We start from the raw sequence: 50,890 nt of genomic DNA on the forward strand, positions 1-50,890 counted from the left end.
AGTTCAAAAGCAAGATATTCAGCAGCAGTTAATGCAATTCTTGGAGTTGATATTCTTTCAATTGCCGGTTCATCAGCAAGATTAATAAATATTACGCATCTTTCAATTGCTCCTGTGCTTCTAAACTCTTCCTGGAAAAATTCTGCTTCTTCAAAAGTAATTCCCATAGCAGCAAAAACAATAGCAAATTTTTCTTCCTTTTCAGTTAAAATTTTTGCCTGTTTTACTATCTGGGTTGCAAGTAAATTATGAGGTAACCCTGAACCTGAAAAAATAGGTAGTTTCTGACCTCTTACTAAACTGTTAAGTCCATCAATTGCTGAAATACCTGTTTGTATAAATTCAGATGGATAATCTCTTCTTGTTGGATTTATAGGAGAACCATTTATATTTAGATATTTTTCAGGTATTATTTCAGGTCCACCATCTCTTACTTTCCCCAGTCCTGTAAAAATTCTTCCAAGGATAGAAGGAGAGACACCGAATTCTATTGGTTTTCCTGTAAATCTAACTCTGATCTCACTTAAACTTAAACCAGAAGTTCCTTCAAAAACCTGAATAAGTGCTTTATCTTTTTCAACTTCAAGAACTTTTCCAAGCCGTCTTTCCTCACTCTGCAAAATCTCAACAAGTTCACCATAACCAGCACCTTCAACTCCTTCAACCAGAATTAAAGGTCCTACTATATTTTTTACACTTTCATATTTCTTTAAAGAATTTATTATGTTTTCCATAATGAAATAGATTATAATAATAAAAAAAATATTGTCAAAAAATGGAGGAAAAAAATGAGTATAAATTATAAAAAAGCAGGGGTGGATGAGGATAAGGCAGGAAAACTTGTTGAATTTATAAAAAGTAAAGCAAGAAAAACATTTACAGAAAATGTGATTGGAGATATTGGATTATTTGGTGGTTTTTTTAAAATTCCCCAAAATTACAAAAGTCCTGTTTTTGTATCATCTACAGATGGAGTTGGAACAAAAATTTTACTCGGTCAGGAAATGGGATTGTTTAAAAATCTCGGTATTGACCTTGTTGCAATGAATTGTAATGATGTTTCTGTCTGCGGAGCAAAAGTTTTATTTTTTCTTGACTATATTGCTGTTGGAGAACTTAAAGGAAATAGGGAAAAAGAAATTATAGAAGGTATTGTTGAAGGATGTAAAATGGCGGATTGTTCTTTAATAGGAGGAGAAATAGCACAGATGAAGGATGTTTATGGAAAGGATGGATTTGACCTTGCTGGTTTTTGTGTTGGAATTGCTGAAAAGGATGAAATAATTGATGAAAAAAAGGTTAAAAAAGGGAATGTTTTAGTTGGTGTATCTTCAAATGGAGTTCACAGTAATGGATTTTCACTTATAAGGAAGGTTTTTAAAAAAAGAGATTATCATAAATATTATGATGAACTTGGAAAAATTCTTGGAGAGGAACTTTTAAAATCAACATATATATATTCTCCTTTGCTTTTTGAGTTATTTTCTTTAAAATTGATAAATGCATCTGCTCATATTACAGGAGGGGGTATTGAAGGAAATTTAATAAGGGTTTTACCAAAAAAAGTAAAATGTGTAATAAATAAAAATTCATGGGAAATACCTGTAATTTTCAGGATTATTCAGAAAGCAGGGGAAATACTAGAAAAGGAAATGTTTAATGTTTTTAATATGGGAATTGGACTTATTTTAATTGCTGATAAAGATAACATAGAAAAAATTTTTGAAATAGTAAAAAAATATAATTTCAAACCATATGTTATTGGTGAAGTTAAAGAGGGTGAAAGAAAAGTAGAAATATTATGAAAATTCTCTTTATAAATCCTCCTGTTTATGATTTCTCTGCTTATGATTTATGGTCAAAACCACTTGGTTTTTTAAAAATAATAGATTTATTTAAGAAAAATGGTTTTGAAATTTTTTATTTTGATTTTATGGATAGAAACCACAGATTTTACGAAAACTTAAAAATTAAAAAAGGGAAATTTGGATGTGGAAATTATTATTATGAAGAAGTGGAAAAACCAGAAATTTATAAAAATATTCCAAGAAAATACAAAAGATTTGGTTTACCTTTAAAGATTTTTTTTGAATTTCTGAATAATTTAAAAAATCCGGATTTTATTTTTATAACAACAGGGATGACCTACTGGGTTTTTGGAGTTGAAGAAATTATCAAGGTGGTGAGAGAATTATATCCTGAAGTTCCTATTGTTATCGGTGGAATTTATGCAAGTTTCTGTTATGATGATGCAAGAAATTTAGGAGTTGATTATATTTTTAAAGGGAAAGATATTTTAAAGTTTGCCTGTGAGTTTTCTTCAAAATTTAGTGTAAATATTAAAATACCTGAGAAAATAGAGACATACTGGGATGTGTATGAAAAACTTGATTATCTTGTCGTAAAAACCTCTTATGGATGTCCATTTTCCTGCTGGTACTGTGGAATAAAACAGATTGAACCTGAATATAAAAAAAGAGACCATAATGATGTTGTAGAAGAAATAATTAAAAATGTTGAGAAATTTAAATTAGAAGATATTGCTTTTTATGATGATGCTTTATTTTTTGATTTTGAAAACCATCTTTATAAAATATTAGAGGGAATTAAAAAAACAGGTAAAAATTTGAGGTTTCATACACCTAATGGAATTCATCCAAAATTTATAGAAAAGGAAGTTGCTTATATTTTAAAAGATGTAAACTTTAAAACTATCCGCCTTTCACTTGAAACAATAGAGGAAAAGAGAAGGGAAGAATCAGGTTATAAAGTAAATTTTTCTGAATTTGAAAAATGTATAAAAAATCTTGTAGATGCAGGATTTACAGAAAAAGAAATAGGTGTTTATATACTTGCAGGACTTCCCGGGCAGACCCCAAAAGAAGTAATAAATACAATAAAAGTTTTAAAAAATTATCCTGTTAAAATAAAAATGGCTGAATATTCACCTATTCCTGAAACGGTTGATTTTGAAATTGCAAAAAATCTTTATCCTCATTTACCCCTTTCTGACCCATTATTCCAGAATAATTCCATTTATCCACTCTGGAATTTTGAAAACAAATGGGAAATAATAAATCAGATAAAACAGATGATAAAAGATACCAAAATTGACAAATTTTTATAATGATATAAAATTTTTTTGTGGTTTTTTAATTGAAGATTTTAAAAAGGAGGTAAAGAATGACTGCTATAATTGGTGGAATAATAGCAATAGCGATTGGATTGTGGCTTATTTTTCCAGGTCCTCTCGGACAGGCAACAAAATGGTTTATAGGTGGAGGGTTAGTTGTTATGCTTATACTTGGTGGAATAATTGCTGTTGCAGCAGGAATTTCAGATATAAAAGATAGAATAGAAGAAAAGAGGGAAAAAGAGAAGGAAGAAGAGAAAAAAGAATCAGAAATTGAAAAGAAAGAGGGTTAATCTTTTAAAACTATATTTATAATCTTATTTTTAACATAAATCTTTTTGACTACATTTTTTCCTTCAATAAATTTTTTGAATTTTTCAGAGTTTTTTATTAACTCATAAATCTGTTCCACATCATACTCAGAAGGTATTTCAATATTACCTCTTATTTTTCCATTTATCTGGACGCCTATATTTATTTTTTCTCCCTGTATTTCTGTTTCTTCATAAGAAGGCCATGACTCATTAAATAAAAATTCCTTTTCACCTAAATTTTCCCATAATTCATCACAAATATGAGGAATAAAAGGATAGAGTAACTTAATAAATTTTTTCCATGATTCAATCAGTAAATTTTTTGAAATAGTTTTTTCGTTTACCTCTCTGTAAAGGAAATTAACAAATTCCATCATTTTTGCTATTGCGGTGTTAAATTGAAATTCTTTTTCTATATCCTCTGTTACTCCTTTTACTGTTTTATTTATCATAATTTTTAAATTTTCATCATTTTTGCCTTTAAGTAAATCATAATTTTTTATCTCAAAATGTAATCTCCAGATTCTATTTAAAAATCTCCAGCAACCCTCAATCCCTTTTGCGCTCCATTCAAGGTCAACTTCAGGAGGTGCAGCAAAGAGTATAAAGAGCCGTAAAGTATCTGCACCATAGTTTTTTATTATATCCTCAGGGTCAACCACATTTCCTTTAGATTTTGACATTTTTGCTCCATCCTTTATCACCATACCCTGACATAATAAATTTTCAAATGGTTCTTCAAAATCAACATATCCCATATCTTTCAAAACTTTTACGAAAAATCTGCTGTAAAGTAAATGTAAAATTGCATGTTCTATCCCTCCAATATACTGGTCAACAGGCATCCAGTAATTAACCTCATTTTTATCAAATGGTTTATTTTGAATATCTTTTGAAGCATATCTTAAAAAATACCAGGATGAATCAACAAAAGTATCCATTGTGTCTGTTTCTCTTTCTGCATCATTTCCACAAACAGGACATTTACAATTCAAAAATTCAGGTACATATTTTAAAGGTGATTCTCCCTTTCCTGTTATTTTTACATTATCAGGAAGTTTGACAGGTAAATTTTCTTCTTTTTCTGTAACAATTCCACATTTTTTACAATAAATGATTGGAATAGGAGTTCCCCAGTATCTCTGTCTTGAAATACACCAGTCCTTCAATCTATAATATACTGCTTTTTTACCTTTATTATGTTTTTCTAAATATTTCCTGACCTCTTCTTTTCCTTTTTCACTATCAAGTCCATCAAAAATTCCTGAATTTATCATAATTCCAGGTCCTTCATATGCCTTTTCAATTTTTTCCGGCATTTGTTCCCAATCTGGATTTTTAATCACTATTTTAACCGGTAAATTATATTTTTCTGCAAACTCAAAATCTCTCTGGTCATGAGCAGGAACAGCCATAACAGCACCTGTTCCGTATTCCATCAAAACATAATTGCCAATCCAGACAGGTATTTTTTCCTGTGTTACAGGATGAATTGCAGATATTCCTGTTTCAACTCCCTCTTTTTCAAGTTTTAAAATATCAGCGACTGTTAAACTTGCTTTTTTTGCTTTATCTATAAAGGATTGTATATGTTGCTTTCTGGAACTTATTTTCATTATTTTTTCAACTAATGGATGATATGGTGAAAGTACAATATAAGTTACACCCATTAAAGTATCACTTCTTGTTGTAAAAACTTTAATATCTTCTTCAAGTTCTGGTATAGAAAAATATATTTCACATCCTTCACTTTTTCCAATCCAGTTTTTCTGCATTGTTATTACTCTTTCAGGCCAGTTTTTTATACCAGAAAAATCAAGTAATCTTTCAGCATATTCAGTAATTTTTATAAACCACTGTTCAAGATTTTTATTTTCTACAATTTCACCACATCTCCAGCATTTTCCGTCAATTACCTGCTCATTTGCAAGAACAGTTTCACAGGAAGGACACCAGTTAGCAGGTGCTTTCTTTTTATATGCAAGACCTCTTTTGAAAAATTGAATGAAAAAAAACTGATTCCATCTGTAATATTCAGGGTCACAGGTTATTACTTCTCTTTCCCAGCAATAGGATATTCCAAGTCGTTTTAACTGTCTTGTTATAGTTGAAATATTATTATATGTCCATTCTTTGGGATGAATTTTCTGTTTTATTGCCGCATTTTCAGCAGGTAATCCAAAAGCATCATAACCAATTGGATGTAAAATATTATATCCATTCATAACTTTATATCTTGCGACAACATCTCCAATTGTATAATTTCTTACATGACCCATATGAATTTGTGCAGAAGTATATGGAAACATTTCGAGAATATAAAATTTCTTTTTATTTGGTTCATATTTTGCTTCAAAAACATTATTTTCTTCCCATTTTTTCTGCCATTTAATTTCTATCTTTTCAGGTTCATATCTTTCCATATTTTTCTCCTATTTTTTTTAGAATTTCAATATTCTTTTTATCTTCCTTCAAACTTAATTTTGGTGTTTCTATGATATAGGATAAATTTCCAAAATATTCGTCTTTTATAATTTCTTCAAAACCTTTTATTCCTATTTTCCCTTTTCCTATATGCTCATGCCTGTCTGTTTTTGAATTAAGTTCTGTTTTTGAATCATTAGCATGAATTAATAAAATATAACTCAAAGGGATAAATTTTTCAATATTTTCTTTAACTTTTTCAAAATTTTTGAGATTATATCCTGACTGAAAAGCATGAGCGGTATCAAAACACACTCCAAAATTATCTCCTAATCTGTCAAATAGAAATGAAAAGTGTTCAAATTTATATCCAATAGAAGTTCCCTGTCCTGATGTATTTTCTAATAATATTTTGATTTTACTGATTGAAAAATTTTTGAGTGTATTTATAACATTCTCAATTCCCTTTTTTTCTCCAATTCCTTTATGAAAACCCGGATGTAAAACATAAAAATCAGCTTTTAAATTTTCACTTTCTTCAATTTCTTTTTCAAGCAGTTGCACAATTTTCTTTTTTTCCTTAATATTATTTTCTGCAACATTTAAAATGTAAGGCATATGAATTACAATCGGTTTTATTTTTTTTAATTTTATTTTTTCTCTGAACCTTATTATTTCTTCTATGCTTTTTTCTTTTCTTTTCCAACTTCTCGGATTTGAAAGAAAAATTTGAAAACAATTACATCCCAGATATTCACAGTATTCCAGTGTTTTTTCAATTCCTTCTCCAATCCATAAATGAGCACCCACGCGCATAGAAAAATTTTAGTTTTTAAAATACTATCAGTCAAAATTTGACAGAAAATTTTATAGTGCTATATTTAATTTTTAAAATCAAAGATATTAAATCAAAAAAGGAGGTTAAAGATGAAAATAGGATGTCAGGAGGGGCTTTTACCTGGAAGAGATTTAAGTGAAAAGTTTGAAATTGCAAGAAAAATTGGTTTTGAAGGAATAGAGGTGTGGGGAAGAGGATTACTTGAGGTACCTGAAAAAATTGATGAATATAAAAAAATTTCAGAAAAGATAGGTATTAAGATTTCAAGTATATGTGCTGGTTACAGAAATTTTTTACTTGAAGCAGAAAAAGAAAACAGAACAAAAGCAAGAGAAGATATAAAAAAATTGCTTGAAATAGGTAAAGAACTGGAAGTAATTGGTTTAATTCTTGTTCCAATTTTTGGTTCTCCAAAAGTCCCTGATTTAACTCCTTATAAAAATGCTTATGAACTTGAAAAAGAATTGCTATTTTCACAATTACCAGAAATAGTTGAAAAAGCAGAAGAAACAAAATGTGCTTTATTACTTGAACCATTAAATAGGTATGAGACACATTTTTTAAACAGATTGGAACAGGCGGTTGAATATTGTGAAAAGATAAATAGTCCATATTTAAAAATAATGGCAGATTTTTTCCATATGAGTATAGAAGAAGCAGATATTGCTGAATCAATAGAAAGAGCAGGAAAATGGATTGCTCATGTTCATCTTGCTGATAGTAATAGAATTTTACCTGGTATGGGACATACAGATTTTGAAAGTGGATTTAAGGCACTTAAGAAGATTAATTTTGAAAATTATATGGTTCTTGAATGTGGAGTTCCTGAACCAAGAAAAGAAAATTTAAGAAAAAGTTTTAATTTTATGAAAAATATTTTGAATAAAATTTAAAAGGAGGAAATAAAAAATGGAAATAAAAATTAGTTTTATTGGTTGTGGAGGAATTGCAAATGCTCATATGAATGCTTTATCAAAAATAGAAGGAGTGAAATTTGTAGGAATGTGTGATGTGGATGAAAATAAAGCAAAAGCAGCAAGTGAAAAATTTGGAGGCAAAGTTTATACTGACTATAAGAAAATGCTTGAACAACTTGAATTAGATGCCTGTTATATATGTGTCCCTCCTTTTGCTCATGAAGAACAGGAGGAGATGTGTATAGAAAAAAATATTCCATTTCTTGTTGAAAAGCCAATTCATTTAAATAAAAATAAGGTTAAAAAAATTGTTGAGAAAATAAAAGAGAAAAATTTAATAACTGCTGTTGGTTATCAAGATAGATATCAGGATATAATTGCCTATATTAAGCCATTTTTTTCTGAAGGTAATCTTGGATTTTTTGCTGGCTGGTGGGTTGGAGGAATGCCTGGTGTTTACTGGTGGAGAAGAAAAGAAATGTCAGGAGGACAGGCAGTTGAACAAACAACACATATTTTTGATATGGCAAGATATCTTGTTGGAGAACCTGTTGAAGTTTTTGCAGTAAAGAGGGTAGGACTTATGAAAGATGTTGAAAATTATAATGTTGAGGATGCTTCTGCGGTTAGTGTTTATTTTGAAGATGGGACTTTTGGAGTTATATTTTCAGGTTGTTTTTTGAAAGTCCCAGGTAAATGTGGACTTGATTTTTATTTTAAAGACAAAACTATTGAATACACAGAAAGACACAAAATAAAGATAAACTATGGAAATAAAATTGAGGAGATTTATGAAAAAGGAGACCTTTTACTTAAAGAAGATAGTGCATTTATAGAGGCGGTCAGGACGAAAAATCAGTCCTTAATAAAATCATCTTATGAAGATGGTTATAAATCTCTTATGTTTACTTTATATGCAAATGAGGCAATGGAAAAAAACAAAGTTGTAAAAGTAAAATATTAAAAATTTAAGGAGGTAAAAAATGATAAAGATAGGAATTATAGGAGCAGGGGGTATTTCTCAGGTAGCACATATCCCAAATTTTCAGAAAATAGATGGTGTTAAAGTTGAAGCAATATGTGATATAAATGAAGAAAAATTGAATTATGTAGCAGATAAGTTTAATATTCCAAAAAAATTTACTGACTGGGAAAAAATGGTTGAAGAAGATATGGATGCTGTTGTTATATGTTCTCCTAATGTATTTCATGCTGTTCAGTCAATAAAAGCAATGGAAAACGGGAAACATGTTTTATGTGAAAAACCAATATGTTTAACTGTAAAAGAGGCAGAAGACATATTTAAAACTGTTGAAAAAACAAAAAAAGTTTTTATGGGTGCTTTTCCGAGAAGATTTCTTGGAGAAACAATGGTGTTAAAAAAACTTGTAAATGATGGATTTTTTGGAGAGATTTATTATTTAAAAGCAAGTTATTTAAGGAGAAGAGGAATACCTGGCCTTGGAACATGGTTTACAAGTAAAAAACTTGCTGGTGGAGGTCCTATGATGGATGTTGGAGTTCATATGATAGATATGGTTTTATATATTGCAGGGTTAACAGACCCAAAAATAGTTTTTGGAGCGACATTTGAAAAGTTTAAGGATAAAGCAGTTGACGGTGGATGGCCTCCTGCTGAAACAAGGAAAGGAGATAAACCTACAGGAAAAATGGAAGTAGAGGATTTGGCAAATGGTTTTGTTAAATTTTCAAATGGAGCGGTTCTTTTTGTAGAGGCAAGTTGGGCTGGAAATTCTGAGGTTGGACTTAAAGGTAGTTTATTTGGAACAAAAGCAGGTGCACAATTACCAGACCCTCTTGATAATAAAAATCCAGTCAGAATTTATACTGAAACGAATGGAGTAGTAAGTGATATTATCCCTGAGATTCCAAAAATAGATACATATTTTGAAGAGGTTAAACATTTTATTGAGTGTATTAGAGAAGGAAAACAGCCAATTACAAAAAAGGAAGAAATAATAGGTGTAGTTAAAATAATTGAGGGTATATATAAATCCGCAGAGAAAAACGGACCTATTATATTTTAAAAAATGTTTTTTGGAATAAGTGGTTTATATTTCACAGATAAAGATTTAGATATTGAAAAACAGCAATTAATTGATGAAGGAAGAGATATTGGAGAGATAGAAAAAGAATTTGAAGAGATGAAAAATTTTTTGAAAAACAAAAATCCATTAGAATATCAGGAAAAAATATTTTTTCTTTTTGATAAATGTCAGAAATTACCACAGAAAAAGGATTATAAATACTTTGAACCAATAAAATTTGAAGATATAAAAAGCGAATGGAACAATAATTTTTTTAAAATTGAAAATAAACTTACTGAAAAGGAAATAAAAGATAAAATTTATGGTGGCTGGCTTGGTAGATGTGCTGGATGTCTTCTTGGAAAACCAGTTGAGGGATGGAGTAAAAAGAAAATTGAAAATTTTTTAAAAGATACAGGACAGTTTCCTTTAAGATTCTATATGAGAAGTGATTTTAATGAAGAAATACTTGAAAAATATAATATTAACAGAAATGCTCCTTTTATCAATAATATAAAAAATATGGTTGAGGATGATGATATAAACTATACTGTTCTTGCTCTTACTTTGATAGAAAAATATGGCTTTAATTTTTCAGCAATTGATTTTGCTTATAACTTTTTACAAAAACTTCCTGTTTTAAGAACATGTACTGCAGAAAGAATTACATATAAAAATCTTGTAAATCTTATTTCTCCTGATTATTCTGCTTTATTCAGAAATCCTTACAGAGAATGGATAGGTGCACAGATAAGAACTGATTTTTATGGATATATAACACCTGGAAATCCTGAAAAAGGGGTTGAACTTGCATATAAAGATGCTTCTGTAACTCATATAAAAAATGGTGTTTATGGAGCAATGTTTATAACTGCAATGATATCAATTGCTTTTTATGAAAAAGATATTAAAAAAATTGTAAAAAATGCATTGAGTTTTATACCTCAAAAATCAAGATTAGCAGAGGGTATAGAAGAAATATTAAATTATAAAGAAAAAAATCTTTCATATGAAGAAGTTGTAAATATTATCCATAATAAATGGAATGAGAAAAATCCACATCACTGGTGTCATGTAATAAGTAATGCTCAGATTGTTGTAATTGGTCTTCTATGGGGTAATAAAGATTTTGGAGATTCAGTATGTAAGGCAGTAAATGCTGGATTTGACACCGATTGTAATGGAGCAACTGTTGGTTCAATTCTCGGAGTATTGTTTGGAAAGAAAAATTTACCCTCTGAATGGATTAAGGTTTTGAATAATAAAGTAGAAACAGGAGTTTCAGGTTATAGTAAAGCAAAAATTTCAGAACTGGCAAAAAAAACATATGATATTTATAAGAAAGGAGAAAAAGATGGAAAAAGTTAGAATTGGGATAATTGGTTGTGGAGGGATAAGTAAATGTCATATTGATGGGGTGAAAATACTTGCTGAAAATGGTTGTAAAGAAATAGAAATAACCGCACTTTGTGATGAAAGAATAGAAAATGCAGAAGAAAAAAAAGAAATGATTTTAGAGTTTCAAAAAAATGAACCAGTTATTTTTACTGATTACGAGGAGATAATTTCAAAAAAAATATGTGATGGATTTGTTTTATGTCTTCCTCATTTTCTTCATCATACAATAGGACTTGAACTTCTCAAAAACAATTATCATATTATGATAGAAAAACCACTTGCTTTGACTTTAAAAGCAGGAAAGAAACTTGTGAATGAAGCAAAAAAAAGGAATCTGGTTTTATCAGTTGCTGAAAATGTAAGAAGATATTTATCTCCAAGAAGTATAAAATGGGTTATTGAGAATAAAAAATATTTGGGTGATATAAGGTTTGCTCTTGTAAATTTAGTTATGAATGGACCTTTTGATTATACCAAATATGCTTTAAAATGGAGAGGAATAAAAGTTTTAAGTGGTGGTGGAATGATTATGGATAGCGGTCATCATTTTGCTGATATGCTTTTATATCTTTTTGGAGAAGTTGAAGATGTATATTGTGAAATAAAGAGATTTGATTCAAGAATAATAGAAGAGGTTCCATTTTTAAAAAAGGGTAGGGCAGATGTAGAAGATACATGGAGTGCTATCATAAAATTTAAAAGCGGGATTTTTATAAACTGGGTTTATTCAAGGTCTGCACCTGGATTTAATTTAAATTTTGGAATGTATTCAGGTGAAAATGGAGCCATAAAAGATAAAGGATTTGTTTTTCATCCTTTCCAGAATGGTGGAGATATAATTTTGAATAACGAAAAAGTAATAAAAAGTGAAGAAATAGAAAAAGAATTTTTAAATAGTTTAACAGAAGAAGAAAAAGAAGAACTTTTCCCTTATAACTGCTATGATGGATTTGGTCTTGAATGGATTGATTTTGCAAGAGGGATAAAAGGAGAAAGAAAGGTTGAAATTGACGGAGAAGATGGTTTGAAAATTATGGCTTTATGTGAAAGTTGTTATGAATCCGATTATTTAAAATCATCTGTAAAATATGGGGATGTTTATTCTGGAAAAATTAAAAATTACCAGAAAGAAATTAATGATTTCTGGAAAATAAAATAAATGAAAAACATAAATAACAGACAGAACTTAATTTTCCAGATTAAAAAAGGGGGAAGGTATGGATTTATTGAAAATTTTAAAAGAAAGAAGAAGTATAAGGAAGTATCAAAAAAAGGAAGTTCCAAAAGATATTATTGAAGATATAATTGATTGTGCCAGATTTGCTCCAAGCGCTATCAACATCCAGCCATGGGAGTTTGTAATTGTTACGGACAAAAACATGAGAGAAAAGATAGCAGAAATTACTGATTACGGGAAATTTATAAAGGAATCTCCTGTTTGTATTGCAGTTTTCTGTAAAGATACAAAATATTATCTTGAAGATGGTTCTGCTGCTACTACATATATTTTACTTGCTGCAAAAGCATATGGACTTGGAAGTTGCTGGGTTGCTGGAGATAAAAAATTTTATGCAGAAAAGATTAGAGAATTACTTGGAGTTCCTGAAGGATACAAACTTATAAGTTTAATTTCAATAGGATATCCTGATGAAGAACCTAAACCAAAAAAGAGAGAATTGAAAGAATTAATACATTGGGAAAAATGGTAAAAATCAGAATTTCTGTATTAATTTTGGAAGTTCTTTTTCAAGATAATATTTACTTTCCTCATACACATCACTGTATGGATAAAAAATAACTATCTGTAAGAATGCCTGTTTTGCCTTTTCATAATCACCTGACAGGAGACATATCTTACCAAAGTTTAAAAGAGCATTATCAGCAAGTTTGCTTAAAGGATAATTCAAAATAAAATTTCTATAAGCAATTAAAGCAGAAGTATAATCACCCTGTCTGTAAAAGGAATCAGCAATTTCATACTGAATTTTTTCATCCATACATAAATCAGGATATTTTTCTATTCCTTTTTTATAAATCTGAGTTCCAAAATATCTATCCTCATAAATTGTATTTTTTATCTTCTCCTTAATTTTTTCTATTTCAGCAGTTTCTTCTATATTGTATAAAACTTTTTCTGTTGAACCAAGAAGTTGAAGAAGCATATTTTCTCCAAGTTTTACATTTTCTCTGTATTTTGCTTCTCTATATAGTTTTGTTCCAAGTCCAATAATTGCTCCGAATAGAAAGCCACCAAAATGTGCAGAATAAGCAACCTGAGATTGAACTTTATATAGCGAAACAAATAAAGTGTTTAATCCCTGTATAAAAAACCAGAAAAAAAGCCACACATATGAATAAATTTCAAATTCGCCCCATCTTACAAATATTATAAAAGCCCATATAAAATATTTAAAAGTTATTCTGCTTTTAGGAAATAAAATAGCATAAGCACCAAGAATTCCTGAAATTGCACCTGATGCACCTATAACAGGGATATTGATAAATTTTTCAGGTATTAGCCATGAGTATAAAATCCCTGCAAAAATACCCGAAAGAAGATAAAAAAATAAAAAATTTATCCTTCCCCATCTATCTTCAACATTATCTCCAAGGAGCCATAAATACCACATATTAAAGCCAAGATGAAAAAGCCCTCCATGAAGAAACATAGAAGTAAGTAAAGTTTTGAAAGAAAAATTGGCAGGAATAAAACCATATTTTGAAACTATTTCTCTGTATTCAGGTGAAAAACCAAAGGCAAAATATATAAGGCAGTTTATAAAAATTATAAAAGTTACTACTATCGGAAACCTTTTAACACCATATTCATCCCTGACAGGAAAAAAGAAAAACATTATAGTTTAAATAGGCCCTTAAAACCAAGAAATGCTAAACTCATCAAGGCAGCAAGAATAAAAGCAATGGGTACTCCTCTAAAACTTTCCGGAATAGGTGCAAGTTCAATTTCTTCTCTTATAGTAGCAAAAACAATTATTACAAAGCAATATCCAGCAGAAATCCCGAGAGAAAAAACAAAGTTCTGTATAAAGGAAAATTTATAATCAATTCCAAGAAAAGCACTTGCTAAAATTGCACAATTTGTTGTAATTAAAGGGAGATAAATGCCAAATGCACGATATAAGGCAGGTAATTTTTTTCTTATTATCATTTCCTCAAACTGAACAAATGAAGCAATTGTTAGTATAAAAGTAGTCGTCCTTAAATATTCAAGATGAAAAGGTAAAAGTAAAAAATTATAAACAGCCCAACTTATACTGCATGCCATAACAGTTACAAAAATAACAGCAATACCCATTCCAATTGATGATTTTATATTTGTTGAAATACCAATAAAAGAGCAGAGTCCGAGAAATCTTATAAGTAAAATATTATTTATTAAAAAAGCAGAAAGAAAAATAAAAAATAAATTTGTCTCATTTAACATATTTTCTTTCCTTTTTCAATTTTCTGTTTTAAAGCAATTAAAATTCCTATTACCAAAAAAGCTCCTGGTGGCATAATCATAATTAAAAATGGACTGAAATCAGGTCCAAATAATGCCTTTCCCATAAATGTTCCATTTCCAAGCACTTCTCTTATAGTTGCAATTACAAAAATTATTAAAGTAAAACCGAGTCCCATACCGAGACCATCAAGAATAGAATTTATAACATTATTTTTTGAAGCAAAACCCTCTGCACGGCCAAGAATTATACAGTTAACAACTATTAAAGGCAAGTATACTCCAAGATTTCTGTGTATCTGTGGAGAATATGCAGCAAGTGTGTAATCAGTAATTGTAACAAATGTGGCGATAACAACTATATATACAGGAATCCTTACATGTGAAGGAACTATATTTTTTATTAAGGAAATTACAAAATTTGAGCCGGTTAAAACAAAAATGACAGCAATTCCCATACCAAGAGCATCTTTTATAGAACTACTTACAGCAAGAACAGGACATAATCCAAGCATTATAAAAAGTATTGGATTTTCTCTCCAAATTCCATTTAAAAAAACTTTAAAATCAATTATTTTTTTCATTTTAAATTTTCTACAAAATTTTTAATTTTTCTCTTAACCTCAGGATTATCAATAATATCTTTTTCTGATAGAACATTACAAATAACAATTCTTCCTATATCTTCCATTTTATGATATTCAACCATTCTTGAATAACTTTCAACCACAAGGTCAGCACCTTCAAATTCATCTCCTGCTGCTGTAATAATAAGACCGCATTTTTTATTTTCAACAAGTGATATATAAGTTCCGTCTTCATTATATTTACCAAAACAGAATGTTCGGTCAATAAATGATTTAATAAGCCACGAAAAGGACCAGCAGAAAACAGGAGTTGTAATTAAAATACAATCAGAACTTAAAATCTTTTCATATAATTCCTGCATATCATCCTTTATAGAACAATTTGGTTTATCCTTAATTTTCTGACATTCATAACATTCAATACATCCACTTATTTTTTTATCAATTAAATAAATCTCTTCTGTTTCATGTCCATTTTTATTCAACTCTTCAAGAACAATACCCAAGACCTTTGCAGTATTTCCATCTTTCCTTGGACTACCAAGAAAAGATAATATTTTCATTTTGACTCCTTTGCAATATTTTCAAGTAATTTTCTGACTCCATCTGTTACTGCTCTTGAAGAAATAGTTGCTCCTGTAATTGAATCTATTTTTCCATCTGTTTTGTCTTTCTTCAAATAAATTTCGTCTTTTGTTTTTCCTGTAAATTGATTTAAAAAACTATCCTGTGTTATTTTTGAACCAAGTCCTGGTGTTTCATTATGTTCTTTTATTTTTATCTTTTTAATTTTATTTTCATTATCAATTCCAACTTTTACTGTGATGTATCCACCATAACCCATCGTTTTTACTTCAAATATTTTCCCAATTTCTTCTTCATTTTTATTTAAGACAGAAAAATATTTAATTCCTTTAATTTCCTTTTCTTCAAATTTTACACCTTCAGGAAAAATCTCTTTATTCAATTTTTCTTCTTCCTGTTTTTTTATTTCTTCAATTTTTGGTTTTGTTGTATTGTAAACTTGAGCAAGAAGAAATCCTGAAATTCCGCAGATAAATGTAATAACTAAAATGCCGATTATAATATCCTTTTTTTTCATTTTTTACTCCCGAATTTTTTTGGTACAGTATATCTATTTATCATAGGAACAAGTGAATTCATAAATAAAATTGAATAACACACACCTTCTGGATAACCTCCTGCTTTTCTTATCAAAAATGTTATAATTCCGCAACCAATTCCAAATATTATTTTACCCTTTTTTGTTATTGGAGAGGTAACATAATCAGTTGCCATGAAAAAAGCACCGAGAATAAGACCACCACCCATTATTTGACATAAAATATTCTGTTTGAAGAAAAGAGATAGAATAGCAACCGTAAGGATATAGGAAAAAGGAATATGCCAGGAAATTACCCTTTTATAAATAAGGAAAAATCCACCAATAAGTAATAATAATGTACTTGTTTCTCCTATACAACCAGGTCTTGTTCCAATAAACATTTGCCATAAAGAAGGAAGTTGTTGATTAAGTTTTTCTTTAATTATAAATAAAGGGGTTGCAGAAGTTATAGCATCTATCCTGTAATCAAATGGCTGAATAAACTTTGTCATTTCAACAGGATATGAAGCAAGTAAAATGGCTCTACTTGCAAGTGCAGGATTGAAAATGTTAAAACCGATTCCACCAAATAATTCTTTAACCAAAAAAATTGCAAGGAAACCACCAATTCCAGCAATCCATAAAGGAATTCTCGGTGGTAAAACAAAAGCAAGAAGAATACCTGTTACAATAGCACTTCCATCAAAAACTTCTATTTTCTTTCTGGTTAGAATTTTGAATAAAAGTTCACTCACTATGCATGAAATTATGGATATAATGATAACTTCAAGCACATAAATCCCAAAAAAATATATACTTCCAATAAGAGCAGGGATTAAAGAAATTACCACATAAAACATTATCTTTCCTGTTGTTTCACTGCTATGAATATGAGGAGAACAATTTATTTTACAAACTTTTTCCATATTTACTTTTTCCTCAATTTGAATTTAGCACATTTAATAAAATCAACAAGCGGTCTTTTTGCAGGACATATATACGCACAGCATCCGCATTCAATACAGTCAAAAACATTTAAATTTTCACATTTTTCAACTTTCTCAAATTCCATATACCTTCCAATTTCGCTCGGCATTAAAAACATAGGACATACTTCTATACATTTTCCGCATCTTATACATGGTTGTATATCTTCAGGCAGTTTTTCTTCAGGTAACAATAAAATTCCAGTTGTACCCTTTATAACAGGAACATCAGGATTTGGTATTTGTATTCCCATCATAGGTCCACCTACAACAATTTTGCTTCCATTTTTAATATCACCTTTACAATAATCAATAATTTCTGAAATAGGCGTTCCTATTTTGACTTTTAAATTTTTTGGATTATCAACAAGTCCTGTACATGTTAAAACTCTTTCAGTTAGAGGAATTCCATCACATACAGCCCTTTTAATTGCAAGAGTTGTTTGAACATTAAAAACAATACACCCAACATCAATCGGCAATCCACCCGAAGGGACTTCTTTATTTAAAATTGATTTAATCAGATGTTTTTCACTTCCCTGTGGATATTTTTCAGGCAGAATTTTTATTTCAATTTCAATATATATTTTTAATTTCTTAATAGCATCATTCAAGACAGGTAAAAGGTCAATTTTATTTCTTTCAATACCTATAAATACTTTTTTTACATTTGTTACCTTAGATATTATTTGAATACCCTCAACGACCTCTTCTGTATACTCCTTTAAAACTCTGTAATCACAGGTTAAAAATGGTTCACATTCACAGCCATTTATTAATATATAATCTGCTTTTTTCCCTTCAGGAATTGTTAGTTTTACATGAGTTGGAAAAGCAGCACCACCAAGACCTACAATTCCTGCTTCTCTTACTATATTTATAATTTCATTACTTTCCAATTTCAGCCAGTCCCTTACCTGTCTTTCAATAGATTTTCTTTCTCCATCACTTTCAATAACTATACTCAATGATTTTCTGTTTGTTGGTAAATCCCATGGTAATATATCAACAACCTTCCCAGAAATAGAGGAATGAATATATGAACTGATAAAACCTGTAATTTCACCTATTATCTGTCCTTCAAGGACATAATCTCCTTTTTTTACAACTGGTTTTGCAGGACTTCCTGTATGCTGTGAGAGTGGTATTATAACCCTTTCAGGATATTTAAATTCTTCAATTTCCTCATTTTTGCTTAAACTTTTAAAATCTATTAACTTAATACCTCCTCTGAACATTTTACGCTCCGAATTTAGCAAGTTTCAAAGAACATGCAAGTAAGAGATACATAACATTTTTTGAATAAATATTTCCAAGAATTCCTTTTGCACAATCTCTTTCAGTAAATCTTTTAACGTCATCCGGTAGAGTATTTGGAGAAATAAGTACAAATGGAACTGGATGCCAGGAATGACTTTTCAACAGAGATGGAGTTGAGTGGTCTCCTGTAATTCCAATTGCTTCAAAATTCATATTTTTAATGGGTTCAATTTTTTTATCAATTTCTTCAAGTATCTTAACCTTTCCTTCAAAATTACCATCTTCTCCGAAACTGTCTGTTTTTTTAATATGAAGGAAAAAGAAATCATAATCATTATAAACTTTTTTCAGTGTTTCTATTTCAGAATCAATGGTTTCCCCACAATCAATAACATCCATTCCAACAAGTTTTGAAATTCCCCTGTACATCGGATATGTAGCTATACAGACAGCGTTAAGTTTATATCTTTCTTTGAATGTTTGTATATCAGGATAAGTTGAAAATCCTCTTAAAAGTAAACATTTTGCTTTTGAGTTTAAACTTCCAAGGATTGAAATTACTTTTTCTTCAAATTCATTCAAAATTTCTGCTATAAACTTTCCTTTTTCACCCAGCGGTTCAAATTTTTTAAGTGGTAGTCCTTCTTTCCCGGGGTCATTTTCAGTTACATCACAGGATAAATTTTCTCCTGAAAGTATTAAAGCACATCTGTGTTCTTTAACTGTCTGAATTTTGAATTTTACTCCTTTTATTTCTTTTATATTTTCAGAAATCAATTTTACAATTTTTTCATTTTCTTCAGTAGGTATTCTTCCTGCTCTTCTATCTATAACTATTCTATTTTTGTCAATTGTTGCAAAGTTTCCTCTTATGGCAATTTCTCCTTTTTTTACTTCAAGTCCAATTCCGAGACATTCAAGAATCCCTCTTCCAATTTGAACTTCTATAGGGTCATATCCAAAAAGTGCAATGTGTCCCGGCCCGCTTCCGGGAGTTATACCAGGTAAAACAGGTATAATAAGTCCACAGGAACCAGTTTCTGCAAAATAATCAAGATTTGGAATATTTGCTGTTTCAAGTTCTGTCTTACCAGTTTCAGGATGGGGAAGTCCACCAACTCCATCAAGAACAAGCAATAATATTTTTTTATCATTTTTCTGTATTATTTCGGATAAAATTTTTTCATAATCCATTTTTACTCCTTTTTTAAGTAAAAATTCTTGCAATAAAACTCTTTTTTATCTCAATTGCTTTATATGGACAAACTTCAAAACAGCATAGACATAATATACATTTTTTTCTATTAAATTTCAAGTCGTTAGAAATTGCTTTTACAGGGCAAATATTATAGCAGGTAAAACATTTTTTACATTTTTTCTTATCTATTACAGGGGCTATTTTAAAAAATTTTGCAATTGGTAAAATAAATTTTGATAGAAGTTTATTTCTGATAAAAAAATATTTTTTTGTGGAGGGAAGTTGAAAATTTTTTATTTCCTTAAAATCACCGATTATTTCAGGTTTTTCAATTCCATATTTATCCATATAAATTTCTATAAAATCAACCTTTTCTGGTTTTATTCCAATCAGTTTACAGCATGCATAATCAACATATATCGGCTTTTCTCCAATTATTAAATATCCAATATTTCTTAAATTACCGGCAGATGGTCCGTCTCCTTCCATTCCTGTTATTCCATCAACTACTGTTAAAAAAATTTTTTCCTCTATTTTTTTATAAAACTCTATAAGAAAAAAAGAAAATTCATATGGAGTTATAAATTTACTGTGAAGATAACTTTTTATTATTCCGGGTATCAAACCATATAAATTTTTAACACCGACAGTGATGGTTGTTAAGTTATGTGTTTTGAATTTTGGAGCATTTAATATAGAGAAATCGTTTAACAGGGAAGTCACAGGAATTTTATAAACTTTGTTATTAACGCAAATATCCAAAGGGAAAGAATTTTCAAACTTTTTTAGTTCAATTTTATATTTATCCCCTATTTCTTTATAACCACATTTTTCCCAGTATTCTTCAATTGGTTTTGATATACCTGCTGGACTGTCTCCTATAATAATTTTTTTATTTTTAAAAATCTCAATCAAAGCGGATATAATTGCTGGATGTGTTGTAACTCCTTCTTCTGGTTGTCTTGCAGAGAGCATATTTGGTTTTATAAGAATTTTTTCAGGAATTTTATTAATTTTAAGTAATTCAATTCCCTTTTTTAACTTTTCATAAATTAAGTCAACTGAGTAATCCTTACATTCTAAAATAATTACTTCTTTTCCCATAACGAAAAAAATTATATCATACATTTTAATTTTTATATTTTTGAAAATCTTTGAATGTAATGTAAAATAATAGAAAAGTATTAAATTTATAAAAAGGAAAAAAATGGTTTCTAAATATACAGTTTACAGAAAAAACATTCTTAAATTGATTTATCAAAATGAAAATATTTCAAGAAAGAATTTGCATGATTTACTAAATTTAAGATTTGCAACAATTACACATATTACAAGAGATTTAATAAAAGAAGGGATAATTGAAGAATCTGGTAAGAGAAAAAGAAAAAGTAAAGGGAGACCTCACGAATTGCTTAAAATAATACCTAACAGTAAGTATTTTATTGGATGTGAGTTAACCCCAGAAAAAATAATTTCAGTTATTTTAAATTTTAAAGGAGAATTTATTGGTCAAAAAACAGTAAACTTGGATGAAACAGATAAAAAAGAAGAAATTTTAATAAAAATTGTAAATTTATTGAAAAATCTTATTGAAGAAAGCAAAATAGAAAAAAATAAAATATGTGGGATAGGTTTTGTAGACCCTGGAATAGTTGATATGCAAAAGGGAGTTTCTGTTTTTTCTTCAATTTTACCGGGATGGGAAAATGTACATATAAGAGATTATTTAAAACAGAAATTATCAATTAATACACTTATAATTGGTAGTTCCCAATCAAAAGTTTTGAGTGAAAAATTTCTGGGTAAGGGTAGAAAAAGTAAAAATATAATTTTTATTGAATATGGAAAAGGGATTGCCTGTGGAATTATAAATGATAATAAAATAATTCATGGACAAGGAGGAGTTGCTGGTGAATTTGGACATGTTAAAATACCTTATAAAGATGAAATCTGTAATTGTGGTAAAAGAGGATGTCTTGAATCAATAATAAGTGTTCCAGCAATTTTGAAAAAAATAAAAGATGTTAAAGGGACAGAACTTAAAATGAATGAAATTATTGAAAGGTATGAAAAGGGAGATAGTGAGATAAAAAAATTTATGGATGATGTTTTTAATATTCTGGTTTTTTCTGTCTCTAATTTAATAAATATTTTAAATCCTGAAATTGTGATATTTGATAAAAATTTTCTTGTTTTTGAGAAGGAATTTAAAAATATTTTTGAAAAAATAAAAGAAAATATGGTTTATGAGTATCCTGTGAGTTTTGAAATTTCAGATTTTGGCGAAGAAATAGGGGCAATTGGAGGCGCATGTCTTGTTATAAGTAATTTTTTAGGACTTGACATTTAATTTTTTTTAAAATATTATTTACAAAAAGGTAAAAAAAGGAGATAAATATGAAAAAGAAAAAAATTTCGGATTTTAGATATGATACAGGTCCTGCAAGAATCCCATGGAGTGCTGTTGGAGAGAAAATAAAATTACAGGATATTATGGAGATTTTAAAATTTCTTATCCCTCCAAAAAATAAAAAATATAAAATTCAATTGAAAAAAGTTGAAAAAGAATTAAAAAAATTGATTGAAAATTCAGAACTTTCCAGTAAATTGACACTTGGAGATAAAGTTAGAACTTTAGAAGAAGAAGTCAAGAAGTTTTTGAAATGTAAATATGCGGTATTTTTGACAAATGCTACTGCTGGTTTTGAAATTGCTTATAAATTTGCTGGTTTAAAACCGGGAGATGAGGTTATAGCGCCCGCAATTACTTTTATTGCTACCATTTCCTATCCACTTTCTATTGGAGCAAAAGTTGTTCTGGTTGATGTTGACCCAAAAACATTAAATATGGATCCTGAAGATTTAGCAAGAAAAATCACAAAAAACACGAAAGTTATAGTCCCTGTTCATATAGGTGGTTATCCATGTGATATGGATGCAATAATGGATATTGCAAGAAAATTTAATGCGGTAGTTCTTGAAGATGCTGCTCATGCTTTTGGAGCAAAATATAATGATAAGATGGTTGGTACAATTGGACATTTTGGTGCTTTTAGTTTTCATGAGGTTAAAAACATAACATCTCTTGGAGAAGGTGGAATTCTTGTTACAAATGAAAAAATAGGAGAGGATTTTCCAAAAGCAAGGTTTGTTGGTTTTAATATTTCCAATCCAATTCCTTTCTGGCTTTATGATGTTGTTGCTTTAAAATGGAGAGGTGATTATTTTGCTCCTGGGAATCATTCTGCTACAGAAATTCAGGCAGTTGCTTTACTTTCCCAAATGAAAAGAATAAATAAAATTATTGGAAAAAGAAGAAAAGCGGCTGAATATTTAAATGAAAGGTTTAAAAATGTTAAAGGAATTGTAATCCCTCCTCTTGATGATAAAAAAATAAAATCAACACATCATTTATATCTTTTCCAGGTTGACCCGGGTGTATTAAATGGAGACATTCAAAAAGTTAAAGAAAAAATGGGAGAAAAAGGAATAACTCAAATCCCTCATTTTGCTCCATTATACAGATTTTCAATTATGAAACAACTTGGATATGATACAGAAAAAATAAAAGAGACATGCCCAAATGCAGAAGAAGTTTTTTTGCATCGGTTTACACATCTTCCACTGTACGATTTTAAAAAAGTTGATTTAAAATATATGTCTGATACAATAATTAAAATTATTAAAGAGATGCAAAAATGATAATAGGAATACCAAAAGAAATTAAAGAAGAAGAATACAGAGTTGGGATTTTACCTGAAACAGTTAGCAAACTAGTTAAAAAAAGGTCATAAGGTTTTAATAGAAAAAAATTCAGGGATTGGTGTAGGAATAAAGGATGAAGATTATCAGGAAAAAGGTGCAGAAATAGTAAATGACCATGCTTATATTTTTAAAAATTCAGATTTAATTATTAAAGTAAAAGAAATCCTTCCTTCTGAATATAATTTATTATGTGAAGGTCAGATGATTTTTACATTTTTTCATTTTTCATCTAATATTGAAATGACAGAAAAACTAATAGAAAAAAAATTATCCTGTATTGCTTATGAACTTGTGGAGGAAGAAGGAATACTTACTATTTTAAAACCAATGAGTGAAATAGCGGGTAAATTAAGTGTTCAGGAAGGAATGAAATATCTTGAAAAAGAATATGGAGGTAAAGGAGTTCTTTTGTCTGGTGCAGAGGGTGTTAAACCTGGTAAAGTGGTAATTCTTGGAGGAGGAACTGTTGGATATAATGCTGCTAAAATTGCTTATTCAATTGGTGCAAAGGTTGTAATTTTTGAGATAGATAAAGAAAAAATAAAAAGATTAAAAAGAGAATTTCCTAAAGGGAAAATTCTGTATTCTGAAAAAGAAAAAATAAAAAAAGAAATTAAAGATGCTGATGTTGTAATTGGTGCTGTTTTAATTCCGGGTAGAAAAGCACCTGTATTGATAAAAGAAGAAGATTTGAAGATTATGGAAGAAGGTACTGTTATAGTAGATGTTTCAATAGATGAGGGAGGCGTTTTTGAAACAAGTCATCCAACTACGCATAAAAATCCAATTTATAAATATGAAGGCATTGTTCATTATTGTGTTCCTAATATCCCTGGAATAGTTCCAAAATCTTCAACATATGCTCTGTGTAATGTAACAGAAAAATATATATTACAACTTGCTGATAAAGGTTTGAAAGCAATAGAAATATCACAACCTTTGAAATCTGGGTTAGCTATAAAATACGGAGAAATTGTAAATCAAAAATTAAGTTGGGCTATGCAGGACTTGGCGATTCCGTCTACAAAGTAATATTCCCTTTTTAGAAAATGTAAACTTTGGATACAACTGACATTATAATTTTTCTTATTTGTCGCAATTACTTAAAACATATCTTCTTTCAAGTCCTTTTTTATATTGGATAACTAATTTTTTCCTGTTTCAGGATTTAGTTTTATTTGAATACTTTTTGGGCCGTGCAGGACTTGAACCTGCGGCCTACGGATTAAGAGTCCGCCGCTCTACCAATTGAGCTAACGGCCCAAAATTTTAAATTGCGCCTGGCGCGACTTGAACGCGCAACCCTCTGCTTAGAAGGCAGATGCTCTATCCTATTGAGCTACAGGCGCTTTTACATTTATTATATTTTAATATTTATAATGCCAGAAGTCAATAAATGTAGGAATCTAAATAATTTTTAAACTTTTGGTATGTAAATTACAAGTGACTAAATTAAAGATGGATTATTATTTTTTTTTATGATATACTTATTTTGATGAAAATTTTTTATGTTTTTTCTGTTTTATTTTTATGTGCAATGATAGGTAGTTGTATTGGAGAAATAATTCTTATGTTTATTCCTCAGGGAACAATTTATTACAATTTTCTTTCAAATCACCTTTCTCCTGTATGGGAAATTAAACAATTAGACCTCATTATTTTCAATCTTTCTTTTTCTATAAGATTTAATATTAATTCTTTTACCCTTTTAGGTTTAATTATAGGTTCAATTTTCTCATTAAAAAAGGTATAATTTCTTTACTATGTCCAAAAAATTCTTTATAAAAACTTATGGCTGTCAGATGAATTTTTATGATTCCGAAAGATTAAGAGCACTATTAAAAAGAGAGAATTTTATTGAAGTTTCTATTCCTGAAGAAGCAGATTATATAATTGTAAATACTTGTTCTGTTAGAAAACATGCTGAAGATAGAGCCATTTCTTTTTTATCTTCTTTAAAAAATTTTAAAAATAATAAAAAATTTTGTCTTGTTGGTTGTACTCCTTCATTATACAGGGAAGAAATTTTTAAAAGATATGATTTTGTAGATATAATATGTGGACCAAATTCGTATAAGAAGTTTGTAGAAGTTTTAAAAAATAATTTCTATGATAAAAAAATAGGAATATTTCAAGAGGATATGGATTTATTTAATGAGATTTTATTACCGGAAATAAGAGGTAGTTCTGTTTCTTCTTTTATTTCAATTACAAAAGGGTGTGAAAATTTTTGTAGTTATTGTGTTGTTCCTTATACAAGAGGGAAACTTATCAGTAAGCCGGTTGGTATCATATTAGAAGAAATAAAAAAACTTGTTGAAAAGGGTATAAAAGAAGTAATTTTACTCGGACAGAATGTTAATGAATATGGTAAAGATAATGGAGAAAATTTTGTAGAATTACTTACCAAAGTCCACAATATTGATGGGTTATTAAAAATTGGTTTTTTAACTTCTCATCCAAAAGACATTTCTACGGATTTAATAAATCTTTTTTCAGAATTACCAAAATTATATAAACATTTACATCTTCCACTTCAATCAGGTTCAAATAAAATACTCAAATTAATGAATAGAAAATACTCTCTTGAAAAATATATTGAAATTGTTCAGAGAGCAAGAAATGCTTGCCCGGATATTTCAATAACTTCTGATATAATTTTAGGATTTCCTTATGAAGATGAAAAAGATTTTGAGCAGACATATAGAGTTATTGAGGAGATTGAATTTGATGATTTATATGTTTTTAAATATTCACCAAGGCCTTTAACAGAAGCAAATAAATTCCCCGATAATGTCCCAAAAGAAGAAAAAGAAAAAAGGCATAGATTAATATTGAATTTACAGGATAAAATTTCTCTTTTAAAAAATAAAAAGAAAGAAGGTAAAATTGACGATGTTTTTATAAAAAAAGAAAGTTATAAGAAAAAAAATTCATACATTGGAAGAACAACTAATAATAAACCTGTTATAGTTGAAACAGAGGAAAAGAAACTGGAAGGTAAAATTTTCAAAGTAAAAATAGAAAAAGGGGAGAGACATTATCTTTATGGAAGTATTGTGAGAGTTTAATAAATTTATTCTTTTGCAGAAATTTCTTTTTTATGTGCAAAAGTCATAAGAAAAGAAGTTATTATAAGAAGTAAAAAACACAAAATCACTTTTTTTAAAATTATTTCTTCTTTATATCTTTCGCCCTTTTTCACGATTTCAACTCTAACTGCATGTATATCCCTTTCACCTTGATGTTTTAAACAGTTTACATTGTATATTCCCTCTATTCTTAGAATATCTCCTTTAACTTTATAACTACCAAGATTTTCTATAATCTTTGCATCCTTTTCACTCACTACTACTCCAATAGCGAAGTCCTCAAATACATCTTTAATATTTACCCATTTTTCTTTCCCTCTTCCCATAATTTCTCCGATTGCTTCTCCTTCAATAATAACAGATTTTCCATTGTATTTTTTGCTATTTTCAAAAAGTTCTTTTATCTTTACTTTTTCAGATGAATAAATGAGTGTTGAAAAAAGTAAAATAAATATTAATTTTTTCATTCGGGACTCCTTAAAGAGATTAAATACTTTATAAAGACAAAAATAGAAATAAATTCCAACCTTCCAATCCACATTTCAATTATATATGTTATTTTTAAAATACCTGGCATATCTGGATTTGTAATTCCAACAGAAAGTCCAACATTTGCACATGCAGAAGTTGATTCAAAAAGAGAATGTATAAATGGATATCCTAAAAAAGTTCCGATTATTCCTCCAATAAGATATGTGACTAAATACATTATTGAAATTATTGCTACTGTTTTAATCTGTACATCAGATAAACTTATATCCTTTATATGGTGATATTTTTCAATAATAACAGTGGAAAAAGGATAACTGTACCCTTTAATTTCCTTTTTTATTTCTTTAAAAATAAGTCCAATTCTCAAAATTTTTATCCCTCCACTTGTTGAACATGAACACCCACCAAGCCCCATCGCAATTGTTAAAATTATCAGTGAAAAGTCATTCCAGTAAGTTTTGAAATGATAAGGGTCAATATTTGTATATCCAACTCCTGTATGTCCTGATATTATCTGATAAAAAACAATTCTGAAACCCGAAATAAAATCAATATTTTTGACACTTTTTAAAAATCCCGCAAAACATAAAAAAGTAAGAGAAATAATACTTATCAGAAAAACTTTGAATTCATAATTTTCAAATATTTCTTTGAATTTTCCTGTCCAGACAGCATAATGAAGGGCAAAACTTGTTGCACCAAGTATAACAATAAGAGCAGTTATCAAATCAACAAGACCGCTGTGATAATAAACAATATTCTGTGTTTGGACTGCAAAACCAGCGGTATCCCATCCAGCCATAAACAAACATATAGCATGGAAAAAACCTCTTGAAGGAGAAAAACCATGAAGAATATTTACAAATCCTAAAATTAGTGTAAAAACTATCAAATAACACGTACTTACAATCCAGATGAATTTTGATGTTTGAACAACATTTGGAAGAATTTTTTCCTCTCTTGCTTCACCCACGTAAATTTTAAAAGCACTTGCTCCTTTAAAAAAAATCAATAATCCAAGTAAAATTATTCCCTGACCACCTATAAAACACATAAAATGTCGCCAGAAATTATAAGAATGTGCCATATGGTCAAGGTCATTAACAAGTACAAGTCCAGTGGTTGCAAGAGCACTCATTGCTTCAAAACAACTATCCATATAAGATTTATAATGACCTGATAAGTAGAGGGGTATTGCGCCAAGAAACATATAGATAAGCCATATCAATGAAGCAATTGTCATTCCTTGTCTCCAGTTTATATCAGAACTTTCAGGAAATTGTGAGACAATTAAATATCCAATTGAAAGGGAAAATAAAGATGTAAATATAAAATCAAGTGCTGGATTCCATTCTTTATATAAAATTGCAATGAAAAGGGGGAATAGCAGTAAATAGCCAATTAAAATTATTAATTTTCCAGTATAATGAAAAATCCCTTTTAAGTCATCTCTTGAAAATTGTGGTATCATGGAAGTTTAATAAGTTTATTAAAAGAGGAATAAAGAATAAAGTTTAAAACCAAAGACAAAAAAAATATAAAAAGAACATAAAAAATTTCTACAAATATTCCGGCAGAACCTTTATAAAAAACATTAATATATTTTAAAATTTTTTTCATACTTCTTTTACCTCTCCTATCAAAGAATTCAAAAGTAGGTTTTCATTTTCTACTTTTGTTATTGCGATAACTTCATCATTTTCTTTAAAAGTAAAATCACTTTTAGGTATAAATAAATCATCTCCTCTCATAACTGCAACTATAACAGAGTCATCTGGTAAATTAATTTCATTTATTTTTTTACCTAAAACAGGTGATTTTTCAGGTAAGTCAATTCTTAAAATTGAAAGTTTTCCTTTTTTAAATGTAAATAATGTTATAAAGTCCTCCCAATTTACTTCTTCTTCAATAATTTTTGCTATCAATGAAGTTCCACTTATTGCAACATCAACACCGAGTTGATAGAATGTTTTTTCATTTTTTGGATTATTTACCCTTGCAACTACCCTTTTAACATTAAAAATTTCTTTTGCTATCTGACATATTACCAGATTATCCTCATCACTTCCTGTTACAGCAGCCAGACAATCTGCTTTCTTAATTCCTGCATTTTTTAAAACTTCAGGGTCGCATCCATCACCCGTTATTACAAGACAGTTTAATTTTTCTGCAATTTTTTCACTTATTTTTGTTTCCTTTTCAATTAAAACAACATAATGATTATCGCTCAATTTTTCAGATAAATAATAACCTACATTTCCACCACCAACTATAATTATATTCATTATTTCAAAATCCTTTTAAATTTATTTAAATTTTTCCTTTCAGTTATACCTATGATTATATCATCTTTTTCAATTTTAAAGTTTTTATCGGGAACAATTCCTTTATTTCCTCTTATTATAGCAAAAATTTGAAGTTCACCATTAACATTTATTTCTTCAATTTTTTTCCCGACAAAATTTTCATTTTTCAATTCAACAATTGCAAAATCTTCATTTTCTATGAGATGGGTTGAATATATTTTTTTTGTAAGCCCTTCTTTTATAAGAGAAGCAATAAGGGTTGTTGTATTTATTGTTTCTATATCAAGTAATTTGCATATTTTTTCTTTATTTGGGTCAGAAATTCTTATTATAACCTTTGGTACTTTAAACATTTTTTTTGCAACCTGACCTATAACTATATTGGCATTATCATTACTTGTAATTACTGCTATAGCATCTGCTTTTTCAATTCCTGCTTCTTTTAAAACATCTATATCAAGTGCATCTCCTAATTTTGTTATTCCATTAAAATCAATCAGTTTTTCAAAACTCTTTTCATCCTTATCTATAACGACCACATCATTCTTTTCATCAAATAATTTTGCAAGATAAGAACCAATTTTACCACAACCAACAATAATTATGTACATTCTTATAACCCCTTTAAAAAACTATTTATAAATTTTTCTCCTTCAATATATCCAATTTTACCATTTTTACAACTTTCTTCATCAAATTTTTCAACTTCGTCTGGTTTATTTAGGGGAGAATAGATAACAAACGGAACATAACCTACCTGATGTGATTTTAATTTAACAGGAGTATAATGGTCAGGAAGAATAGCAATACTGGTGGATTTTAAATCAATATTTTCAAGAATTATTTTTACCAATCTTTTATCAAAGTCCTCTATACATTTTATCTTCAATTCAAGATTTCCTTCATGACCTGCCTCATCAATTCCTTCAACATGTACATAAACAAAATCAAATTTTTTCAGTGCCTCAATAGCATATTCTGCTTTTCCTTCATAGTTTGTATTCCATAGTCCTGTTGCACCAGGAACATTTATAACTTCAAATCCAATCATTTTCCCAATTCCTTTAATTAAATCAACTGCTGAAATTACAGCGCCTTTAATTTTAAATTTATCATAAAATTTTTCAAGATTTGGCTTTTTACCCGGCGACCATGGCCATATATAATTTGCTTTTTCTTTTCCCTCTTTTGCTCTTTTTAAATTAACAGGATGATTTTCAAGATATTTATTTGATTCAATTATTAGATTATTTAAGAATTCTGCTGTTTTCTTATCTTTTTCTGTTTTTCCTTCAATCATTATTTTTTCTATATCATATCCGTAATAATCGTGTGGAGGATAACATTTAATATCTTCAGAAAAATCATTTTTTAAAATGAGTATATTTTTAAATCCAAGTCCTGGATAAAATTTAACCTTTTCACTACCAAGTTTTTTATTTAAAAAATCAATTAATTCTTTACTTTCCTCTGTTGAAATATATCCTGCAGAATAACTTTCAATTTTCCCTTCTTTTACAGTTATAAGATTACATCTGAAGGCAATTTCATTTTCTTTAAGTTCAATTCCATTTGCATATGCTTCAAGTACGCCTCTTCCTGTATAAACATTTTTAGGGTTATATCCAAGTATTGATAAATTTGCAACTCCTGAATCAGTAATAAAATTATCAGGTATTGTTTTCAGCATCCCTGAACAACCCAATTTTGTTATATAATCAATATTTGGTTTTTTAGCAACCTGTAAAGGTGTCTTATTATTCAGTTCTTCAACAGGCAAATCTGCTGCTCCATCCATAATCATAACTATGTATTTCATTTTAAGTCCTTTAAAAATTTTTTGAATATATTATAGTTATTTTCAAGAACAATAAATTTTTCTTCTTTTGAAATTAGATTCTTTAGTGTCTCCGGCATTTCTGGTTCAATTCCAAGAACTTCTTTTATTACTTCCGGAAATTTCCCTGGATGGGCTGTTTCAATTGAAATTACAGGTTCATCTATATTTGATTTTTCAAAAGCAGCAATTCCAACAGCGCCATGTGGGTCAAGTATAATTTTATATTTCTGATAGTATTTTTTTATTGTTTCTTTTACCTCTTCATCTTTTATTGAAAATGAAACAAAATCTTCTTTCATCTTTTTCATATCAGGTTTTTCTTTTAAGACACCATGTTTTATTACTTTACCATCTATACTTCTTTCATCATAAATCCAGCCACCATATAAATCAATTAAACGCGCTAAATTGCTTGGGTGTCCAACATTCATCGCATTAGAATTACATTTTCTTGAGGGAATTACGGGTTTATATTCTCCTGTTTCCAGAAATTTTGGAAATTCATCATTTTCATTTACTGCAACTATAAATTTTTCAACAGGTAAACCCATTTTTTTAGCAATAACACCTCCCATTAAGTTACCAAAATTTCCAGAGGGAACAGAAAAGACAATTTTTTCAAAATTTAATTTTGAAAAAGCATAGAAATAATAAACACTTTGTGGTAATAATCGTGAAATATTTATTGAATTTGCAGAAGTCAAATTTAAATTCTTTAATTCTGGGTCGTTGAAAGCCATTTTAACCAAACTCTGACAGTCATCAAACTTCCCTTTTAAAGCAATTGGAATTATGTTTTTGTTTAATGTAGTCATTTGTTTTCTTTGAACTTCTGTTATTTCTCTTTCAGGAAATAGAACAACCACTTTTATATTTTCTTTATCAAAAAATGCACTGGCAATTGCTCCACCTGTATCTCCTGAAGTTGCAACAAGTACTGTAAGATTCAAATTTTCCTCATCTGCAAGATATTGCATAATTTCAGCCATAAATCTTGCTGCAAAATCTTTGAATGAAGCAGTTGGTCCTCTGTCAAGATAAAGAATATATAAATTTTCATTTATTTTTTCTAAAGGAACTTCAAAATTGTAAGCCCTTTCAACAATTTCATTTATTTTTTCAGAGGGGATTTCATTTTCCAGAAATTTAGAAAGGGCAGAGAATGCGATTTGAGAATAACTTTTTCCTTTTAATAAATCTATTTCTGTCTTTTTTAAAAAAGGGATTTTAACAGGCATATAAAGTCCGTAATCAGGTGCCTGTCCTTTTAAAACAGCATATTTAAAATCAACAACTTCTGATGCTCTATTTGTACTTCTATATAAAATCTTTTCCATAATTTTATATGATATTACCGTTTTTTTGAAAAAAGTCAATATCAGGTGAAATAGTTGATTTTTTTTTAATGGAAAGTATAATCTAAATATATCAAAGCCGGAGTGGTGGAACTGGCAGACGCGCCGGACTCAAAATCCGGTGGAGCCCAAACTCCGTGAGGGTTCAAATCCCTCCTCCGGCATTCTTAAAAAAGGGATTTATCTATGATAAAGAAAGAAATTGTTGAGAAAATATCAGAATCAACGGGTTTAAATAAGACAATAGTTAAGAGTGTAATTGATGAGTTTTTAAATATAATGAAAAATTGTCTTGAAAACACGGAAAGGATTGAACTCAGAAATTTTGGAGTGTTTTACTTTAAAAAAGTAAAGGAAAAAAAGGCAAGAAATCCAAAAACAGGAGAAGAGGTTATTATTCCTGAAAGAACTAAGATAGTTTTCAAGGTATCAAAAAATATAAAAAAGAAAAAATAAAATTATTCTTCTTTTATATTTAAAATTACAGGTAATTTATCGTAGAATGATACTTTTCTATAGAAATTTTTAAATCTTGAGTATTCTTCTGGACTTATTTCCATTTTATTTATTTCAAAAATTCTTCTAAAAATTAAACCTGAATCTGTTTTTTTAAACTCATTAAAAAATTTAGCAAATTCTTCATTTATTTCTACAGATGATGGAATTGCTTCTATTTCTGTTTTTTCTGGAAGTTTATACTCTATTATTTCCTCTTTTCTATAATATGTATTTAATCTTAATGGATATTTCCTTTCTTCAAGAGAAACAATAGAAAGATCAACCAGTTTATCTATAAGAGCAGGTTGAAAAATGATTTTATTTCCTACTTTTATTCCATAATTATTTGTTGAAAATTTATACTTTTCTATCAATTGGTTTTCCATTGATTCAAGACCTGATATTTCAAGAGAAATTAATTTTGTTCCTGGAAGAATTGAATTTAATTCTTTACTTAATGACCTTTCTCTTTCTATCTGTTTTAGATATCTGAAAGCATTTCTTAATCCTGCTTCAAAAATACCAGAAGGGATTACTGTAACTTCACCTGTTAAATTTCCACTTCTATCTAAACTTGCATAAACTATTCTTTTTCTTAAATTTCTTTCAGGTTGTGAAACTGGAATTTTTACCAGTTCAGGATTTTCTCCACATACAAGTGAATATTTATCCTGTTCATAAGGCGGGATATCAGGATATTTCATAACTTCAGTAGTTGGGTCAAGAAATAAATAATTGTTCTCTTTTAATACAGCAAGTATTGCATGATTGAACTGACCGGGAAAAGGAATTTCTTTTTCTACTTTTCTTTCTGTATTTACAAGAGCAATATAAGATTTTATTCCAGCTATTTCAAGCATTTTTTTTAATAAATTTGCTTTATCTTTGCAATCACCATATTTTGCTTTTAGAACTTCTTCTGGATGATGCGGTTTATATCCATGTATTCCCATTTCAAGTCCAACATATCTGATATTTGAACATACATAGTTATAAATTGAAACAATTTTTTCTTCTTCTGTTTTTTTATTTTTTATAAGTTGCTCAACAACTTCTTCAATTTCTTTCCCTTTACTTTTTTCTGTTTTTGATATTTCAAAAAACCATTTTCCTATTTCTTCCCATGATGAAAAAGTAGAAACATAAACTTTTGGAACTACTTCACTTAAAGATGGCATCAGAATTTCTTCAATAATTGGTGGAACATTTCTTTTTTCCCAGATATAAGTTATATAATCAAAACTTTCCTTTTTTTCAAATAGTTTTATATCTTTTTCATATATTTGAATTTTTATTTTCTTAGGAATTTTTAATTCGTATCTTGAAAGTGCAAAATTTTCTGTTGATTGAAAATAAAAACCATCCCAGAAATGCTTTTCTATAAGTGGTTTAAATGTAATAATTTGATACTTATATTCAATAATACTTCCAATCTCAACACCAGGAAAATTTATACTCATTACTTTATATCCTGGATAAAGGGATGAATACTCTGTAAATTCAGCAGGAATAACTATTTTTATATCCTGAGATGTTATTTTTATTTTTTTTCCTGAAGGTAATATTGTGTATCCTTCAATAAATTTTACTTTCTCTCTTTCTGAATCAAAAGGAATCTGTAAGTGACTGAATTTTTTCCCTTTTTCATTTTCAATTTTAATTTTTTGGTGTATCAATGTTTCTTTAGTGTAATTTGAGGATAATTTAACAGAAGCAAAATCAATCAGATAAATATTTTCACTATTGTTGGCATGAATAAAAAAACTAAAGAAAAGAAAAATAAATAAAATTATTCTATATTTACAACTCATTTAATGTTTTCGGGTATTTGCGTTTCTGGAATTGTGTTTTCTGCCGGTCTATACAGATATAAATAATAATTTAGTTTATTTAGTGAATCTCCACCACTTTTTTTCTGCCATAAACTAACTACATAGTAGTAATAAACTCCTAATCCGAAAAGGATTAAGGATAGAATAAAGATTATAATTCCTTTTTTTCTATTTACTTCGTCTACCATCATAGATAGAAAAAAACCTAAAAAACTGATTCCAATTACAACAAGCGCCATCATATATCCAACTTCAAATTCCATTTTTACCTCCCGTTATTTTTTTATTTTACTCTCCAATTTCAAATCTTACAAATTTTTTTACTTTAATATTTTCACCCAATTTTGCAATCTTTGATTTTATATAATCTTCTATTGTTATTTCCTCGTCCTTTATGAACTGTTGTTTTAAAAGAACATTTTCTCTGTAAAAATCCTGTAATTTCCCATCAACTATTTTATCCAGAACAGAAGGAGGTTTATCCTTATACTCTTCTTTTATTTCTTCTATTTTCTTTTTTAAAATTTCCTCAGGTATTGAATCAACATCTATCCATTTAGGTTTCATTGCAGCAATTTGAAGACATAAATTTTTCACAAGTTCTTCAAATTCACTATTTTTTGCAACAAAGTCGGATTCGCAATTTACTTCTATCAAAACACCGATTTTTCCATTTGTATGTACATAAGAACCAATTAAACCTTCTTTTGCTTCCTTTCCTGCCTTTTTTTCTGAAATTTCAAGCCCTCTTTTTTTAAGTATTTCAAGTGCTTTTTCAAAATTACCATTTGCCTCTTCAAGTGCCTTTTTACATTCCATTACACTTAAACCAGTTTTTTCTCTTAAATCCTTAATTTTTGATGTATCTAATTTCATTTTTTCTCCTTTTCTTCTGAATTTATTTCATTTTTTATTTCTTCTTTTATATTCCCTTGAATATATCCTGATTCCTTTAGTCCTTCAAGAATATAATCAGCAAGTTTAAGAAGTACTGTTTGAATAGATTTCAATCCATCATCGTTAGCGGGAATAGGATAATCAACACTTTCAGGATTTCCATTTGTGTCAACTATTCCAACTATTGGAATATTTAATTTTTTACCTTCTTTGATTGCATTTACTTCTCTTTTAACATCCACAACTACCATTGCACCAGGATATTCTGTCATTTCTCTAATCCCTTCAAACTTCTTTTTTAAATCTTCTTTTTCTTTTTCTAAAAGTTGTATTTCCTTTTTTGTATAAAGGTTTATTTTACCAGAACTTTCAAGTTTTTCTATTTCTTCTAATCTCTCTATCCTTTTCCTGATTTCATTGAAATTTGTTAAAGTTCCTCCTACCCATCTATAATTTACATAGGGCATCTTACAGTTTTCTGCAATTTCCTTTATAACTGTCTGTGCCTGTTTTTTTGTTCCGACAAAAAGGATTTTTTTATTCTGCGAAGCAATCTTTTTCAAAAATTCTCCACTTTCTTTAATTTTCTCAATTGTTTTTTCTATGTCAATTATATAAATTCCCTGTCTTTTTCCATAAAGATATGGTTTAATTCGTGGGTCAAACTGTCTCGTTGGATGTCCGAAATATACACCCGCTTCAAGTAATTCTTTTATTGTTATTTCCATTTTTCTCCTTTCTATTTCATAAGAGTTAATATTATAAAATTTTTTTATAAATTGTCAACAAAATTTTTCTTTTTTTTATAATTTTTCATTTCCAACAAAATTTTGTCAAATTGACTATTATGTTATATACTAATAATCAAAAATGAATGATAAAAGAAAACTTAATTTAATTATACTATAAAAGAGGAAAAAAATGAAAAAAGTTAAAGATTATATGGACAAGGATATCCCGGTTGTTGACAAAAAAACAAATCTAAGTGAAATTTTAAAAATTTTTTCAAATTCTCTTTATAACATTATTCCGGTTATTGATGAAGATAATGTCCTGTGTGGTATTATTTGTATTGAAGATATCCTTGAAAATCTGATTTTATCTAAAAAAGATGTTGAATTACTTGAAAAGTTCCCTTTTTTTGCAGATGCTTTTTCAGAAATAACCAGTACTGTTGAATGTATTAGTTCTTTACTTGTTGCTGAAGATGTTATGAACAAAGATGTAATAAAAATAGATGAAAATTCTTCTGTGATGAAAGCGTTGATATTGATGAGAAAACATCATGTTAATCGTCTTGTTGTTGTGAATGAAAAAGACAATCCTGTTGGCTTTATAACAAGAAATAATATTTTAAAAGCAATTGGATGCTAATGGATACAAAAGCACTTATAAGTTTAATTATTTTTATTGGAACCTATTTTTTTATTGCAATTGAAAAAACACCAAAAGTTTATGTAGCTTTTGCTGGTGTTATTCTTCTGGTATTATTCAGAGTTTTTAATTTTGATGAAATTCACAATTATATTGATTGGGATACTATTACTTTTTTATTCGGGATTTTTTTAGTGGTTAAGGTTATTGAAATATCTGGATTTTTTAATTATTTCTCCTTAAAAATTATAAAAAAATTTGACTATGACCCTTTAAAAATTTTTCTGTTTTTTCCATTACTTTCATGGTTTTTATCAGGATTTGTTGATTCAATAACAGTTTTAACTTTTCTTACACCACTTACATATACCCTTTGTAGATTGTTAAAAACAGAACCTGTGTCTTTAATAATTGCAGAAGTTTGTCTTGCTAATATTGGAGGGTCCGGGACTTTAATAGGAGACCCACCTAATGTTATTCTTGGTTCAATGTTTGGTTTCGGTTTTACAAATTTTTTTATACACAATTATATAATTAGTTTTTTATCTGGAATAGGTGCAATTTCCATTTTTTATAGGATTAACAGAGAAAAACTTATTAAAAGTAGAAAAAATATAGATAAAAAGATTTTAGAAGAAATAGTTCCCGAAGAAGCAATAGAAGATAAGACACTTGCGAAATATGGAATGTTGGGTCTTGCAGGAGTTGTTTTTCTGCTTATTTTTAGAGATTTTTTAAAAGAAATTTTCCCATTAAGTATAGGGATTTGTAGTATTCTTCCCTCTCTCTCCATTCTTTCTTTAAAAGGGAGTCATACAAAATTGAAAAATTTATTAAAGGAAATAGATATTGAGACACTTTTATTTTTTGTTTCTCTTTTTGCAATTATTGGTTCTCTTGAAAAAACAGAGATTATAAAAAATTTTGCTTTGTCCCTTAAAAAATATTCACAAAATGGAATTAAAATGAATACACTTTTATTCTGGTTTTCTGCATTTTCAAGTGCTTTTATTGATAATGTTCCTGAGGCAATAAGTATTGGCTATCTTATAAAACATATATCAAATTTTATACCTTATAGATTCACTATTTTAATATGGGCTTCAAGTTTAGGACTTGATATGGGCGGAAATTTTACTCCAATAGGAGCAAGTGCAAATGTTGTTGCTTATGGATTTTTGGAGTCCCATGGTATAAGAGTTGGTTGGAAAAAGTGGATTAAATTAATGTTTTTACCCAATTTTGTTGCTGTAAGTATCAGTTATATTCTTGTGATTTTAAAATTCATAGCAGGATTTTATTAATTTTTTAATTTCAACCAGTTAAGTTTACAATTTCTATATCTCCCCATAAAAAAATTTCTTTTTCTTTTATAATAACAATTCCTTCAATAAATACAAAATTTTTCAATTCGGAAATAATAAGTTGTTTATCTATTTTATCTTTAATTAAATTACCGAAATAAGTCGCTGCTCCATCTGAAAATGTTGAAGAAGGGGAAATAACTGTAACAGCATCTGCTTTTCCAAAACTTATTGAGTGTCCTAGTTTTCCACTTGAAGTTGCAATTCCATATGGAATTTCCCTTTTTTTAAGTTTTATTCCTATTTTCATTGAAAAAGGAGAGTTTCCAGCATAGATCCCAACTATAAAATCACTATTCATTTTAGCAAAAATATCTCCTCCATTTTCAATAATTATTTCATCAGATTCAGAAATAAACTTTTTTCCTATTATTTCAGATATTGCACCTGCTACTGAAGCCATTGGTCCTGTTTTTGTTAAAAATGAACTTTCTGACATAAGTTTTATAATTTCCGCATCACTTTTAGCATAAACAGGAGAAAAAGAGAATAAAAAATCAGGGTTCTCTCTAATATAATCTTTCAAAATTTCTCTTTGTTTTTTAACCTCATTAAAAATTTCATTTTTTAGATTTTTTTTAGCCATAACAAGAAGGTCGGTTTCCTCTACCTTAACTTCAAATTTCAAAAAATTTTCTCTTTTTACTATACTTCTATAAAATCTTTCCTTTAAGTTTATCTTTTTGTTCATAATAAGAATTTTCTGTAATCTACTTTATTCTTTTTCTCTATGATTTTTTTTTCCAGTATATCTCCTTTTAAATTTTTAACAAAACATATATCTTCTTTTTTCAAATAAGAACTATAAATTTCAAAGATTAAATTTTCAATCTCTCCTTTTATCATACCTATTACATCTGGATTTTTTTCAGAAAAAATTATAAGATCATTTTCATTACAAAAATTCATTATTTTTGCTGTTTCTCTTTCATCCCTCGTAATAATCAATTTTGTTTTTGGAGAAATCCTGAAATGTCTTCCTATCTGTAGAATATAACAATCATTTAAGTTTATATCACTGGAATGTTCAAATAAATCCTTTAATTTTCTACAAAATCCAGCATCTGTCAGTAAACAACCACCAGAAGGTGTTCCAAAATATTTCAAATTTTTTATTTGAGCAAGATAAAGTTGCAATTTTCGTTCTCTTCCTTTGATACCAAGTAAAAGTTCTCTTTGTACAATACCTCTTTTTTCAACTTCTGTAGGTGGTAAATTTAATGCTGTAAGAGGTCTTAAAAGATTCCCTTTTAATGATGATTTTTCTTCAATGATTTTTAAAGCATTTAAATTTTGTGATTTACCCCTCTGTTCAAGGACTTCTCCTGTAAATACAAACTCTCCTTTTTCTTTTTCCATAATTTCTTTTGCTTTTTTTAACATGTATATATGACAATCAATGCATGGATTTAAATTTTTGCCATATCCAAATTCAGGGTTTTTTACAATTTCAATGTAGTCCTCCTGTGCTTCAATAATTAAAAGTTTAAAATTCATTTCATCGGACAATTTTTTCAGGTTTTTTATTATCTGTTCTCCAAATTTTGAAATAAAGGGTGTATTTATAAAAATACCTATAATCTCAAAACCCTGTTCTTTTATCATCTGAAGTGCAAGAACACTATCAAGACCTCCTGATATTAAACCTATCGCTTTTTTTCCCATATTTTTAGTGAATGTTATTCTTTATATATGATATAATTAAATCTATGAGAAAAGCAATTATAATAACAGGACCTACCGGTGGACATTTTTTTCCTGGTCTTGCAATAGGAGAGAGATTAAAGGATAAGTTTGAAATTAAATTTTTTGTTCCGAAAAGGGAATATATAGTTAAACATCTTGAAAAAAGGAATTTCACATTTCGTTTTATTCCAACAGCAAGAATTACAAAAAAAAATTTTATTTTTTCCACTTTTAAAATTTTTTACCTTATAATTTTTTCAATTATTCTCTTTTTAAAAGAAAAACCACGAATAATAATAGGAACTGGAAGTTATGTATGTGTACCTTTCATTATTGGGGGTAGAATTTTATGTAAAAAAATAATAATTCATGAGCAAAATTACATACCGGGAAAGACCACAAAAATTTTATCTCCTTTCGTAAACTTTATATTACTAACATTTCCTTATAAAAATAAATTACCTTCTAAAAAATGTATTATAACAGGATTTCCATTAATTTCAGAATATAGAGAAAATTATAGAAAAGAAAAGATAAGAGAAATTTACGGACTTGAAAATATAAAAACAATTTTAATTCTTGGAGGAAGTCAGGGTGCTTCTTTCATAAATAGATTAATCATAAATAATCTCAGTTACTTTAAAAAAAAAGGATTTCAACTTGTACACATAGCAGGAAAAGAGAAAGATTTTGTAGAAAAAAAATTTTTTGAGAATAATATAAAGGGAAAAGTTTATGATTTTTTTTACGAGATGAATAAACTATATTCTGCAGTTGATTATGTTATATGTAGAGCAGGAGCGGGAACTCTTGTAGAAATAGTTGAAAAGGAAATTCCTGCTTTTTTAATCCCTTATCCATATGCAGGAGGTCATCAGGTCAGAAATGCTGAGTATTTATCAAAAGTTGGTTGTGCTTTTTTTGCTGAAGAAAAATATATTGAAACTGGGAATTTTGTTGATTTATTTGAAAAGTTTTTACAGGAAAGTTATAAATTAAAGGAAAATTTGAAAAAAATTAAACTTTCTGATAATGGTAAAATTGAAGAGATTATTTTTACACTTTTTAAGGAGATAACATGAAAGGATTTATAAAAAACTCAAAAAGAATACATCTCATCGGGATTGGTGGCATTGGTGTAAGTGGTCTTGCTAAAATTTTACTTCGTTTAAATAAAAAAGTTTCCGGTTCAGATAATAATTATTCACCAATTATTAAAAAACTCAGAAAATTAGGAATAAAGGTGTACATTGGACAGAATGAAAAAAATATAGATTCAGATATAGACCTTGTTATTTATTCTCAGGCAATTTTACCTGATAATCCTGAATATAAAAAAGCAAAAGAATTAAATATCCCTGTTTTAAGTTACCCGGAAGCAGTTGGAGAAATAATGGAAGAAAAAAGGGGAATTGTTGTTTCAGGTACTCATGGGAAAACAACAACTTCTGCCCTTGTGGTAAATCTTCTAAAGACATTAAATTTATCACCATCTTTTTTAATAGGGGGTGAAATTATAAATGTAGGAAATTCGGGTGTGGGTGATGGTGAGTTTCTTGTTGTAGAAGGTTGTGAGTATAAAAGATCATTTTTAAATTACCATCCAGAAATTGCTATCATTACAAATATTGAAAAAGACCATCTTGATTACTATAAAGACATAAATGATATAAAAAGTGCTTTTTTTCAGTTTTCTCAAAATATTAAATCAGATGGTGTTTTAATTTACTGTAATGAAGATAGAAATGTTAAAAGTATTGTTAAAAAACTAAAAATTAAAAAATTATCTTACGGGTTTAATTCAGGAAATATAACATGTGAAGGAGTTAGAATAAGAGGAAGAAAAACAGAGTTTGAGTGTTTTTTTAATGGGAAAAAACTTGGAAAAGTTAATATAAATCTATGGGGTAAACATAATGTTTTGAATTCTCTTGCTGCTGTGGGAGTTGGGATTTACCTTGGTTTTTTATGGAAAGAAATAAAAAAAGGACTTGAAAATTTCAAGGGAGTTCACAGGAGATGCGAAATTCTTGGAGAAAAATCGGATATTATTGTTATTGATGATTATGGACATCATCCAACTGAGATAAAATCAACACTGAAATGTATAAAACAGGTATTTCCTGATAAAAGGTTGATAGTCGTATTTCAACCACATCAATATAGCAGAACAAGATTTTTATTGAAGGACTTTGCAAAATCATTTTCACTTGCAGATAAAATTGTTGTTCCTGATATATATTTTGTCAGGGATTCATTAATTGAAAAAAAACTTGTTAATGCAGAGATTCTTGTTGAGAAAATAAGAAAAAATGGTAAAAAAGCAATTTATCTTCCAACTTTTAGAGAAATAGTAGAATATCTTTATGAAATAAAAAAGAGAGGAGATATAATTTTGACTATAGGTGCAGGTCCTGTAGATAAAGTTGCAAAAGAATTTTTAAAAAGAATTAAATGAAAAAAATAATTTTAACAAGGGAAGAGATATTAAAAATAGAAAAAGAAACAGTTGAAAAATTTGGTATCAGCAATTTGATTCTTATGGAAAATGCAGGAAGAGAAAGTTTTTATGTAATAAAAAAAATATTGAAAGATATAAAAAATAGAAAGTTTTTTATTTTGTGTGGTAAGGGTAATAATGGAGGTGATGGTTTTGTTCTTACAAGATATTTATTTAATAATGGAGCAAATGTTAAAGTTTTTTACCTTGGCAAACCAGAAGATTTTACCGATATTTCTTTTTTAAATTTTGAAATATTGAGAAGATTAAAAATTGACACAGAGAGTATAAATGATTTAAAATTAAAAGGGTTGAAAATTGAAAGAAAGGACGTTTTTATAGATGCTATTTTAGGGATAGGAATAAAAGGTGAAATAAAAGGTGATATGAGAAATGTAATAGAGTTTATAAATAAAAGTTCAATTTATACTGTGTCAATTGATATACCATCAGGGCTTGATGCTGACACAGGTGAAATACACGGTGTTTCTGTTAAAAGTAATATAACAATAAGCATGGGATTTTTAAAAAAAGGTTTCTTTACTGGTAAAGGACCTGAATATGTAGGAAAAATTAAATTAGTCGATATTGGTTTTCCAAAATACTATTATGAGAAAGATAAGTAAAATTTTTATTTTTTTATATTTACTAAATTTTAGTATATATGGTGAATCTCAGGTTCTTACATTCGGGACAAAGACAAAGAAGATTGAATTTCTGAAAAAAGTTTTAAACAATAAAGATAAGGTTTATATAAAAGAAGTTGCTAATTTTTTAGATGATGAAGATAAAGAAGTTAGAACTTTTGCATCTTTAATACTTTATGAAATAGGAGATTCTACCTGTATTGATTTCTACAAAAAATCTCTTGGTGATGAGTACTGGCAGATAAGATTATATGGAATAAAAGGACTTGTTAAATTTGGAGAAGGGGATATTCTTGAGAATTTATTTGCTTCACTTGATGACCCATACTGGCAGGTAAGATACTATGCTGCAATAGGTATTGGAAAATATGGAGACGAAAATTCAATCTCTAATCTTATTTCACATCTTAATGAGACAAATTTAGAAGTAAAAAAAGCAATTCTGATATCATTAAAGAGATTATTATGGAAAAACATAACAAGATTTAATTTTAAGTCAATGGATGAAAATCAATTAAAATTACTTTTTGATTGTTTTGAAAGTAATGATGAGCAGATAAAATTATTAACAATTTCTATTTTTGAAAGTGTGAAAGATGTAAGGAGTATTCCATATCTTGTAAAATTGCTGGGAGATAAAAGTGATGAGGTGAAGATTAAATCATTATGGGCACTTGAAGGATTTAAAACGAAAAATATAGAAGAAATTGAGGGTTTATTGAATGAACCATCTGTAAAGGTAAAGATTGAAGCGATTAAAACTCTTGTTAGATTAAAAGGAGAAGAAGGAATAAATGGTTTAATTAAAGGATTGAGTGATGAAAATGAGAGTGTAAAGATATATTCTTTATGGGCACTTGAAAAATTTAAAAATCCTGCTTCTTATCCTGAAATAGTTAAATGTATTGCAGATAAGTCCCTAAGTGTTAGAGAAGAAGCAATAAATATTATTGAAAGAACTGATGATTCTATATTTATTCCTATTTTAGAAAAGTTTATTGAGAATAAAGAAACAAACATAGAGCATAAAAAACTGGCTATAATTGAACTTGGAAAAATAGGAAATCTTGATTTAAACAGAGCAAAAGATATACTCAAAAAATATTTAAAAAGTTCTGATAGAGAAATAAGATATACTTCTATTGAAGGTTTCTATTATCTTGATAAATTTGATGATTATTACATTAAAAATCTTGTTTATATGGAAAAGAATGACCCTGATATAAGAATTAGAAAGTGCAGTTCAAGATATTTAGGTGAAATAATAGATGAATGCATTATTAAAATAAATAGTATGAGAGAAAGCGATAGAAAATTTGTTATTGATAAAATAGATAGTTTCATAGGAAGTAATGAAATAAATAAGTTGTTAATTAAGATGTTTTATAGTAAATATCCAGAAGTTAGAGAAAAAGCGGTTTTTGTTTTAAAAGAGATGCCCAGAAAAGTATTTGCAAAAAATGTTAAAGAACTTGCAAAAGAATCAGATGTAGAATTAAAAAAATTATGTGCTATTGTTTTAGGAGAAATGCGAGATTTAAGTTCAATTGGAATTTTAAAACAGGGATTAACTCATTTTGACCCTGAATATCAACTTATATGTGCCAATTCTCTTGCAAAAATGGGTAGAAACGACGGGATTAATGTGATTATGAAAAATATTAATAATGATGATGTTTATTATCAGAAAATTGCAGTTGAATCTCTTATTTATTTAGATAAGATAGCGTATTCACCTATATTTATTAAAAAACTTCATGACTCAGAACTTGATATAAAAATTATTTCTGCATGGGGACTCGCAAGGTTAGGAAATTTAACAGGTTTAGAAGTTCTTGTAAGATTGTCTGAAATAAATGTTGAACCTATAAGAACACTTGCAAATATTTATCTAAAGGACCAAAAAATTCCTTCTAATCTCAGAAGTAAGATACCTTTTATTAGAGAGGAAATATATAGAAATAAATTAGGAGTTCAGGAGGTAAGTCCGAAGATAATGTATTCATATAAAACAGATATTCCAGTTGAAATAGATGGAAAAGATGATGAAGGAATATGGAAAATGATTGAGGAAATTAATGGATTTATAAGTATAGAAGATGAAAAAGTTTTTATTGATGCTCAAACAAAAATAGCGAGTGTTTATGACAATGAAAATATTTACTTTTTAATTAAATGTGAAAATCCATCAAATGGTGTAATAAATTTTGATACAAGAGATTTTTTAACAATTTCTATAAATCCAAAGAATTCTTTTAATGAATGGTATCAATTCGTTTTTCATCCCCTTAAGTTTACATTTCCACTTTCTGAAGAAGTAAGATATCTTAAATACAGTTACAAATGGAAATTTTATAAAAATGAAGAAGATGTGGATAAATTATGGAATTCTGATTGGAAAATTGATACAGATGTTTCTTCCCCTGGAACAGTTAGAAAATGGATTGCTGAAATAGCCATACCTATTAAAGATTTAAAAGTAGAAAAAATTATCAAAGGAACTCAATGGACAATAAACTTTCAGAGAGAGATAAATAATTATATTATATCAACATGGACAGGTAGAATAGATATTCCAGACCAGTTTGGTTTAATTATTTTCAAGGAGAGCCCATGAGAAAATTTATTATTTTTATTACTCTTTTTATTTTATTTGCTAATGGATTTGGGGCAAACTGGTATGAAAAGAACAAACAACTTTCAGTTGTTTTTTCAAATGAGGTCTGGAAGTTAGTTGAAAAAGCAAATTATTATTCAAATAGAGGAAATATAAAATCTGCAGATGCATATTTAAGAACTGCTAAAGAAAAAACAGAAAAATGTGAGCCGTTTTCTCCTAATAACTGGCCATTTGGATGGCCAAGAGATAAAGAAAGTTTAAAATATTTAAAATATGCAACACCGGTTGCTTTTATCTATAGAATAATAGGAGATTTTTGTTTAGATACTAATTATATAAAAGAAAGTATAAGGTATTTTGAAGTTTATCTGAGTAAGTGTTTAATTCCTGATGCGGACTATTATATGTTGCTTGCCAGTATCTATGAAAAAGAAGGAATGTATAATCAAGCAATTAATTTATATTATGAGATTTCAAAATTTATTGAAAATAAAAATTACTGGGGGAAAGATTATTCTATAAGTGACATAGAAAAGAAGATAAAAAATTTAAATTTAATGTTTAAGAAAAATTTGGTTATTATTCTGAATCCTGTATTTATTGACATTCCTCCGTTTATCCAGACAGATTTTTCAAGTATATTAACAGATGAAATTAATAATATAAAAAATGTTATTATTGTTCCAAGAGAGAGTTTTTTAAAAGTTTTGAATGAGCAGAAATTTATTGAAATGTCAATAGAAGATGAAGAACTTTCAATTGCAGGTAAAATTCTGAATGCTGATTATGTATTTAAGCCATCTCTTGCTAAAATTGTTAATACTTATGTTTTTAATTTGGATGTTTTTTCAATTAACAAAAAAAAGTGGTTTGAGCATTATGAGTATAAAACAGATGATATGAGATATATTCCTAATATGATTAAAAGATTTACTGTAAACTTTCAGGGACTGGATATTCCATCTTCTTTATTTTTACCAGAAACAAAATTTTTGTGGAGTTATGAAACCGATGATTTAATAAATGACCTTAAGACATCCAGAGATAAAAAAAGAATTTTAATAGGATGTGATTCTGGAAGTGCTTATTTGATAAATGATAAGGGAGTTTTAATACGAAAATTAAATATGTCAGAAAAAATTATAAAAGTTTCAATCTCACCTGAAGGAAATTATTTTTCCTTCTTTACACTTGAAGGGATTTTATATTTTCTTACAGGAAATGGAAAGATTTTATGGACAAAAAAGACAGGGAATTTAGGAAGAGGGATAGGTATATCAGAAAATGGTAAATTTATAGTTGCTGGAATTGATAAGAGAATACTTTATATTGATAAAAATGGAGAGATTTTCTGGGATTTAAACTTACCAGAAATTATTTCTTTTGTTAATATAAAAGACGATGGAAGTCTGGTTTTTACAGGAACAGAAAATGGGAAGTTATACTGTTATAGGGATGATGGAAACCTAAAATGGGAAAAAAATATAAATGGTAAAATAATAAATATTAAACCCGGAGAAAATTATATTTGTGTTGAAACCGAAACAGGAATGATTTATTTATATGATTTAAATGGAAATGAAATAAAAAATTTCAGAAATGATGAAGAAATTAATTATAATATTTTTTCTTCTGAAATTCTTGAATTGATTTCTGGAAAAAAAGGGAATTTTTTATTCTTCCTTTCATACGATAAAAAAAGTTTATGGAGATATATTTTAAAAGATAGATTAAATTTTCTTGAATCCTTACCTGATGGAAAATTTATTGTTTCTGCTGAAGGTAAAAACATCTTTTCTTTTTCTATAATCTGGAAGTAAAAATAATGAAAGATACTTTTTTTTAATGAATGTGACTGTATTTAGATAATTTATCTTTTTTTGAAATAAAAAGAAGAGGAAAAACTATATCACTTGTACAGCAAGGAATTACTACAGCAAGTACCATATAAATTAAGACACTCCCTATCCGATGAACCCAGTCAATTAGTCCGAAACTGATAAGATAGAATATGGAGGCAGTTGCACTTACAAATACATGTAAAGAATGAGAGAAAATAACTCCTTCTGATTTTTCAAGTGTTTCAGGTGCAACATAACCCATAAAAACCCCCAGAAATAAAAATGGCAATACAATTTGAGGATGTTGAATTATACATATATGGAGTTTCATTTTTGCACCGAGTAGAAATCCAGAAATATAAGGAATAAAAATATCACTTATTCCACAAATTCCAGCAGAACCAATTACTCCAATTATAAATGCCTTCCAGAATTTCTTTTCATTTTTCCAGAACATTGTAGTTGTTGCAAGAGCAGAGAAAAGCATATGTGTTGGATGAAAAATATGGAAAAGTTCTTCAAAATATTCAGAGGGGTTCTCTATATTTAAAATTTCAACAAAAAAGGTTAAAATTCCAGCAAATATAAGTCCAATTGTAACTGAGAGAACAGAAAAAGGTATATGATGAGAAAGAGCATCTCCAATAAACTTTATTTTTTTCATATTTTACCTCCTCTTACAATTTTTACATAATCCTTTAAGAAAAAATTGGTGTTCTGTAATAATAAAGCCGGTTTTCTTTTCTATATCATTTTTTATTTCTTCAAAATTACAAATTCCAAAATCATCTACTTTATGACATGAGATACAAACTATATGGTGATGATGAATATTCTTTTCTTCTTTGCAAATCCCATAATAAAATCTGTTTTCTTCACCTTCTATTTTTGTTAATATCCCAATTTTTTCAAAATATGCAAGGTTTCTATATACTGTTGGAAGTCCTATTTTTTTAAAGTTGTTTTTCATATATTTCCAGATATCAAATGGAGTAAAATATTTATCATTTTTGAGAAAATAGTTTATTATTGCAACCCTTTTAGGAGTAATTTTTAACTTATTTTTTTTAAGCGATTTTTTATATTTTTCCATTTCTAAATGAAAATGATTTTCATTTATATTATACGGTTATACTTTTAAATTGTCAAGATAGAAAACCTATAAATAAAAACCTCTCCTGCGGGGAAGACAGGAGAGGAAAAAGGGGGGTGAAGGAAGGTAATATTTAATTATAACATAAATTTAAAAATTTTGCAAGTTAAATTTGTTTTAATTAATAGAGATAAGGGTCTGATGGTGGATTTGTTTTTTTAACTTCTTCTGCAATTATTTTGACTTTTCCCTCTTCTATTTTAACTTTTCCTTTTACATTCACCCAGTCCTCATTTTTAAATTCTTCTTTTTCTTCTGGTGGTATCCACTCGCCTGTTGATTTTTCTTTTATCCCCTTATATTCTACTTCAACCCCAAGTGGTGTGGCATCAGCAGCACAGCATGTTATTAAAAATCTTATTAAAGTAAACTTTTCTTTTTCTTCTCCTTTATATACCATACCTTCTATGCTCACATCTTTTTCTTCTATTTCTTCTGGTTTTGATTTTGAAAGGGCAAGAAGTTGTTTGATTGTAAGTTTTTTGTATTTCCCTTCTGTTTCTATCTTTTCCTGTAATGATTTTAAAATATCCTTGCTTAGAAACTCTGTCTGTATTCCTCTTTTTAATGCAGCATAGGTTGGTAAAGCCGTTGGTCTGACAAGAATAAATAAAATTAAAGGGAATAGGAATATAATAAAGGAAAAAATATCATAGACATTTAACTGTTTAAAATTTTTCATTTTTTTAATTTCAATTGTTAGGAGAAATACCAAAATCAAAACACCTATTACTATGTATGGAAAATAAAAGTTTTTGACAAATATTTTGAAATTTCCTGTAAAAATTAATGAGATAAAAAACAAAATATAGAAAATTATAATTAAAAATTCATAAAACTGTCTGTTCTTAAAAATTTTCATATCTCATCCTCCTAAAAAACTTCCAATAATTCCAAGAATAAAAAGGGTTAAGAATACACTTACAAGAAGTTTTTTGACAAATTTTTCTTTGAATGCAGCAAAATATACAAGTATTAGAGATATACTCATCATTGGTCCAGAAATCATGAATATAATTTTTGAGATATCGGGTAAGTAAGTAAATGAACTCGCTACAAAAGCATCCGCATAAGAACATAATGAAAGAATTATAGAAAGAATTTGCATTGATAGAATTGATAAAACTTTATTTTTGCCTATAGCAATAAATACTTCTCTTGAAGTAAATGTTGAAAAAAGAGAAGCAAGTGTCGCTCCTATTATTAAGTATTTTCCCATAATCAAAAAATCATTTCCTGAATGAATAAAAATTCTTTCAAATTTTGAAAGGTTTTCATCATGTTTGTGTCCTTCTTCATATTCCTTTAAAATTTCACTTTTATCTTCTGGAGCAATTAAAATACCAACAAAAACACTTACAATAAAGGCAATAAGGAATCTGCCAAAAACCATTTTTAAAGAGGAAAAGGCAAGATAGGTTGAAAAAAGAGTGATTGGATTGATTATTGCAGTCGCAAGAAGATAGGAAATACCTCCTGGAGTTGGTATTCCCTTTTTCATCAATCTTCTTGAAACAGGAATTTCTCCACATGAACAGACAGGAAATAAAAAACCTAAAAATGAGCCAAATACTGCAGATGAAAACTTACCCTGAGGTAAAATTTTTTTGAATTTATCTTCTGAAACCAAAACTTCAATTGTACCCGAAATTAAAGAACCGATTAAAATAAATGGAAATCCCTCAATTAAAATAGCAAGTGAGACAATTGTAAATACCTGTAATTTTGGATTTTTAACTATCCGATTTAATTGAGAAAAAGAACCTGACTGCCAGAGATTGAAAATAAAAAAAAGAAATAAAACTCCTATACTTATTAAGATTTTTTTCAGAGTTTCTTCTTTTTTTTGTTTTATTTTCTCCATATTTTTAAAATTATACTTCTCAAAATTTTTATTTTCAAAATCCTGTTGCCTCATATAAGAATCTAAGTAAAATTTATATACGATGCCTCACAT

The 50,890-nt window shown here is 28.2% G+C and carries 50 protein-coding genes and 3 tRNA genes; 23 read left to right on the forward strand and 30 right to left on the reverse strand.

Translation table 11 applies throughout. The features are described 5' to 3' along the window. Positions 1 to 734 (reverse strand): V-type ATP synthase subunit B (locus PKV21_00360; protein HOM25946.1); only part of this gene is annotated, 734 nt, incomplete at its 3' end. A gap of 60 nt (positions 735 to 794) precedes the next feature. Between PKV21_00360 and purM the strand changes: the two genes are divergently transcribed. Genes purM through PKV21_00375 form a run of 3 tightly spaced genes read left to right on the forward strand, consistent with a single transcriptional unit; the run spans position 795 to position 3,426 of the window. Then, positions 795 to 1,805 carry a phosphoribosylformylglycinamidine cyclo-ligase gene (purM, locus tag PKV21_00365; GenBank protein ID HOM25947.1) on the forward strand — a complete coding sequence of 337 codons (1,011 nt, stop codon included), beginning with the start codon at positions 795 to 797 and terminating at the stop codon, positions 1,803 to 1,805. Continuing rightward, complete coding sequence (locus PKV21_00370) at positions 1,802 to 3,127, forward strand: B12-binding domain-containing radical SAM protein (GenBank protein HOM25948.1); 1,326 nt, start codon at positions 1,802 to 1,804, stop codon at positions 3,125 to 3,127. Before purM ends, PKV21_00370 begins: the two co-directional genes overlap by 4 nt. 56 nt (positions 3,128 to 3,183) lie before the next feature. After that, positions 3,184 to 3,426 (forward strand): hypothetical protein, encoded by a 243-nt coding sequence (locus PKV21_00375; GenBank protein ID HOM25949.1) that lies wholly within the window; start codon positions 3,184 to 3,186, stop codon positions 3,424 to 3,426. Here PKV21_00375 and leuS read toward each other — a convergent pair. Continuing rightward, the gene (gene leuS, locus PKV21_00380; GenBank protein ID HOM25950.1) at positions 3,423 to 5,870 is read right to left on the reverse strand and encodes a leucine--tRNA ligase; all 2,448 of its coding nucleotides are present in this window, start codon (positions 5,868 to 5,870) and stop codon (positions 3,423 to 3,425) included. The two genes, PKV21_00375 and leuS, sit on opposite strands and share 4 nt — an antisense overlap. Beyond that, positions 5,857 to 6,687 (reverse strand): deoxyribonuclease IV, encoded by an 831-nt coding sequence (locus tag PKV21_00385; protein ID HOM25951.1) that lies wholly within the window; start codon positions 6,685 to 6,687, stop codon positions 5,857 to 5,859. Before PKV21_00385 ends, leuS begins: the two co-directional genes overlap by 14 nt. A gap of 111 nt (positions 6,688 to 6,798) precedes the next feature. Between PKV21_00385 and PKV21_00390 the strand changes: the two genes are divergently transcribed. The 6 genes from PKV21_00390 to PKV21_00415 are packed head-to-tail and all read left to right on the forward strand — an operon-like array spanning position 6,799 to position 12,781. Beyond that, positions 6,799 to 7,602: a sugar phosphate isomerase/epimerase family protein gene (locus PKV21_00390; GenBank protein ID HOM25952.1), complete on the forward strand. Its 804-nt coding sequence runs from the start codon at positions 6,799 to 6,801 to the stop codon at positions 7,600 to 7,602. 16 nt (positions 7,603 to 7,618) lie between these two features. Next, positions 7,619 to 8,590, forward strand: coding sequence for a Gfo/Idh/MocA family oxidoreductase (locus PKV21_00395; protein HOM25953.1), 972 nt, complete (start codon positions 7,619 to 7,621; stop codon positions 8,588 to 8,590). Positions 8,591 to 8,609: 19 nt separating this feature from the next. Further along, positions 8,610 to 9,674 carry a Gfo/Idh/MocA family oxidoreductase gene (locus PKV21_00400; protein HOM25954.1) on the forward strand — a complete coding sequence of 355 codons (1,065 nt, stop codon included), beginning with the start codon at positions 8,610 to 8,612 and terminating at the stop codon, positions 9,672 to 9,674. 3 nt (positions 9,675 to 9,677) lie between these two features. Then, positions 9,678 to 11,042, forward strand: coding sequence for an ADP-ribosylglycohydrolase family protein (locus tag PKV21_00405; protein ID HOM25955.1), 1,365 nt, complete (start codon positions 9,678 to 9,680; stop codon positions 11,040 to 11,042). Beyond that, positions 11,029 to 12,231, forward strand: a complete 1,203-nt coding sequence (locus tag PKV21_00410; protein HOM25956.1) for a Gfo/Idh/MocA family oxidoreductase — start codon at positions 11,029 to 11,031, stop codon at positions 12,229 to 12,231. The genes PKV21_00405 and PKV21_00410 overlap by 14 nt, the downstream gene beginning before the upstream one ends. Positions 12,232 to 12,289: 58 nt before the next feature. Continuing rightward, a complete protein-coding gene (locus PKV21_00415; GenBank protein HOM25957.1) occupies positions 12,290 to 12,781 on the forward strand; it encodes a nitroreductase family protein in 492 nt (163 codons plus the stop codon). A 3-nt stretch (positions 12,782 to 12,784) separates the two neighbouring features. Here the strand turns inward: PKV21_00415 and PKV21_00420 are convergent, their stop codons facing one another. Genes PKV21_00420 through PKV21_00460 form a run of 9 tightly spaced genes read right to left on the reverse strand, consistent with a single transcriptional unit; the run spans position 12,785 to position 20,799 of the window. Further along, positions 12,785 to 13,927 (reverse strand): rhomboid family intramembrane serine protease, encoded by a 1,143-nt coding sequence (locus PKV21_00420; protein HOM25958.1) that lies wholly within the window; start codon positions 13,925 to 13,927, stop codon positions 12,785 to 12,787. After that, a complete protein-coding gene (locus PKV21_00425) occupies positions 13,927 to 14,517 on the reverse strand; it encodes an RnfABCDGE type electron transport complex subunit A (protein HOM25959.1) in 591 nt (196 codons plus the stop codon). The genes PKV21_00420 and PKV21_00425 overlap by 1 nt, the downstream gene beginning before the upstream one ends. After that, a complete protein-coding gene (locus PKV21_00430) occupies positions 14,511 to 15,119 on the reverse strand; it encodes an electron transport complex subunit E (protein HOM25960.1) in 609 nt (202 codons plus the stop codon). Before PKV21_00430 ends, PKV21_00425 begins: the two co-directional genes overlap by 7 nt. Further along, positions 15,116 to 15,685, reverse strand: a complete 570-nt coding sequence (locus tag PKV21_00435; GenBank protein HOM25961.1) for a flavodoxin family protein — start codon at positions 15,683 to 15,685, stop codon at positions 15,116 to 15,118. Before PKV21_00435 ends, PKV21_00430 begins: the two co-directional genes overlap by 4 nt. Next, entirely contained in the window at positions 15,682 to 16,224 is a 543-nt protein-coding gene (locus PKV21_00440) for an RnfABCDGE type electron transport complex subunit G (protein ID HOM25962.1), read from the reverse strand. Before PKV21_00440 ends, PKV21_00435 begins: the two co-directional genes overlap by 4 nt. Then, a complete protein-coding gene (locus PKV21_00445) occupies positions 16,221 to 17,153 on the reverse strand; it encodes an RnfABCDGE type electron transport complex subunit D (protein ID HOM25963.1) in 933 nt (310 codons plus the stop codon). The genes PKV21_00440 and PKV21_00445 overlap by 4 nt, the downstream gene beginning before the upstream one ends. 2 nt (positions 17,154 to 17,155) lie before the next feature. After that, complete coding sequence (gene rsxC, locus PKV21_00450) at positions 17,156 to 18,451, reverse strand: electron transport complex subunit RsxC (protein ID HOM25964.1); 1,296 nt, start codon at positions 18,449 to 18,451, stop codon at positions 17,156 to 17,158. Position 18,452: 1 nt separating this feature from the next. Then, positions 18,453 to 19,667: a 2,3-bisphosphoglycerate-independent phosphoglycerate mutase gene (locus PKV21_00455; protein ID HOM25965.1), complete on the reverse strand. Its 1,215-nt coding sequence runs from the start codon at positions 19,665 to 19,667 to the stop codon at positions 18,453 to 18,455. A 13-nt stretch (positions 19,668 to 19,680) separates the two neighbouring features. Further along, positions 19,681 to 20,799, reverse strand: coding sequence for a DUF362 domain-containing protein (locus PKV21_00460; protein HOM25966.1), 1,119 nt, complete (start codon positions 20,797 to 20,799; stop codon positions 19,681 to 19,683). A gap of 79 nt (positions 20,800 to 20,878) precedes the next feature. On the opposite strand from PKV21_00460, the gene PKV21_00465 reads away from it, so the two are divergent. The 3 genes from PKV21_00465 to PKV21_00475 all read left to right on the forward strand — a co-directional run bounded on the left by PKV21_00465 (position 20,879) and on the right by PKV21_00475 (position 24,468). Further along, positions 20,879 to 22,021: an ROK family protein gene (locus tag PKV21_00465; GenBank protein HOM25967.1), complete on the forward strand. Its 1,143-nt coding sequence runs from the start codon at positions 20,879 to 20,881 to the stop codon at positions 22,019 to 22,021. Between the two features lie 47 nt (positions 22,022 to 22,068). After that, positions 22,069 to 23,373, forward strand: coding sequence for a DegT/DnrJ/EryC1/StrS family aminotransferase (locus tag PKV21_00470; protein ID HOM25968.1), 1,305 nt, complete (start codon positions 22,069 to 22,071; stop codon positions 23,371 to 23,373). Positions 23,374 to 23,502: 129 nt separating this feature from the next. Beyond that, positions 23,503 to 24,468, forward strand: a complete 966-nt coding sequence (locus tag PKV21_00475; protein ID HOM25969.1) for an alanine dehydrogenase — start codon at positions 23,503 to 23,505, stop codon at positions 24,466 to 24,468. Positions 24,469 to 24,626: 158 nt separating this feature from the next. Here the strand turns inward: PKV21_00475 and PKV21_00480 are convergent. After that, positions 24,627 to 24,699: transfer RNA gene (locus tag PKV21_00480), tRNA-Lys, on the reverse strand. A gap of 12 nt (positions 24,700 to 24,711) precedes the next feature. Then, a tRNA-Arg gene (locus PKV21_00485) sits at positions 24,712 to 24,785 on the reverse strand. A 146-nt stretch (positions 24,786 to 24,931) separates the two neighbouring features. On the opposite strand from PKV21_00485, the gene PKV21_00490 reads away from it, so the two are divergent. Next, complete coding sequence (locus tag PKV21_00490; protein ID HOM25970.1) at positions 24,932 to 25,189, forward strand: DUF4321 domain-containing protein; 258 nt, start codon at positions 24,932 to 24,934, stop codon at positions 25,187 to 25,189. A gap of 10 nt (positions 25,190 to 25,199) precedes the next feature. Beyond that, a complete protein-coding gene (miaB, locus tag PKV21_00495) occupies positions 25,200 to 26,507 on the forward strand; it encodes a tRNA (N6-isopentenyl adenosine(37)-C2)-methylthiotransferase MiaB (GenBank protein ID HOM25971.1) in 1,308 nt (435 codons plus the stop codon). Between the two features lie 5 nt (positions 26,508 to 26,512). On the opposite strand, the gene PKV21_00500 is transcribed toward miaB, so the two are convergent. The 6 genes from PKV21_00500 to thrC all read right to left on the reverse strand — a co-directional run bounded on the left by PKV21_00500 (position 26,513) and on the right by thrC (position 32,503). Next, positions 26,513 to 26,995, reverse strand: coding sequence for a DNA-binding protein (locus PKV21_00500; GenBank protein ID HOM25972.1), 483 nt, complete (start codon positions 26,993 to 26,995; stop codon positions 26,513 to 26,515). Continuing rightward, positions 26,992 to 28,491 carry a TrkH family potassium uptake protein gene (locus tag PKV21_00505; protein ID HOM25973.1) on the reverse strand — a complete coding sequence of 500 codons (1,500 nt, stop codon included), beginning with the start codon at positions 28,489 to 28,491 and terminating at the stop codon, positions 26,992 to 26,994. Before PKV21_00505 ends, PKV21_00500 begins: the two co-directional genes overlap by 4 nt. A gap of 145 nt (positions 28,492 to 28,636) precedes the next feature. Then, positions 28,637 to 29,305, reverse strand: a complete 669-nt coding sequence (locus tag PKV21_00510; protein ID HOM25974.1) for an NAD-binding protein — start codon at positions 29,303 to 29,305, stop codon at positions 28,637 to 28,639. After that, positions 29,305 to 29,937: a TrkA family potassium uptake protein gene (locus tag PKV21_00515; GenBank protein ID HOM25975.1), complete on the reverse strand. Its 633-nt coding sequence runs from the start codon at positions 29,935 to 29,937 to the stop codon at positions 29,305 to 29,307. Before PKV21_00515 ends, PKV21_00510 begins: the two co-directional genes overlap by 1 nt. 2 nt (positions 29,938 to 29,939) lie before the next feature. Then, the gene (locus PKV21_00520) at positions 29,940 to 31,145 is read right to left on the reverse strand and encodes a cofactor-independent phosphoglycerate mutase (GenBank protein ID HOM25976.1); all 1,206 of its coding nucleotides are present in this window, start codon (positions 31,143 to 31,145) and stop codon (positions 29,940 to 29,942) included. Further along, positions 31,142 to 32,503 (reverse strand): threonine synthase, encoded by a 1,362-nt coding sequence (gene thrC, locus PKV21_00525; protein ID HOM25977.1) that lies wholly within the window; start codon positions 32,501 to 32,503, stop codon positions 31,142 to 31,144. The genes PKV21_00520 and thrC overlap by 4 nt, the downstream gene beginning before the upstream one ends. A gap of 96 nt (positions 32,504 to 32,599) precedes the next feature. Here thrC and PKV21_00530 point away from each other — a divergent pair. Together PKV21_00530 and PKV21_00535 are read left to right on the forward strand one after the other, a co-directional pair. Next, positions 32,600 to 32,685 (forward strand) — tRNA-Leu (locus PKV21_00530). A 22-nt stretch (positions 32,686 to 32,707) separates the two neighbouring features. Beyond that, on the forward strand, positions 32,708 to 32,977 hold the full coding sequence (locus tag PKV21_00535) for an HU family DNA-binding protein (protein HOM25978.1): 270 nt from the start codon (positions 32,708 to 32,710) through the stop codon (positions 32,975 to 32,977). Positions 32,978 to 32,979: 2 nt separating this feature from the next. Here PKV21_00535 and PKV21_00540 read toward each other — a convergent pair whose 3' ends face one another. From PKV21_00540 to rpsB, 4 genes are read right to left on the reverse strand one after another with little or no spacing between them, the layout of a single operon-like run. Continuing rightward, positions 32,980 to 34,830 (reverse strand): DUF3857 domain-containing transglutaminase family protein, encoded by a 1,851-nt coding sequence (locus PKV21_00540; protein ID HOM25979.1) that lies wholly within the window; start codon positions 34,828 to 34,830, stop codon positions 32,980 to 32,982. Further along, positions 34,827 to 35,114 carry a hypothetical protein gene (locus PKV21_00545; protein HOM25980.1) on the reverse strand — a complete coding sequence of 96 codons (288 nt, stop codon included), beginning with the start codon at positions 35,112 to 35,114 and terminating at the stop codon, positions 34,827 to 34,829. Before PKV21_00545 ends, PKV21_00540 begins: the two co-directional genes overlap by 4 nt. Before the next feature lie 25 nt (positions 35,115 to 35,139). Further along, positions 35,140 to 35,727, reverse strand: coding sequence for a translation elongation factor Ts (gene tsf, locus PKV21_00550; GenBank protein ID HOM25981.1), 588 nt, complete (start codon positions 35,725 to 35,727; stop codon positions 35,140 to 35,142). Then, the gene (gene rpsB, locus PKV21_00555; protein HOM25982.1) at positions 35,724 to 36,476 is read right to left on the reverse strand and encodes a 30S ribosomal protein S2; all 753 of its coding nucleotides are present in this window, start codon (positions 36,474 to 36,476) and stop codon (positions 35,724 to 35,726) included. Before rpsB ends, tsf begins: the two co-directional genes overlap by 4 nt. A 193-nt stretch (positions 36,477 to 36,669) precedes the next feature. On the opposite strand from rpsB, the gene PKV21_00560 reads away from it, so the two are divergent. Next, positions 36,670 to 37,122, forward strand: a complete 453-nt coding sequence (locus tag PKV21_00560) for a CBS domain-containing protein (protein HOM25983.1) — start codon at positions 36,670 to 36,672, stop codon at positions 37,120 to 37,122. Continuing rightward, a complete protein-coding gene (locus PKV21_00565) occupies positions 37,122 to 38,426 on the forward strand; it encodes an SLC13 family permease (GenBank protein ID HOM25984.1) in 1,305 nt (434 codons plus the stop codon). The genes PKV21_00560 and PKV21_00565 overlap by 1 nt, the downstream gene beginning before the upstream one ends. A gap of 10 nt (positions 38,427 to 38,436) precedes the next feature. On the opposite strand, the gene PKV21_00570 is transcribed toward PKV21_00565, so the two are convergent. Together PKV21_00570 and PKV21_00575 are read right to left on the reverse strand one after the other, a co-directional pair. Next, on the reverse strand, positions 38,437 to 39,177 hold the full coding sequence (locus tag PKV21_00570) for a UPF0280 family protein (GenBank protein ID HOM25985.1): 741 nt from the start codon (positions 39,175 to 39,177) through the stop codon (positions 38,437 to 38,439). Then, positions 39,174 to 40,151: a tRNA 4-thiouridine(8) synthase ThiI gene (locus PKV21_00575; protein HOM25986.1), complete on the reverse strand. Its 978-nt coding sequence runs from the start codon at positions 40,149 to 40,151 to the stop codon at positions 39,174 to 39,176. The genes PKV21_00570 and PKV21_00575 overlap by 4 nt, the downstream gene beginning before the upstream one ends. Before the next feature lie 44 nt (positions 40,152 to 40,195). Between PKV21_00575 and PKV21_00580 the strand changes: the two genes are divergently transcribed. Genes PKV21_00580 through PKV21_00600 form a run of 5 tightly spaced genes read left to right on the forward strand, consistent with a single transcriptional unit; the run spans position 40,196 to position 47,759 of the window. Then, a complete protein-coding gene (locus tag PKV21_00580) occupies positions 40,196 to 41,254 on the forward strand; it encodes a UDP-N-acetylglucosamine--N-acetylmuramyl-(pentapeptide) pyrophosphoryl-undecaprenol N-acetylglucosamine transferase (protein ID HOM25987.1) in 1,059 nt (352 codons plus the stop codon). Continuing rightward, entirely contained in the window at positions 41,251 to 42,630 is a 1,380-nt protein-coding gene (gene murC / locus PKV21_00585) for a UDP-N-acetylmuramate--L-alanine ligase (protein ID HOM25988.1), read from the forward strand. Before PKV21_00580 ends, murC begins: the two co-directional genes overlap by 4 nt. Then, a complete protein-coding gene (locus tag PKV21_00590) occupies positions 42,627 to 43,298 on the forward strand; it encodes an NAD(P)H-hydrate epimerase (GenBank protein HOM25989.1) in 672 nt (223 codons plus the stop codon). Before murC ends, PKV21_00590 begins: the two co-directional genes overlap by 4 nt. Next, positions 43,282 to 45,936, forward strand: coding sequence for a HEAT repeat domain-containing protein (locus PKV21_00595; GenBank protein HOM25990.1), 2,655 nt, complete (start codon positions 43,282 to 43,284; stop codon positions 45,934 to 45,936). Before PKV21_00590 ends, PKV21_00595 begins: the two co-directional genes overlap by 17 nt. Continuing rightward, the gene (locus tag PKV21_00600; GenBank protein ID HOM25991.1) at positions 45,933 to 47,759 is read left to right on the forward strand and encodes a hypothetical protein; all 1,827 of its coding nucleotides are present in this window, start codon (positions 45,933 to 45,935) and stop codon (positions 47,757 to 47,759) included. Before PKV21_00595 ends, PKV21_00600 begins: the two co-directional genes overlap by 4 nt. A 22-nt stretch (positions 47,760 to 47,781) precedes the next feature. Here the strand turns inward: PKV21_00600 and PKV21_00605 are convergent, their stop codons facing one another. The 4 genes from PKV21_00605 to PKV21_00620 form a co-directional block, all read right to left on the reverse strand. After that, positions 47,782 to 48,444, reverse strand: a complete 663-nt coding sequence (locus PKV21_00605) for a hypothetical protein (protein HOM25992.1) — start codon at positions 48,442 to 48,444, stop codon at positions 47,782 to 47,784. 3 nt (positions 48,445 to 48,447) lie between these two features. Continuing rightward, entirely contained in the window at positions 48,448 to 48,873 is a 426-nt protein-coding gene (locus tag PKV21_00610) for a transcriptional repressor (protein HOM25993.1), read from the reverse strand. 181 nt (positions 48,874 to 49,054) lie between these two features. Continuing rightward, positions 49,055 to 49,795 carry a TIGR03943 family protein gene (locus PKV21_00615; GenBank protein HOM25994.1) on the reverse strand — a complete coding sequence of 247 codons (741 nt, stop codon included), beginning with the start codon at positions 49,793 to 49,795 and terminating at the stop codon, positions 49,055 to 49,057. 3 nt (positions 49,796 to 49,798) lie between these two features. Further along, positions 49,799 to 50,797: a permease gene (locus PKV21_00620; protein ID HOM25995.1), complete on the reverse strand. Its 999-nt coding sequence runs from the start codon at positions 50,795 to 50,797 to the stop codon at positions 49,799 to 49,801. Positions 50,798 to 50,890 lie beyond the last annotated feature (93 nt).

Source organism: bacterium, assembly GCA_035371905.1.
Classification (GTDB): Bacteria; Ratteibacteria; UBA8468; order B48-G9; family JAFGKM01; genus JAMWDI01.

Bases quoted from the DNA above. Each gene is read 5' to 3' on its own strand.
- PKV21_00370 (HOM25948.1), top strand. From the start codon at position 1,802: ATGAAAATTCTCTTTATAAATCCTCCTGTTTATGATTTCTCTGCTTAT.
- PKV21_00375 (HOM25949.1), top strand. From the start codon at position 3,184: ATGACTGCTATAATTGGTGGAATAATAGCAATAGCGATTGGATTGTGG.
- leuS (HOM25950.1), bottom strand. From the start codon at position 5,870: ATGGAAAGATATGAACCTGAAAAGATAGAAATTAAATGGCAGAAAAAA.
- PKV21_00385 (HOM25951.1), bottom strand. From the start codon at position 6,687: ATGCGCGTGGGTGCTCATTTATGGATTGGAGAAGGAATTGAAAAAACA.
- PKV21_00390 (HOM25952.1), top strand. From the start codon at position 6,799: ATGAAAATAGGATGTCAGGAGGGGCTTTTACCTGGAAGAGATTTAAGT.
- PKV21_00395 (HOM25953.1), top strand. From the start codon at position 7,619: ATGGAAATAAAAATTAGTTTTATTGGTTGTGGAGGAATTGCAAATGCT.
- PKV21_00400 (HOM25954.1), top strand. From the start codon at position 8,610: ATGATAAAGATAGGAATTATAGGAGCAGGGGGTATTTCTCAGGTAGCA.
- PKV21_00405 (HOM25955.1), top strand. From the start codon at position 9,678: ATGTTTTTTGGAATAAGTGGTTTATATTTCACAGATAAAGATTTAGAT.
- PKV21_00410 (HOM25956.1), top strand. From the start codon at position 11,029: ATGGAAAAAGTTAGAATTGGGATAATTGGTTGTGGAGGGATAAGTAAA.
- PKV21_00415 (HOM25957.1), top strand. From the start codon at position 12,290: ATGGATTTATTGAAAATTTTAAAAGAAAGAAGAAGTATAAGGAAGTAT.
- PKV21_00420 (HOM25958.1), bottom strand. From the start codon at position 13,927: ATGTTTTTCTTTTTTCCTGTCAGGGATGAATATGGTGTTAAAAGGTTT.
- PKV21_00425 (HOM25959.1), bottom strand. From the start codon at position 14,517: ATGTTAAATGAGACAAATTTATTTTTTATTTTTCTTTCTGCTTTTTTA.
- PKV21_00430 (HOM25960.1), bottom strand. From the start codon at position 15,119: ATGAAAAAAATAATTGATTTTAAAGTTTTTTTAAATGGAATTTGGAGA.
- PKV21_00435 (HOM25961.1), bottom strand. From the start codon at position 15,685: ATGAAAATATTATCTTTTCTTGGTAGTCCAAGGAAAGATGGAAATACT.
- PKV21_00440 (HOM25962.1), bottom strand. From the start codon at position 16,224: ATGAAAAAAAAGGATATTATAATCGGCATTTTAGTTATTACATTTATC.
- PKV21_00445 (HOM25963.1), bottom strand. From the start codon at position 17,153: ATGGAAAAAGTTTGTAAAATAAATTGTTCTCCTCATATTCATAGCAGT.
- rsxC (HOM25964.1), bottom strand. From the start codon at position 18,451: ATGTTCAGAGGAGGTATTAAGTTAATAGATTTTAAAAGTTTAAGCAAA.
- PKV21_00455 (HOM25965.1), bottom strand. From the start codon at position 19,667: ATGGATTATGAAAAAATTTTATCCGAAATAATACAGAAAAATGATAAA.
- PKV21_00460 (HOM25966.1), bottom strand. From the start codon at position 20,799: ATGTATGATATAATTTTTTTCGTTATGGGAAAAGAAGTAATTATTTTA.
- PKV21_00465 (HOM25967.1), top strand. From the start codon at position 20,879: ATGGTTTCTAAATATACAGTTTACAGAAAAAACATTCTTAAATTGATT.
- PKV21_00470 (HOM25968.1), top strand. From the start codon at position 22,069: ATGAAAAAGAAAAAAATTTCGGATTTTAGATATGATACAGGTCCTGCA.
- PKV21_00490 (HOM25970.1), top strand. From the start codon at position 24,932: ATGAAAATTTTTTATGTTTTTTCTGTTTTATTTTTATGTGCAATGATA.
- miaB (HOM25971.1), top strand. From the start codon at position 25,200: ATGTCCAAAAAATTCTTTATAAAAACTTATGGCTGTCAGATGAATTTT.
- PKV21_00500 (HOM25972.1), bottom strand. From the start codon at position 26,995: ATGAAAAAATTAATATTTATTTTACTTTTTTCAACACTCATTTATTCA.
- PKV21_00505 (HOM25973.1), bottom strand. From the start codon at position 28,491: ATGATACCACAATTTTCAAGAGATGACTTAAAAGGGATTTTTCATTAT.
- PKV21_00510 (HOM25974.1), bottom strand. From the start codon at position 29,305: ATGAATATAATTATAGTTGGTGGTGGAAATGTAGGTTATTATTTATCT.
- PKV21_00515 (HOM25975.1), bottom strand. From the start codon at position 29,937: ATGTACATAATTATTGTTGGTTGTGGTAAAATTGGTTCTTATCTTGCA.
- PKV21_00520 (HOM25976.1), bottom strand. From the start codon at position 31,145: ATGAAATACATAGTTATGATTATGGATGGAGCAGCAGATTTGCCTGTT.
- thrC (HOM25977.1), bottom strand. From the start codon at position 32,503: ATGGAAAAGATTTTATATAGAAGTACAAATAGAGCATCAGAAGTTGTT.
- PKV21_00535 (HOM25978.1), top strand. From the start codon at position 32,708: ATGATAAAGAAAGAAATTGTTGAGAAAATATCAGAATCAACGGGTTTA.
- PKV21_00540 (HOM25979.1), bottom strand. From the start codon at position 34,830: ATGAGTTGTAAATATAGAATAATTTTATTTATTTTTCTTTTCTTTAGT.
- PKV21_00545 (HOM25980.1), bottom strand. From the start codon at position 35,114: ATGGAATTTGAAGTTGGATATATGATGGCGCTTGTTGTAATTGGAATC.
- tsf (HOM25981.1), bottom strand. From the start codon at position 35,727: ATGAAATTAGATACATCAAAAATTAAGGATTTAAGAGAAAAAACTGGT.
- rpsB (HOM25982.1), bottom strand. From the start codon at position 36,476: ATGGAAATAACAATAAAAGAATTACTTGAAGCGGGTGTATATTTCGGA.
- PKV21_00560 (HOM25983.1), top strand. From the start codon at position 36,670: ATGAAAAAAGTTAAAGATTATATGGACAAGGATATCCCGGTTGTTGAC.
- PKV21_00565 (HOM25984.1), top strand. From the start codon at position 37,122: ATGGATACAAAAGCACTTATAAGTTTAATTATTTTTATTGGAACCTAT.
- PKV21_00570 (HOM25985.1), bottom strand. From the start codon at position 39,177: ATGAACAAAAAGATAAACTTAAAGGAAAGATTTTATAGAAGTATAGTA.
- PKV21_00575 (HOM25986.1), bottom strand. From the start codon at position 40,151: ATGGGAAAAAAAGCGATAGGTTTAATATCAGGAGGTCTTGATAGTGTT.
- PKV21_00580 (HOM25987.1), top strand. From the start codon at position 40,196: ATGAGAAAAGCAATTATAATAACAGGACCTACCGGTGGACATTTTTTT.
- murC (HOM25988.1), top strand. From the start codon at position 41,251: ATGAAAGGATTTATAAAAAACTCAAAAAGAATACATCTCATCGGGATT.
- PKV21_00590 (HOM25989.1), top strand. From the start codon at position 42,627: ATGAAAAAAATAATTTTAACAAGGGAAGAGATATTAAAAATAGAAAAA.
- PKV21_00595 (HOM25990.1), top strand. From the start codon at position 43,282: ATGAGAAAGATAAGTAAAATTTTTATTTTTTTATATTTACTAAATTTT.
- PKV21_00600 (HOM25991.1), top strand. From the start codon at position 45,933: ATGAGAAAATTTATTATTTTTATTACTCTTTTTATTTTATTTGCTAAT.
- PKV21_00605 (HOM25992.1), bottom strand. From the start codon at position 48,444: ATGAAAAAAATAAAGTTTATTGGAGATGCTCTTTCTCATCATATACCT.
- PKV21_00610 (HOM25993.1), bottom strand. From the start codon at position 48,873: ATGGAAAAATATAAAAAATCGCTTAAAAAAAATAAGTTAAAAATTACT.
- PKV21_00615 (HOM25994.1), bottom strand. From the start codon at position 49,795: ATGAAAATTTTTAAGAACAGACAGTTTTATGAATTTTTAATTATAATT.
- PKV21_00620 (HOM25995.1), bottom strand. From the start codon at position 50,797: ATGGAGAAAATAAAACAAAAAAAAGAAGAAACTCTGAAAAAAATCTTA.